The organism is Pseudomonas sp. X10 (assembly GCF_054889225.1).
This window is the reverse complement of record NZ_CM142677.1, coordinates 55,602-112,236: the sequence shown is the minus strand read 5'-3', so window position 1 is coordinate 112,236 and position 56,635 is coordinate 55,602. Positions and strand designations below refer to the sequence as shown.

Here is a 56,635-nt window from a genome sequence, read left to right as displayed (position 1 = left end):
CGCCGTGCTGCTCACGGCCACCCTGGCCGGTGCCGAGTTGATCAGTCTGCCGGTGGCCATCGGCCTGGTGATCGGTGCCAACATCGGCAGTGGCCTGCTGGCCTTCCTCAGTACCAGCATGCAGAACGCGGCTGGGCGGCGGGTGGCACTGGGCAGTCTGCTGTACAAGCTGATCGGGCTGGTACTGGTGATCCCGGTGCTGGACCCGCTGGTGCAGTGGATGGACCAACTGAGCTTCAGCCCCCAGGAACTGGTGATCGGCTTCCACCTGCTCTACAACACCCTGCGCTGCCTGCTGATGCTGCCCACGGTCACGCCCATGGCCCGGCTGTGCAATACCTTGCTACCGGAGCGCGAAGAAACCAACGGCCGAGCCCGGGCGCGCCACCTGGACCCCGGCGCCCTGGATACCCCAAGCCTGGCCCTGGCCAATGCGGTGCGCGAAACCCTGCGCCTGGGCGATATCGTCGACAGCCTGCTCGATGCCATGCTCAGCGCCCTGCGCGGCACCCAGGCCGCCATGCCCCAGCAGGTGCGCAGCCTCAATGAAGATGCCGAGGCCCTGTACAACGCCATCAAACTGTACCTGGCACAGATGCCCCGGGAAGACCTCAGCGATCAGGACAACCGACGCTGGGCAGAGATCATCGAGCTGGCGATCAACCTCAAGCTGGCCAGTGACCTCATCGAACGCATGCTGCGCAAGGTCCAGCAGCAGAAGACATCACAACGGCGCGAGTTTTCCGAGATAGGCCTGCAAGAGTTGTCCGGCCTGCAGGAGCAACTACTGTCCAATCTGCGCCTGGGCCTGTCGGTGTTCCTCAGCGCCGATCCCGAAAGCGCCCGCCAGCTGTTGCGCGAGAAGCGCCGCTTCCGCGCCCGGGAACGGCGCCTGGCCCATGCCCATGTCAGCCGACTGCAACGCAAAGTGGTACAAAGTATCGAGACCAGTTCGCTACACTTGGAGCTGATCGCCGACATGAAACGTTTGAACTCTTTGTTCTGCAGCAGTGCCTATGTGGTACTAGGCGGCTCCGACACCGGCGGGCTATTGCTCGACAGCGTCCCTGACGAACCCCGCCTGTCCTGACCTGCATACACCCTCGGATACTGGCCTGGAAGCTCGCCATGCGTTGCCTGTTGCTCATTTGCCTGTTGACCTGCAGCCTGCCCAGCCTTGCCCTCGACCGTTCCCAGGTCGAGGGCTATCTACTGCCCAACGGCCTGCAGGTCATCCTCAAGTCCGGCTATGAGCGCGACCATGTGGCGATCCGTCTAGTGGTGGGCGTCGGCCTGGACGACTTCGATTGCCAGCAGCGGGAGCTACCGCACCTGCTCGAGCACCTGCTGTTCAGCGGTATCGACGAGACGGGCGAGGGCGGCCTGGAAGAACGCATGCAAGCCTTGGGTGGCGAGTGGAACGCCTACACCAGCAGCGCCGACACCACCTTCGTCATCGAAGCCCCGGCGCGCAACCAACGCAAAGTCCTCGACCTGCTGCTCGCCGCGATTCGCGACACCCGCATCGACGCCCAGGCCTTGGCCACCGCAAAGAAGATCATCGAGCGCGAGGATGGCGGCCACTATGGGCACCTGCAGCGCTGGCTCGACCGCCAGGACATCGGCCACCGCGCCAGTGACCAACTCGCCGTCGAACTCGGCCTCAAGTGCGCCGAACGCTCCTCGCTCGACGACATGACCCTGGAGCAGGTCGAGGCGCTGCGCAACCATTGGTACGCCGCCAACAACATGTCCCTGATCATCGTCGGCGGGCTCGACCGCCTGCTACCCGCCTACCTGGAACGCACCTATGGGGAGTTGCCAGCAGTCGAGCCGGAAGAACGGCGCAACCTGGAAAGCATCAGCCAGCAGGCCGAGCAGCGCCGCGACCTGATCCGCGGCTGGCTAGGCGAGAACGTCAGGCTGCATTGGCTGTTCATCGAGCCGGTGCTGGACAACGACCACGACCAAACCCTGGAACTGCTCTCACGCTACCTGGATTGGGCGCTCTATGACCGGCTTCGCCTGCGCCACGGCTTGTCCTATGGCCCCTCCGTCCAGCGCGAGAGTTTTGGCGACAGCGGCATGTTGAGCCTGAACGCCGACCTCGAACGGGAGGATATCGATGACGCGGTAAGTGTGCTCCAGCAACTGTTCGATGACCTGCGCAAGCACGGCCTGGACCCGGACACGTTCGAGCGTATCAAGCAGGCCGCCATCGCTCGCGAAAGCTGGACTACCCAAGGCAACAGCGCCCTGGCCGACTATTACTGGGGTGCGCTGAACGACTACACCGACGGTCGCGTCAAGGACCCGGTGCGGAAAATGCGACAGGTCAGCCTGGAGGAGACCGACCATGCCCTGCGCGAGCTGCTCAAGGCGCCAGGCTACCTGCGCATCGAGAAGCCGCTGCTCGGCTACGACGAACTGTACGGCCTGGTGGCGCTGATCCTGGGACTGATCCTTGCCATCGGCCTGCTTCGCCGTCGCCGCCGCCCGGCGCCGCGCCCCAGTGGTGCTACACGCGAGCCTTGAAACAGCGGTATTCTATCGGGGTTTCCATTCCAGTTGTCATCCATGCCCCCACTACCTCATTTCATCCTGCGCTTGATCGAACTGCTCAAGCGCTATCCCGGTGTCATTGCCCTTGGCGGCTTCCTCTCAGGTATCGGTAGTTTCATCCTGGTCGATCGCCAGGCTGGCCTGGCCAGTTGGATCGCCATCCTGATGCTGGTCAGCTGGGTCTGGCTGATGCTGGAGAACACCCTGACCCGGTTGTTCAGCAGAGCCTTCAAGCGGGAGATACCGCAACCGCTGCTGCGCTACGCCACGCAGATGATCCACCAGGAAAGCCTGTTCTTCGTCCTGCCGTTCTTCTTCATCACCACCACTTGGAACAGCGGCCAATTGGTATTCACTGGCCTGCTCGCCGCAGCCGGTCTGATCTCGATCATCGACCCGCTGTACTACAGGTGGCTGGCACCTCGGCGCTGGCTGTTCTTGGCACTGCATACCCTGACCCTGTTCGCGGCCTTGCTCACAGCGCTGCCGATCATCCTGCACCTGACCACCGCGCAAAGCTTCAAGCTGGCCCTGATTGCCGCGATGGTGCTGTCCTTCCCGAGCCTGGCCAGCAGTTTCCCGATCACTCATTGGCGCCGGGCCGTGGCCCTGGTGGTAGTGACCCTGGCGGTAGGCTGCGGGGGCTGGCTGTTACGCTCCTGGGTCCCACCGGCCACCTTGTGGATGAGCGAAGTGGCCGTCAGCACCGAGGTCCAGAACCGCCAGCCCGGCGCATCCCTCAAGGAAATCGGCGCCAGCCAGATCCGCGCAAGCGGCCTATACGCCTACACGGCGATCAATGCCCCACGCGGGCTGAACGAGCGGATCTACCACGTGTGGCAGCTGGATGGCAAAGAAGTCGACCGCATCGCCCTGGACATCCACGGCGGCCGCAAGCAAGGCTACCGTGCCTGGACCCACAAGCGGAACTTCCCACCCAACCCGGTCGGCCGTTGGCAGGTGCGAGTACTGACCGAGGACGGCCAAGTGATTGGAGTGCTGCGCTTTGAGGTGGTGGACGACCGGCAGGCATCCGCATCTTCTGCGACCGGCAATCCAGGCACCCGCTCGCAACGCCCGATGTAGGCGCCAACGTCAGCAGGCGGTGGCCCCTACAATTGCTGCAGCGCTCCCGCATTACGCTATGATCTGGCTACTTGGGCAGCCCGCGCCCTGTCAGATGCATGGAGCCTATGACCACCCCTAGCGCGACCCTGGACACCAGCAGCCAACCGGCCTGCCTGCGCATCGCCGGTGACTGGACCCTGGCCAACTACACCCAGCTAAAGCAGCACAGCGAACAGCTGCGCGCGCAGTATGGCGCCGATGCCATCGCCGACCTCAGTCAACTCGGCCGCCTGGACACTGCCGGCGCCTCGCTGCTGGTCGAACTGCTCGGCGCCGAACGGCTAGCGCGCTGCACGGGCGAGCTGCCCGAAGCCAACCGGGCGCTGCTCAAGAGCGTCTATTGCTCGTTGCAGGACTACTGTATCCCGGTCAAGGCGCCCGAACGCCCGGTGCTGCTCCTGTTGCTGGCCCGCATCGGCTGCGCCGTCGACACCGTCTGGCAAGACACCCTGCAACTGCTCGGGTTTATCGGGTTGATCCTGGAAACCCTTGTACGACGGGCCTTTCAACCGCATCGCTGGCGCGTCACCCCAGTGGTCGCGCACATCGAGCAGACCGGCTTGGACGCCGCGCCAATCGTGGCCTTGCTGACATTCCTGGTCGGTGCGGTGGTAGCCTTCCTCGGCGCCACGGTACTGGCCGGCTTCGGTGCCAGCATCTTCACCGTCGACCTGGTGGCCTTTTCCTTCCTCCGCGAATTCGGTGTGCTGCTGACTGCCATCCTCATGGCTGGGCGCACGGCCAGTGCCTTCACCGCGCAGATCGGTTCGATGAAGGCCAACGAAGAGATCGACGCTATCCGCACCCTGGGCCTGAACCCGGTGGAACTGCTGGTGGTGCCTAGGGTGCTCGCCCTGTTGATCGCCCTGCCGTTGCTGACCTTTGTCGCCATGCTCTGCGGTATTGTCGGCGGCGCAGCGGTCTGTGCCCTGTCCCTGGGCATCTCGCCGGCGATGTTCCTCTCTCTGCTGCAGAGCGATATCGGCGTGCAGCACTTCATCGTTGGCCTGATCAAGGCACCGTTCTTCGCCTTCCTGATCGCGGCCATCGGTTGCCTGGAAGGCTTCAAAGTCGCGGGTAGCGCCGAATCGGTCGGGGCCCATACCACCTCCAGCGTGGTCCAGTCGATCTTCGTGGTGATCATGCTCGATGCTGTGTTCGCGCTGTTCTTCATGGAGATGGACTGGTGACCGGCGCGCGCGAGACCGTGATCGAGGCACGGGGCATCTGCAACCGATTCGGCAGCCAGAGCGTGCACGAAAACCTCGACCTGGACCTGTACCGCGGCGAGATCCTTGCCGTGGTCGGCGGCTCGGGCAGCGGCAAGTCAGTGCTGCTACGCAGCATCATTGGCCTGCGCCGGCCCAATGAAGGCCAGGTGAAGGTGTTCGGACAGGACCTCGACCAACTCGACAACGAGCAACGCTCCCAGGTAGAACGGCGTTTCGGCGTGCTGTTCCAGAAGGGCGCTCTGTTCTCCTCGCTGACCATCACCGAGAACGTCGCCCTACCGCTGATCGAACACGCCGGCCTCAGCCGCGCCGACGCCGAGCACCTGGCAGGGGTCAAACTGGCGCTGGCCGGGCTACCGATCTCTGCGGCCGACAAATACCCCGCGTCCCTGTCTGGTGGCATGGTCAAGCGCGCCGCCCTGGCCCGGGCCCTAGCGCTAGACCCGGACATCCTGTTCCTCGACGAACCCACTGCCGGCCTCGACCCGATCGGGGCCGCCGCCTTCGACCAGTTGATCCTGACCCTGCGCGATGCCCTGGGCTTGAGTGTGTTCCTGATCACCCACGACCTGGACACCCTCTACACCATCACCGACCGGATAGCCGTACTGTCGCAGAAAAAAGTACTGGTGGCCGGCCCGCTAGCCGAAGTGGAACAGACCGACGATCCGTGGATTCACGACTACTTTCATGGCCCACGCGGCCGCGCAGCTGAACTGGCTGCCACCCGCGTGGCGCAGGAGCCCTGACGATGGAAACCCGTGCGCATCATGTTTTGATCGGCCTGGTCACCGTGCTGGTGGTGTCTGGCGCCATGCTGTTCGGCCTGTGGCTGACCAAGTCCAGCGTCGACGACACGTTCAAGGACTACGAGGTGATATTCAACGAAGCCGTCTCCGGCTTGTCCCGGGGCAGCTCGGTGCAGTACAGCGGGATCAAGGTCGGTGATGTCACCAGCTTGCGCCTGGACCCACAGGACCCGCGCCGCGTCCTGGCGCGCATCCGCTTGAACGCCGACACCCCGGTCAAACAGGACACCCAAGCGAAGCTGACCCTCACCGGCATCACCGGCACCTCGCTCATCCAGCTCAGCGGCGGCACACCTGGCAGCCCGGAACTCAGGGGCAAGGATGGCAAGATCCCGGTGATCATTGCCTCACCGTCCCCCATCTCGCGGTTGCTCAATGACAGCAGCGATCTGGTGACCAACATCAACCTGCTGCTGCACCACGCCAACCTGATGTTCTCCAAGGGCAACATTACCCGCCTGAGCAACACCCTGGGCAACCTGGAGCAAGCCACCGGCGCCTTCGCCAGCCAGAGCGGCGACATCGCCACGGCCATCGGTCAACTGGCCGAAGTGGGCAAGCAAGCCAGCGCCACCCTGGAAGAAACCCGCGAGCTGATGCACAACGCCAACAGCCTGCTCGGCAGCGAAGGCAAGCAGATGTTCGGCAGCGCCGAGCAAGCCATGCAGTCGCTGGCCCAGACCACGGCCACCATCAACGACCTGCTCAACAACAACCGGGAAGCCCTCGACGACGGCGCCCAGGGCCTGAACCAGCTGGCTCCGGCCATCCGCGAGCTGCGCGAGACCCTCAACGCCCTCAAGGGCATCTCCCGCCGCCTGGAAGCCGACCCCGGTGGCTACCTGCTGGGCCGCGACAAGAACAAGGAGTTCGAGCCATGAAACCGTACCTGCGCTACCTCGCACTGAGCACTGCGCTGAGCCTGGGCGCAGGCTGCTCGATCCTGCCGCAGAGCGAGCCGGCCGACATCTATCGCCTGCCAGTGTCCCAGGCCAGCCGAACCGCCATGCCCGTGGACTGGTCGCTGCGCCTGAACAAGCCATTGGCCAGTGAGGTGCTCAATACTCCTCGCATTGCCGTGGTACCCCAGGGCGACCTGATCAGCAGCTACAAAGGCGCCCGTTGGAGCGATCCGGCGCCTGTCCTGCTGCGCAACAGGCTGCTCGACGGCTTCCAACGCGACGGCCGGATACAGCGCCTGAGCGCCGATGACAGCAATCTGCAGGCCGACTACGAGCTGGCTGGCGAGCTGCAGGCATTCCAGAGCGAATACCGCTCAGGAACCGTGGAAGTGGTGATCCGCTACGATGCCCGTCTTGTCCAGGGCCGCAGCCAGCGCATCCTCGCCAGCCAACGCTTCGAAGTGCGTCAACCACTGGCCGACACCCAGGTCGCAGCCGTGGTCGCCGGCTTCGGTGCGGCCAGCGACCAGCTGGTCGAACGCCTGGTGAGCTGGACGCTCACCCAGGCCGGGCAGGCTCAGGCGAAGAACCAGTAGCAGACCAGGATCGCCGCGATCACCCCAGACAGCTCGGCAAGCAGGGCACAGCCCACTGCATGCCGGGCTCGCTGGATACCCACCGCGCCGAAGTACACCGCCAGCACATAGAAGGTGGTTTCGGTGCTGCCCTGGATGGTCGCAGCCACTAGGGCAGGGAAGCTGTCGACGCCATGGGTCTGCATGGTTTCGATCAGCATGGCGCGTGCCGCGCTGCCGGAGAATGGCTTGACCAGCGCCGTGGGCAGGCCTTCGACGAAACGGGTGTCCATGCCCAACCATTCGATCACATGGCGGATGCCATCCAGGGCCAGCTCGAGCGCCCCCGAGGCGCGCAACACACCGACGGCACAGAGCATGGCGACCAGGTAAGGCAGCAGGCTCTTGGCGACATCGAAACCCTCCTTGGCGCCTTCGACGAAGGTTTCATAAACCTTCACCCGCTTCAGCGCGCCGATCACCAGGAACAAGATGATCAGGCCAAACAGGGTCAGGTTGCCGAGGATCGATGAAAGGCTGGCCAGCGCCGCGGCCGACAAGGTGCCGAGAAACGCCATGAAAGCGCCCAGCAACAGCGCGCCAGGGATCAAGTAAGCCAGCACCACCGGGTCCCACAGCCGCAGGCGCTGCATGACTGCTACCGACAGCAGGCCCACCAGCGTCGAGCAACTGGTTGCCAGGAGGATCGGCAGGAACACCAGGGTCGGGTCCATGGCCCCTTGCTGGGCGCGGTACATGAAGATAGTGACGGGCAGCAGCGTCAGGGAGGAGGCATTGAGCACCAGGAACAGAATCTGTGCGTTACTGGCGCTGGTGCTGCTGGGGTTTAGCTCCTGCAACGCGCGCATGGCCTTCAGGCCGATAGGGGTGGCGGCATTGTCCAGGCCCAAGCCATTGGCCGCGAAGTTCAGGGTGATCAGCCCGAGGGCAGGGTGACCAGGTGGCACTTCGGGCATCAGCCGGGCGAACAGCGGGCCGAGTACCTTGGCCAACCACTCGACGATACCAGCCTGCTCGGCGATCTTCAGGAAGCCCAACCAAAGCGTCAGGGTGCCGAACAGCAGGACCATGACCTCGACCGACAGCTTGGCCATGGCAAAGATGCTCTCGACCATCGCGGCAAAGATGCCAGCGTTGCCTCCAACCAGCCATTGGGCCAGGGCGGAGACGGCCGCCACCAGGAAAAAGCCGAGCCAAAGGCCATTGAGCATCCGTTGTACCCCCTGAAAAATGCCCCGAATGATAGCGTATCGAGACTCGTATGCCTTGGGTGTTGTGGCGCTCTCGAGATCTCCGGGTGTCTAGTCCTGAAATAGGTTTACACCTGTTCACTTAAGGCATCTGTCGTATGGTTTGGGGCTGCTGCGCGCCCCATCGCGACACAAGGCCGCTCCCACAAGGGGCTTGCCGATACGTAAATGTATGGCTTGCAAGCCCTCTGTGGGAGCGGCCTTGTGTCGCGATGGGCTGCGTAGCAGCCCCACCTGAAGGCACTCCAGCTTAAGTGAACAGCATTACCGACAGGTCGGGGCTTTCGTTCAGCTCAAGGCCGGCTCACTGGTTGACGGTCTTGCCAGTGATGACCGCTTCCTTGCTGCGCAGGTGCGGCAGGGATTTCCAGTAGCGCTCGCCCTTGGCCGCGTCGTACATGCCTTCCCAGCGTGAGATGACCAGTACGGCGAGGGCGTTGCCGATCACGTTCAGCGCAGTACGGGCCATGTCCATGATCCGGTCGACGCCGGCGATGAAGGCCAGGCCTTCCAGAGGGATGCCCACGCTGCCCAGGGTCGCCAGCAGAACCACGAAGGAAACGCCCGGCACTCCCGCGATGCCCTTGGAGGTGACCATCAGGGTCAAGACCAGCAGCAACTGCTGGCTCAACGACAGGTCGATGCCATACAGCTGGGCAATGAAGATAGCCGCGATGCTCTGGTACAGGGTCGAACCGTCGAGGTTAAAGGAGTAGCCGGTCGGCACCACGAAGCTGCAGATGGCCTTCGGCGCGCCGTAGGCTTCCATCTTCTCGATCACACGCGGCAGGACGGTTTCGGAGCTGGAAGTCGAGTAGGCCAGGACCAGCTCGTCTTTCATGATGCGCATGATTTTGATGATCGAGAAGCCGAACAGGCGAGCCACCAGGCCCAGCACCATGAAGGCGAAGAAGGCGATGGCGAAGTACACCAGCAGCACCAGCTTGGCCAGCGGCAGCAGCGAGGCGAAGCCGAAGTTGGCGACGGTCACGGCGATCAGGGCGAACACACCGATCGGCGCGTAGTTCATGATCATGTGAGTGACCTTGAACATGGTTTCCGAAACGCCCTGGAAGGTACGTACCAGCGGCTCGCGGAGGTCCGCCTGCAGGCTCGACAGGCCCAGGCCGAACAGCACCGAGAAGAAAATGATCGGCAGCATCTCGCCACGCATCAGCGCTGCGAAGATATTCGACGGGATCAGGTTGAGCAGGGTCTCGATGAACGCATGCTCATGCTGAACCTCGGCGGCGGTAGCCTGGTACTTGGAGATGTCCACAGTGCCCAGGGTGCTCATGTCGATGCCGGCGCCCGGGTGGAACAGGTTGGCCAGCACCAGGCCGACCACGATCGCGATGGTGGTCACCACCTCGAAGTAGATGATGGTCTTCAGGCCGATACTGCCCAGTTTCTTCGCGTCGCCAACCCCGGCGATACCCACGATCAACGACGAAATCACGATCGGGATGACGATCATCTTGATCAGGCGAATGAAGATGTCACCAGCTGGCTGTAGGACATTGCTGATCCACCATGCCTTTTCTGCACTGAAATGATTCAGTAATGCGCCGATTGCGACGCCCAGAACGAGGCCGATGAGGATCTGCCAGGCGAGGCTTAGTTTTGCCTTCTTCATGTCATTACCCTTTCTTCAAGTGGACACGGGCGCCTCCCGGAAAACCGCGCAGCAGAGCCTTTTTCAGGATCGCTGAGAGAATTTTGTTCCGTTCGGCGGCTCCGTAGAAGGTCGCCGCAGGCGAGCGTCTTCGCGCTCTGACCAGCGAAAAAGGCGGCAACTATTGCCATGGGAAAGGGGGCAGTCTAATGCCAGAAACGGCTACCCCATGCCGAATCGGCATGGTATTCGAGAGTGAAATTGGGCGTCGTAAGTGCTTGATTTTAGGTTGTTCGGTTTTCCGAACATGACCAAAGCGCCAGAATTCGGCAGAACTGACTGGATCACCTCGACCTTGTGAGCACGTTGTTCGACAATCCGAATGCCCCAAAACAGACGCATAGCTGACCGCTCGACCAAGGAAAAAATATCGATGTACGGTCGCGACAAAATGTGTCTTATGGGAAAAATCCTGCATAGGAACTGGAACGTTCCGAAGGACAGCGCTTCGGAAGCCAGGTCAGCCAAGTACTCGGTCCGACACTGCTGACCTGAAACTTCCGACGCCGCTTCACCTGACCCGGCCCTCAGCGGAGGCACTCCCTGTACCCCTAGGCCACTCCGATCCTGTAACAATCAGAACAGCCCGGCCCCTTGGTCATGCATCGCCCTTCCTCGGGGCGAAGCACCATAGAAGCGTGAACGAGCAAAAGATTCAGCTTCTATATAGTTACAGCGCGTAAACCGCTCAGTACCAGTTCGGGTCGCGCTTGAGCTGTTCACGCAGCAAGGCCTGCATGCCCTCGTCGGGCTTGCCCAGCCAGCGGTAGTCGGCATGCCGGGTTGGCGCCTTGTCCGCTGGCAAGCCCTCGGGAACCTCGACCAACATGCCGTAGGCTTCCTCCTTGTCCCAGCTGAACGCCACGATCAGGCGTTTGTACAGGCACTTTTGCTCCGACTCGCACAAGGGGCCGACCAAGTATTTGTCACCATCCTCCGTGACTGCCGACATCTGCTCCTCGGAGCTGCCGCTGAGATTGATCACCCACTCGGGCAGGCGCTCTTCCTTTTTGACCACGTCCTGCCAGGTCTCCCGATATTCGGGGTCCGTGCCTAACAACTGGTTGACACGAACCTGGCCGTCATTGGCCGCCATTGCCGCTGCGCCGCCACCCAGAAGGAGAGCGGTGGCCAGGGCTGTGCAAAGCGTTCTAGTCATTCTCATCCCCTGCCGCGACGACCAAAGAAGAAGGACACCACGAACAGGACCAGGAAGATAATGAAGAGGATCTTCGCGATACCGGTAGCGGTGCCGGCGATACCACCGAAGCCCAGCACGGCAGCGACAATGGCGATAATCAGGAAGGTAATGGCCCAACTCAGCATGGTGATTCTCCTTACTGTTTTCCGAAATCTATTCGGGGGCGGCGCTTAGAACACCCAGCGCTCTTGGGGTACGACACTGTTTACAGTAGCCGGAGCGGCATCCGATGGAGGCAGGCGGTCAGCGGCCTGCAATACGCTGGCCCGGGTTGCCTGGATCTGCGTCAATAGCGCGGTCTGTGCAGCCACCTGCTGGGCCAGCCGAGCGGTCTGCCAGCTGTGATAGAGCTGGCCGGCCATCAGGGTGAGCATCAACGCCAGGCTCAGGAACAGGACCTGGCGCAGGGGCAATGTGGCGGTCTGCACACGAGTGACGGGATTGCGATTCATGCCGGCTCCTCCTGCTGTACTTTTTATTCAAACCTGAATAGGTCAGTGCAGCCTGCATGCCAGCCTGATGAGTCCTTAAAACTTCTTATAAATCAAATAGTTATAATAAACACCCAAAACACAGAGGGACGTATCCTGCACGATGCCCTCCGAGCGATCGTGCGTTTTGCATGATTCAGCCTTCCACTTTGGTCGCGATTTTGAGCAGATCGGCATCGACACCGCGCACGCCGATGATCTGCCGGGCCACCTCCACGGCGATGGACTTCTGCTCATTGCTGACAACTTCGCCAGACAGCCTGACCAGCCCGTCCTCGCTGACCACCTTGATGTTCGGCCCATCCAGGTTGCGGCTGAACTTGAAGCTGCTCTGGATCTTGTCGATGATCCAGCTGTCGCTGGGTTGCGGCCCTGTAGGTGCGCCCACTGGCGCCTGGCGGGCCTGCGCCATCGCTGCGGTATCCAGGCTGACCAGGTTGTTGACCAGATAGACACCCTCAGTGGTACGTGCCAGTACGCCAGCCAACTCCTTGGCCTCGACGCTGCTCACCCTGCCCCGCAAGGTCACCACGCCATCACGGCTTTCGGCCTCGATGGGTGCCTCTTGGGTGATGCGGCTCCACAGCAGGCGTGCGCGGATGATCGCGCCCAGCGTCGCATCCTCCAGGCGCTGGGCATAAGCGCGTCGTTCTAGCGACTCTTCCACCAGGTCGGCATTGACCTGCAGTTGGTTGTCGACCTCCTCGATGCCTCCCGTCGCCAAGGCGATGCGCTCGGCCAGTTCGCGCTCTACCGGGTTTTCCACCTCCCCGGACAAGCGCGCGGTGCCGCTCTCTACCTGGACGTCGATGCGAAAAGGATTGAGCACCCGGTTCAAGGACAGGGCAGTCTGCAACGCACCCTCCCGCCGGGCATCCTGAACACTGTCGGCAATCGCCGGGGTCATCATCAGGGTCTGACCCAGCAGCAATGCGGTTGCAAGAATGGTCACTCGATGTGGAACAGGCATGACATACCTCCTTTGAATCAAAAGCCTAGGATCGTCGCAACCAGCATGCCAGACGCCGGCCCCCAGGTAATCGCCGGTTTTTCAGTGAGTTAGCCAGGCCACAGGCTAACAGCTAGCATGCAAGGAGCAGAATCAATCAGAATCAGTCATGCAACTTGCCCGATTTTTCCGACACTAACCAAGATCAATCCTACAGGAGCGCGGGAAAATGGAATCAGCCCAGGACACCCAAGGCCGCATTCTGCTGGTAGACGATGAGTCCGCCATCCTGCGTACTTTTCGCTACTGCCTCGAGGATGAAGGCTACAGCGTAGCCACCGCAAACAGCGCTGCACAGGCAGAGTCGCTGTTGCAGCGGCAGGTATTCGACCTGTGCTTCCTCGATCTGCGCCTGGGCGAAGACAATGGCTTGGATGTCTTGGCCCAGATGCGCATCCAGGCGCCTTGGATGCGCGTGGTCATCATTACCGCGCATTCGGCGATCGACACCGCAGTCGATGCCATCCAGGCAGGCGCCGCCGACTATCTGGTCAAGCCATGCAGCCCCGACCAGTTGCGCCTGGCCACGGCCAAGCAACTGGAAGTTCGCCAACTGTCGGCCCGCCTCGAAGCCCTCGAAGGCGAAGTGCGCAAACCCAAGGACGGCCTGGACTCGCACAGCCCGGCGATGATGGCGGTGCTGGAAACCGCGCGCCAGGTCGCGACCACCGATGCCAACATCCTCCTCCTCGGTGAATCGGGGACCGGCAAAGGCGAGCTGGCCCGCGCCATCCATGGCTGGAGCAAGCGGGCACGCAAGGCCTGCGTGACCATCAACTGTCCATCGCTGACCGCCGACCTCATGGAAAGCGAGCTGTTCGGCCATAGTCGTGGCGCGTTCACAGGTGCCAGCGAAAGCACGCTGGGACGCGTCAACCAGGCCGATGGCGGCACGCTTTTCCTGGACGAGATCGGCGACTTCCCCCTGACCTTGCAGCCCAAATTGCTGCGCTTCATCCAAGACAAAGAATACGAGCGGGTCGGCGATCCCATCACCCGCCGCGCCGATGTGCGTATCCTCGCTGCAACCAACCTCAACCTGGAGGACATGGTTCGCGACGGACGTTTCCGTGAGGACCTGCTGTACCGCCTGAACGTGATCACCCTGCACTTGCCGCCGCTGCGCGAACGCAGCGAAGACATCCTGACCCTGGCCGAACGTTTCCTCGCTCGCTTCGTCAAGGAATACTCCCGGCCGGCGCGCGCCTTCAGCGAAGAAGCACGGTCGGCGCTGCTCAACTACCGATGGCCAGGCAACATCCGCGAACTGCGTAATGTGGTCGAACGGGCCAGCATCATCTGCCCCCAGGAGCGGGTCGAGATCAGCCACCTGGGTATGGCCGAGCAGCCTGCCAGCAACGCCCCGCGTGTTGGAGCGGCGTTGAGCCTGGATGAACTGGAGCGAGCGCACATCGGAGCGGTCCTGGCCACCAGTGACACCCTGGACCAAGCCGCCAAGACACTGGGCATCGACGCCTCCACCCTGTACCGCAAGCGCAAGCAGTACAACTTATGAAATGGACGATAAAGCTGCGTACGCGGCTTTTTCTCAGCATATCCGCACTGATCACCGTCGCCCTGCTCGGCTTGCTGTTGGGCTTGGTCAGCGTATTGCAAATGGCCACGTCACAACAGGCATTGGTGCGTAACACCACCCACAACCTTGAAGTGGGCCTGAAGCTACGGCAAAACCTGGGCGAGCAACTGAACCTCATCCTCGATGACACCATCGACCAGGAAAACCTCGAAGCCTTGCAGAACGACTTCCAGCACCTGCTGGACACAGGCCTGGAGCAGGGCGGTGAACGCACCGGCTTCAGCAAGGCGAGCAGCAACTACCAGACGTTTCTCCAAGTCTTTCGCAACAGTACCGAGCCTGCGCGCAGCATGGGCATCGATGAACCGCTGGGCGCGGCATTCAACCAGGTGCGCAACGACCTGATCGACTCGCACAAGCAAGCCCTGGAGCACATCACCCACAGCGAGGAGCTCGCCCGCGACCGCGCTTTACTGATCAGTGGCTTGCTGGGTGTGATGGGGTTGGCCGTGCTGATCCTCGGTTTTATCACGGCACACAACATTGCCCGGCGTTTCGGGCACCCCATCGAGGCCCTGGCCAAGGCCGCCGACCAGGTCGGGCAGGGTAATTTCGATGTCACCTTGCCTGTCACCCAGGCGGCCGAGTTGAACCAGCTGACCCGGCGCTTCGGCATGATGGCCGATGCCTTACGCAAGCATCAGGCAACCAATATCGATGAATTGCTGGCCGGCCAGCAGCGCCTGCAAGCCGTACTCGACAGCATCGATGACGGTCTGTTGATCATCGACCGCCAGGGGCATCTGGAGCACTTGAACCCGGTTGCCCAGCGCCAGCTGGGATGGGATGACAGCCGTCTGGGCAGCGGCCTGGGCGATGCCCTGCAACGACCTGAACTGGACCAGCAACTGCGCCAGGTGCTGCGCGGCGGTAGTCTCGACCGGCCACCGGAAGACCTGAGCCTGGAGGTCGATGAAGAAACCCGCTTGCTCACCTACAGCCTGACTCCGGTGAGTCATCCACAAGGGCCGATCCTTGGTGCCGTGATGGTGCTGCACGATGTCACCGAGCAACGCGCCTTCGAGCGCGTGCGCAGCGAGTTCGTGCTGCGTGCGTCCCATGAGCTGCGCACGCCGATCACCGGCATGCACATGGCCTTCGGCCTCCTGCGTGAACGGCTGAAATTCCCAGCCGAGGCCAGGGAAAGCGACCTGATCGAAACCATCAGCGAAGAAATGCAGCGCCTCACCCAGCTGATCAATGACCTGCTGAACTTCTCGCGCTATCAGAGTGGACTACAGAAGCTGGAGCTGGCCCCGTGCGCCATCGATGACTTGCTTGAGCACGCCCGGTTGCGTTTCACCGAACAGGCGGCGGACAAGCAGATAGATCTGCTCGTCGAGCTGGAACTGCCACTGCCGCGCATCCAGGCCGACACAGCCCAACTCGAACGGGTACTGGACAACCTGCTGCACAACGCCATCCGCCACACCGCCGCCGGCGGGCGTATCCGCCTGCACGCGCGCCGCCATGCCGAACGGGTGATTATCAGTGTCGAAGACAACGGCGAGGGCATCGCCTATGGTCAGCAGGGACGGATCTTCGAACCGTTCGTACAAGTCGGCCGCAAAAAAGGTGGAGCAGGGCTGGGCCTGGCCCTGTGCAAGGAGATCGTGCAGTTGCACGGTGGGCGCATGGGTGTCTTTTCGCGCCCCGGCCAGGGCACGCAGTTCTACATGGCGCTGCCGGTGTGACCAAGCTCAGGCCTCGTCGTCGACACGTCTTGCCGCCATGCGGCGGCCACGGGTGATCAGCTCGGCAAACTGACGGGCGCTGAGCGGATGGGCGAACAACCAGCCCTGGCCATAGTTCACCCCTTCACTATGGAGCAGCTCGGCCTGGTCCTCGCATTCGATGCCTTCGGCGATCACCTCCAATTGCAGCGCATGCGCCATGCGGATGATATGCGGTGCCACGCCACTGCTGGCCGCATCATGACCGAGGGCATCGATGAAAGCCTTATCGATCTTCAGGCAATCCACCGGCAGGGTCTGCAGGTAGGCCAGGCTGCAATAGCCAGTGCCGAAATCATCAATCAGTACCTGGTGCCCAACCGCACGCAAGGCCTGCAGGTTGTCACGCGCCACCACCACATCGATCAGGCCGCGCTCAGTCACTTCGAAGGCGATCTGGCTGGCCGCTACATGGTGGATGGCCAGCAAGCGCGCAGCCACCCGCCCAATGCGCGGAACCATGACATCGCACGCGGCCAGGTTCACCGAGATATAGAGTTGACGGTTGGCACGCAGCAACTGGCCCAGTTGCTCCAGCACCCGCTGCAGGACGAAATCGGTGATCTGGCGAATCTGCCCGGTGTTCTCGGCCAGGGGGATGAACAGATCCGGGCTGGTCAAAGTGCCGTCCGGCCGACGCCAGCGCACCAGCGCCTCGGCGCCCACGCAGCGCCGGCTGTTCAATTCGAAGATCGGTTGGTAGAGCACCTGCAACTCTCCCCGGCGCAAGGCACCCTGCAGCTCCGAACTCATCGAGCGGCGCTGGCGAATCAACTGCAATACCAGCCAGCCAATGCAGCTGGCCAGCAACAGGCTGCCCGGGAACAGCAACCAGAGCATGCCGTTCATCTTCAGTGGCAGGCTGGCCCGAGGAGCGATCAGCACCAACTGGTAATCCGGCGACTTGGTCGGCATGCGGTAGATCAGGCGGTCCGAGAGCTCCAGCAAGGCCTTGTCCGTTGGCGGCGGCCAATCCGCATCCGGTGGCCAGGACTGCGCCGGTCCCAATACCGGTATCGCCCGCATACCGCGGTCCAGCACCACCAGCAAGCTACCCTCGGGCGGCAAGTCGACCACATCCGTCAGATGGCCACGGGAGGTCGAGACCAGGAATTGCCCGCGCCCCAGCATCAAGGCCGCGAGGTTCTCATCGGGCTCGGTGGTGGTGTTGAGCCAGTAACTGTAGGTCGGGCCCTGGATGTCCGGAGGCCGCAATGGATGGATGACACGCTCGCCTACCCGATTGGAGCAGGCGATATTGCCATCGACATAGGCTGCTTCGTAGACGAAACGGGAGCTCAGGCCAACCTGCTGCAAAGCAGCCAGCATTGAATCATCACAACCGCGCAAAGGCTGCGCCTGCAGTTGGTCGACACCTTCGCGCAACTGGCCGAACACCTGCTCGAGACGTTCGAGAAAGCGCTCGCCCTTGGCGTTCATCTGTTCGCTTTCGCTCTGCCGCACCTGCTGCAGGGTCACACCGACGCTCGCCAGCAACAGCAAGGCCGCACTGGCCAGGGCCACAAGAGAGGCCAGCAGCCAGGGTCTGTAGAACAGATGGCGCAGAGCGGCTAAGGTTGCTGACATCAAGAAACATCCAGTTGATTACCAAGAGGTATAGCAACTGTCAGGCAAGTCAGCCTCGCCGTTGGGCGGCGCCTCAACGCTGGTTGTTGAGCACCTGCAGCATGGCGGCTGTCTGGGCGTCCGGCACACCGTCGAAGCGTTGCGGACGGAAACGCATCTGGAAGGCGGCCAAGACGTGCCGAGTACTCACATCCAGCTCGCCAGTCTGGTCGATGGCATAGCCAAATCGCGACAGCTGCTGCTGGAACCAGGTGATGCTCGGCAGGTTTACGTTGAAGCGCGCCTGCTGCTGGGCCACTGCCCGAGCGTCCGGCCACACGCCCACTCCGGCATCGGCCAGGCGCTTCCAGGGGAACACCGGGCCGGGGTCGAGCTTGCGCAACGGCGCAATGTCGCTATGACCGATGATGTGCCGGGGATCGATGCCGTTGCGCTGGACGATATCCTTGAGCAGAGCGATCAGCACCTCGATCTGCGCCTCGGTGTAAGGATGCCAGACTCGGCCGGCAGGTGTGTCGGTGTAGCCTGGATTGACGATTTCGATACCGATGGAGCTGGAGTTGAGCCAGGTCCGACCTTGCCACTGGCTGTCACCGGCATGCCAGGCGCGTCGGCTCTCATCGACCAACTGGTAGACGGTGGCGGGACCGTCACCGATCAGGTAATGGCTGCTGACTTCACCGTGGGTCAACAGAGCCAGCGAACGCTCTAGCGAGGCGTTGGTGTAATGCAGGACGACGAACTGAATACGGTTGTCCTGGTTGACCGAGGTATGGCTACGGTCAATGCGCAGGCCAGTGGAGCAGCCAGCCAGCATCAAGAGCAGAAGGGCGGTGAAAAACGCTTTCATGGTGAAGTCACATCGTGGCGAGTCGGTAATGCAATAGCATAACGTATCCCTGCACGGGCCACTCACCCCTGTTCAACGCAGTTACGTCCAAGGTCCTTGGCGCGGTACAGCGCTTCGTCGGCACGCTTGAACACGGCATCGCTACGCTCGCCGGAACGGAATGTGCTGATGCCAATGGACAGGGTAATCACCACACGCTCTCCCTTGAAGTGGAATGGACAGGCCTCGATTGCCGCACGCAAAGCGTCTGCCTGTTGCCGACCATCCAGCAGAGGAGTTTGGGGCATCAGCAGGACGAACTCCTCGCCACCGAACCGGGCAATGAAGTCGTTGCCGCGCAAGCGTCTGCGCAGTTCGTTGGCAACGATCTTGAGCACCTTGTCGCCCGCCAGGTGGCCGTAGTTATCATTGATGCGCTTGAAGTGATCAAGATCGAGAATAGCCATCAACAGCTGGCCGCCGTGCTCCTGCCAGGCCTGCACCTCCTGCTCGACCCGCTCGGACCAGGCCGCGCGGTTGGGCAGGCCAGTCAAGGGGTCGACCAGGGCCTTCTGCCGTTGCTCCTCCAGATGCTCGCGGTAGCCCATCGCTTCCTGCTCCATGCTCGCCACACGCTCGGCTAGGCCCTGCAGGCGGCCGGCCAGCTCCTGCTCGCGCTGCCCGCGCTGCTGCTGGTGCTCGTCCATGGTGGCGAGCAGGCCTTCAAGGCGGTTTTCCAGGATGTGTTTGAGGCTGTCGAGATCGGCTGCGCCTTGGACACTGCTCTGCAGGCCGTCCACTTGCTCGCGCAACTGGTTGTCGAGGTCACGGGCGACCGACGTGTTGTCGGCATGGCCGGCGCTGGCTTCCTGCAGATGGCTATGGAAGGACTCCAGTCGCTCGTTGAGCTGCTGGAGGTAGGCTTCGAACTCGTGCTGGCCGCTGTCGGTGATGGCCAGCATCAACACTGCAAGGTCATCCAGCACCGGTATCAACTCGTACCAGTTCAGTCCGTGGGCCACGCGCTCACGCATGGTAAGGGCCTGGGCCTTGTGCCGCTCCGGCAGGCTCAAGTCATCGAGCAGGCTGATCAGGGTGTGCTCAATGTGGGCGGCCACCGAACTGTAGCTCGGCTCGCGGGTGTCCGGCAGCGCATACCCCATCGCTTCACCGGATACCTCTATTGTTTCGGTCTCGCCGACAGACTGTTCCGCTGGTTCCGGAAACCCGGACAGTTCCCCTGCTATAGCCGGCTCCGCGGCAGCCTCCTGCTCGTCGCCCCCAGCCACCTCAGGACTTGCCGTGGCAGCACGCTCATCCTGCGCCGCAGTCGCTTGAGCAGCTACAGGTTTTGGCAAGGATTGGAGCTCATCCGCATCGGACCGGGTCTCGCTCCAATGGCTGGTTTGCAGGACAACAGGCGCTTGCACCGGCACCACTGCGGCATCAGTAGCCACTTGGGCAGACTGCGCCTGCGGCTCATTGCGACCACCGAGCAAGCGTTGCAGAAAGCCCGGGCGGGCGGGCTCTTCCGGCTGCTCCAGTACCGACAATGCCCGCCCCTGCAAGCCACTGAGTTCACTGAGCAGCAAAGGCAGCTCACGCGCCTGGCCGACACGCCCCTCGAGCTGCTTGGCGAACTTCTTCAGGGGACGGCTGATCTCGCCAGGTAAAGGCAACCTCTGCAACTGGTTGACCAACGCGGCCAGCGCCGTACTGACCTGACCCAAGCGAGTTTCGCGGCGCTGCTCGGAATCAAGCACGGCCTTTTCCAGGCGTGGAATCAAGCCGGCCAGGGCGGCGTCCATGTTGTCGCTGCGGATGACCTCGCGCATTTCCTTCATGCACTGGTCAACCGCGCCATCGCTGCCCTCTGCAGCCAGGGTGCTACGAACCAGGCCCCGGCGCAGCAGATCGAGACGAGCCTCCCAACGGCGCTCGAGCTGTTCCTGTTGTTCGAGGCTCTTGAAGTATTTTTCTTTCCAGCGCTGCGCTTCGTCGGTCATGCCTGGGTCCGCTGCGGGGTGATGGCAATTAGCTCAAAACCGGCAGCGTATCCACAGCCAAGGCATCAGGCAAACGAATCTCGACAGCGACAGGAAGATGGTCGGAAATCGGCTGGGCCAGCACCTCGACCCGCTCCAGGGTCAGGCTCGGGCTGAGCAGAATGTGATCAAGGCAGCGCTGCGGCCGCCAACTGGGAAAGGTCGCCTCGACCTGCGGCGCAATCAGGCCCAGGTCGCGCAGGGGAGAATATTCGAGCAAGTCGTTGGCATGGGTATTCATATCCCCCATCAGCACCTGATGCCGGTAGCCACCGATCAGTTCGCGGATATAGGCCAACTGCAGTGCTCGGGTCTTGGCGCCAAGCGCCAGGTGCATCATCACCACGATCAGCGCATCCTCGCCCTCGCCGAAACGCACCAGGATCGCCCCGCGGCCGGCTGGACCGGGCAGCGGATGGTCTTCAAGCAGTTGCGGCTTGAGGCGGCTCAAAACACCGTTGCTGTGCTGGGCGAAGCGGCCGAGGTTGCGGTTGAGTTGCTGGTACCAGTAAGGAAAGGCGCCCAGCTGGGCCAGGTGCTCGACCTGATTGATATAACCCGAGCGCAGGCTGCCACCATCGGCTTCCTGCAAGGCCACCAGGTCGAAATCGCCAATCAGCTCGCCGATCTTCTGCAGGTTCCCGGCACGACCGTTGTGCGGCAGCAGGTGCTGCCAGCTACGGGTCAGGTAGTGCCGGTAACGCTCGGTGCTGATGCCGACCTGGATGTTGAAACTGAGCAGCCGCAGACGTCCATCCTCTGGCAGGCCAGAAGCCTGCAGGTGATGTTCGTTGACCTGCGGCTGGTGCAAGGCAACGCCACGCGTGGTTTTCCAGCGGGGCATGGTCAGCGCCGCTTACTTGGCGGCGCGCTCCTTGTCGATCAGTTGGTCGGCAACGTTCAGCACGCCTTCCGGACCACCGGCGCTGCCCAGGTCGAAGCGGTACTTGCCGTTGACCACCATGCTCGGCACGCCGGTGATCTCGTACTTCTTCGCCAGGTCCTTGGCCTGCTGCACCTGGCCCTTGATGGCGAAGGAGTTGAAGGTGGCGAGGAACTTGTCCTTATCCACGCCCTGGGTGGCGAGGAACTCGGCCATTTCGTCCGGGGAGGTCAGGCGCTTGCGTTGGTTCTGAATCGCGTCGAACACCGCTGCATGAACCTTGTGCTCCACGCCCATGGCTTCCAGGGTCAGGAACATCTGGCCATGGGCATCCCATGGGCCACCGAACATGGCGGGTACGCGTTTGAAGTTGACATCATCCGGCAGCTTCTCGGCCCATGGATTGATGGTCGGCTCAAAGTGATAGCAGTGCGGGCAGCCGTACCAGAACAGTTCCACCACTTCGATCTTGCCTGGCTTGGAAACCGGCACGGGGTTGCTCAGCTCGAAATATTGCTCGCCTGCCACAGCAGGCTCCGCGGCCTGGACACTGGCGACTCCGAACACGCTGGCGGCGACCAGCGCAGCGCTGAGAATCAGTTTACGCATGCTTTACTCCTGAGAAGACACAGGTCGCCTCGACGCGACCTGTACTGAGACAGGCCAGGACGGGCCCGAGTTCTGTAGTGTAACGGCTGTCGGCATAAAAAAGGTGGCCTGGGCCTAATGCTGTTCACTTAAGACATCTGTCGTATGGTTTGGGGCCGCTGCGCGCCCCATCGCGACACAAGGCCGCTCCCACAGAGAACTTGCAAGCCACGCATTTACGTATCGGCAAGCCTCTTGTGGGAGCGGCCTTGTGTCGCGATAGGCTGCGTAGCAGTCCCACCTGAAGGCACTCCAGCTTAAGTGAACAGCATTAGCCCTGGGCCACCCTTTTCATCTTTAGCCTGGGAGCATTAACACAGGGTTAACGAACGATCAGTGCAAGCCCTGGATGTAGCTGGACAGGGCTTCGATGTCCTTGTTGCTCAGCTTGGCGGCGATCGAGCGCATGGTCATGGCATCGCCGTCATTGGTCCGGTTGCCTTCGCGGAAGTCGGTCAACTGCTTGGTCACGTACTGCGCATGCTGCCCGCCCAAATGCGGGAAGCCGGCGAGAGCCAGGCCGGCGCCATTCGGCGAGTGGCAGCCGGTGCAGGCAGGCATGCCTTTTTCGAGATCGCCTCCGTTGAACAGGGCGCGACCACGCTCGACCAGTTGTGGATCGGCAGCGCCGACGCTGCCTTTCTGGCTGGCGAAGTAGGCGGCGATATCGGCCAGGTCCTGGTCGTTGAAAGCCTCCAGCATGCCGGTCATCTCCAGCACGGTGCGCTTGCCCGACTTGATGTCGTGTAGCTGTTTCTCAAGGTATCGCTCGCCCTGGCCGGCGAGCTTCGGGAAGTTCGGTGCCAGGCTGTTCCCATCCGGATTATGGCAGGCGCCGCAGACCGCGGTCTTGGCCTCGCCAGCAGCAGCATCGCCCTGTATGGTTTGCGCAGCATTGGCCGCACCTGCGACCCCCAAGGTCAACAGCAGACTCACGATTGTTTTGTTCATCAGCTAATCCAACACGGCTAAGGGTGAAAGTGTTATGTATCGGGACTGCCGCTCATCCACTGGATGATCGCCCGGTAGTCCTCGGTACTACAGTCCATGCACAATCCACGCGGCGGCATAGCCTTGAAACCCTGGGTAACATGCGCCACCAGCACCTCCATACCCTGCGCCAGCCTTGGCTCCCAGGCCACCCGGTCGCCCATCCTGGGGGCCTGTGGCAGCTGTCCGGCGTGACAAGCCGCGCACGTGCGGTTGTACAACGCCTCGGGATCCTGTGTAGCCTGAGCGCTGAAGAACGGTATCGAGACACCGACAGCAAGCAGCCATTTCGCCATGCGGAACGACCTTTCAGGGTTGGGGGCCGCGCTGCGTTCTAGTGCGCGAGCTTGTAACCGACGCCCCGTGCACATCGTCCTACGCTGGGATAATGCGCACACAAAAACTGGGGCATTATATACTTCCGACATCGAAACGGAAACGACACCGCTTGCCGGGCCAGCTCCTGGCAACACCCACATCGGATATCCCATGCAAGTCAAAAACCCCATCCTCGGCCTCTGCCAGCAAGCCAAATTCGCCCTCAGCGCCGCCAAGGTCGAACAATGCCCGGACGACCAGGGTTACGAGGTGGCTTTCGCCGGCCGGTCCAACGCCGGCAAGTCCAGCGCCCTCAACACCCTGACCCATGCCAACCTGGCGCGTACCTCGAAAACCCCGGGACGCACCCAGTTGTTGAATTTCTTCAGTCTGGACGATGAACGGCGTTTGGTCGACCTGCCGGGCTATGGTTATGCAAAAGTACCAATCCCGCTCAAGCAGCACTGGCAGCACCACCTCGAGGCCTACCTGGGCAGCCGCGAGTGCCTGAAGGGCCTGATCCTGATGATGGACGTACGCCATCCGATGACCGATTTCGACAAGATGATGCTCGACTGGTCGGTGGCCAGCGGCATGCCCATGCACATCCTGCTGACCAAGGCTGACAAGCTGACCTTCGGCGCGGCGAAGAACACCCTGCTCAAAGTGCAGTCGGAGATCCGCAAGGGGTGGGGTGACAGTGTGACCATCCAACTGTTCTCGGCGCCCAAGCGCCAGGGCTTGGAAGAGGCCTACGGAGTGCTGGCCGGCTGGATGGGGCTGGAAGACAAGCCCGCAGCCTAGTCTGCCAAAGGCCCAGACCTGGAGCGGGCTTGCCCGCTCTTACGGTGTACGGGACCGAATTCCAGGCAAAAAAAACCCCGGACTTCATATGGGGAGGGGGAAGTTCGGGGTTCAAGTCCGGACCGCTAGGGCGGGGTCCGGGTATCTGCCAACACTTAACACAACATAGGAGCATCGAACGGCTTCACCAGCCATTCAGTTACTCTGAGCCGCAGTTCACCGGTTTAGTTCCACGAGCGTGAAAACTATTTGCGATAAAGCAAAAAATTTCCGGAGCTAATGGCGCAACGCCAGCGGGCTGACCGTGACACTACGCCGCAGAGCTTACCCGCCTTTTCCCCTACGTTCAGTGAGCCTCATCCCAATTTGCGCCAACGCCGACTTCCACCAGCAACGGAACATCCAGTTGAGCGGCATTGCTCATATAGGGGCGGATGTCTTCCTTGACCTGATCGACCAGGTCCTCGCGCACCTCCAGCACCAGTTCGTCATGCACCTGCAGGATCACGCGCGCATCCAGATCGGACTCGCTGAGCCAGTTGTCCACCGCCACCATGGCGCGCTTGATGATGTCGGCCGCCGTGCCCTGCATCGGCGCGTTGATCGCCGTGCGTTCGGCACCCTTGCGCAGCGCCGGGTTCTTCGCGTTGATGTCCGGCAGGTACAGGCGGCGGCCGAACAGGGTTTCGACGAAGCCTTGCTCGGCCGCCTGGGCGCGGGTGCGCTCCATGTAAGCCAGTACGCCGGGATAACGGGCGAAATAGCGGTCGATGTAGTCCTGCGACTGCTTGCGGTCCACGCCGATCTGTTTGGCCAGGCCGAAGGCGCTCATGCCGTAGATCAGGCCGAAGTTGATTGCCTTGGCGCTGCGTCGCTGGTCATGGGTGACCTCCGCCAGCGGCACGCCGAACACCTCGGCAGCCGTCGCCCGGTGCACGTCCAGATCGTTGCGGAACGCGTCCAGCAAGCCTTCATCCTTGGCCAAATGGGCCATGATGCGCAGCTCGATCTGTGAATAGTCGGCGGCCAGCAGCTTGTAGCCCGGGCTGGCAATGAAGGCCCGGCGGATACGCCGGCCTTCGGCGGTGCGGATCGGGATGTTCTGCAGGTTCGGGTCGCTCGACGACAGGCGGCCCGTGGCGGCCACCGCCTGCTGGTAGGAGGTGTGGATGCGGCCGGTACGTGGGTTGATCTGCTCCGGCAGGCGGTCGGTATAGGTGCTCTTGAGCTTGCTCAGCGAGCGGTACTGCATCAGCACCTTGGGCAACGGATAATCCTGCTCGGCAAGCTCCGCCAGCACGGCTTCGGCTGTGGAAGCCTGGCCTTTCGCAGTCTTGCTGAGCACCGGCATGCCGAGCTTGTCATAGAGGATCACGCCCAGCTGCTTGGGTGAGCCGAGGTTGAACTGTTCTCCGGCGATCTCGAACGCTTCGCGCTCCAGCTCGGCCATCTTCACGCCCAGCTCCTGACTCTGGATGGCCAGCAAACCGGCATCGACCAGCGCACCCTGGCGCTCGATTTTCGCCAACACCGGCACCAGCGGCATCTCGATATCGGTCAGCACCGGCTGCACGCTCGGTGTCTTGGCCAGACGCGCCTGCAATGCCTGGTGCAGGCGCAAGGTGATATCAGCGTCTTCAGCGGCGTAAGGCCCGGCCAGCTCCAGGGGGATCTGGTTGAAGGTCAGCTGCTTGGCGCCCTTGCCAGCAACGTCCTGGAAAGCGATGGTGGTGTGGTCCAGGTACTTGAGCGCCAGGCTGTCCATGTCATGGCGGGTCGCCGTGGAGTCCAGCACATAGGACTCGAGCATGGTGTCGAAGGCCACGCCGCGCATCTGGATGCCCTGGGCCGGATCGCCACCGATGGCACAGTTGGCCAGGATGTTCATGTCGTACTTGGCGTTCTGGCCGACCTTTGCCTTGCGCGGATCTTCCAGCAGAGGCTTGAGCGCCAGCAGCACGGTATCGCGGTCCAGTTGCGCCGGCGCATCAGGGTAGTCATGAGTCAGCGGCACATAGGCCGCTTCATAGGGCTCGACGGCAAAGGAAAGGCCGACCAATTGCGCCTGCTGGGCATCCAACCCGGTGGTTTCGGTATCGAAGGCAAACAGCGGGGCTTGGCGCAACTTCTCCAGCCAGGCGTCGAAACGCGCCTGGTCAAGGATGGTTTCGTACTTCGCTTCCACAGGCGCCTCGACTTCGGCGTCCGCCACCGAAGCGATCGCTTCGCCAGCCTGGGCTGCGTCGCGCTGCACCTCGGCGATCCAGCTCTTGAACTCCATCTCGGTGTACAGCGCCAGCAGCGCTTCGCGGTCAGGCTCACCACAGACCAGCGCCTCAACCTCGATGTCCAACGGCACATCGATCTTGATCGTCGCCAGTTCATAGGACAGGAAGGCCGCGTCGCGGTGTTCCTCCAACTTCGCCGGCAGAGTCTTGGCACCGCGGATGGCCAGGCCGGGCACCTTGTCCAGATTCTCGTACAGGTCGCGCAGGCCGCCACCGATGCCGGTCAGCAGACCGACAGCGGTCTTTTCGCCGACGCCGGGAACCCCCGGGATGTTGTCGACCTTGTCGCCCATCAGGGCGAGGAAGTCGATGATGTGCTCGGGGCCGACACCGAACTTCTCGTGCACACCAGCAACATCGAGCACACTGCCGGTCATGGTGTTGACCAGGGTGATATGACCGTCCACCAATTGGGCCATGTCCTTATCGCCAGTCGAGATGATGACCGGACGCCCGGCCGCCGCGCTGCTGCGGGCCAGGGTGCCGATCACATCGTCTGCTTCCACGCCTTCGACACACAGCAGTGGATAGCCCAAGGCACGAACGCTGGCATGCAAAGGCTCGATCTGTACGCGTAGGTCATCCGGCATGCTCGGGCGGTTGGCCTTGTACTCGGCGAACATGGCGTCGCGGAACGTGCCGCCCTTGGCATCGAAGACCACGGCGAACAGGCCCTCCGGATACTGCTTGCGCAGGCTCTTGAGCATGTTCAGCACGCCCTTGACCGCGCCGGTCGGCATGCCCTTGGAGGTGGTCAGCGGCGGCAGCGCATGAAAGGCGCGGTACAGGTAGGAAGAACCGTCCACCAGGACGAGGGGTGCTTGGCTCATGAGCAGAATCAACCTTTTCGACGGGTCCGGCGCTAGAATATCCGGAAACATTGACGACAAAGGGACAAGGTTATCATGCGTACACTCAATCGCCTGTTACTGCTGGGCCTGTTGGCAACCACGCCTGTCGTCACCCTGGCGGCGGACGACGCCCCCTCGGCCGATCCCGAGGTGACCATTCGCACGGAAGGCGACAACACCATCCAGGAGTACCGCCAGAATGGCTTCCTGTATGCGATCAAGGTCACGCCGAAGAACGGCAAGCCTTATTTCCTGGTACGCGCCGACGGGTCGGAAGGCAATTTCGTACGCTCCGACCAGCCGGACATGCTGATTCCGTCGTGGAAGATCTTCGAGTGGTAAGGTAACGCGTATCCTTCACATCAACCTGGCACTTCCAGGCGGAAGTGCCCGTATGGGCATTTTTTGATCATGTCAGTCTTCACCCCCCTGACCCGGCCAGAGCTGGAAACCTTTCTGGCGCCGTATGGCCTGGGCCGCCTACGGGATTTCCAGGGCATCGCCGCGGGAACCGAAAACAGCAACTTCTTCATCAGCCTGGAACAAGGGGAGTTCGTGCTCACGCTGGTCGAGCGCGGGCCGAGCGAGGACCTGCCGTTCTTCATCGAGCTGCTCGACGTGCTGCACGAAGCCGACATGCCGGTGCCCTACGCCCTGCGTGATCGCGACGGCAATGCCCTGCGCGAACTGGCCGGCAAGCCGGCGCTACTGCAGCCACGCCTGTCCGGCAAGCACATCAAGGAACCCAACAACCAGCATTGCGCCCAGGTCGGCGAACTGCTCGCGCATATCCACCTGGCTACCCGTGCCGACAAGATGATCGAGCGCAAGACCGACCGTGGCCTGGACTGGATGCTGGCCACCGGCACCGAACTGATGCCCCGCCTGAACACTGACCAGGGGCGCCTGCTACAGGCTTGCCTGGATGAGATCATCGAACACAAGGCGCAGATCATGGCCCTGCCGAAGGCCAACCTGCACGCGGACCTGTTCCGCGACAACGTGATGTTCGAAGGCACTCACCTGACCGGTGTGATCGACTTCTACAACGCCTGCTCCGGGCCGATGCTCTACGACCTGGCGATCACCCTGAACGACTGGTGCTGTGACGCGCAAAGCGCTATCGATGTGCCGCACGCCCAAGCCCTGCTGGGAGCCTATGCGGCGCTGCGCCCGTTCACCGCGGCCGAGGCCGAGCTGTGGCCGGTGATGCTGCGCGTGGCCTGTGTGCGGTTCTGGCTGTCGCGGTTGATCGCAGCAGAGTCCTTTGCCGGCATGGACGTCATGATCCACGACCCGGCCGAGTTCGAGGTGCGCCTGGCCGCCCGCCAGCAGGTGAAGCTGGCGTTGCCGTTCGCGCTGTAACACCTAGCCAACGCAGAACCTGCAGGGGCCAGCGTCAACAGACACTGGCCCCTGCATCGCCCTCATCCGAAACGAGGGTCAAAGCTGCTCCAGGCACCCCGCCAGGTCATTCCCCAGGTTTTCCAGCAACTGCTCATAACCATTGGCGCTGGCTGGCTCCGTGCCGCCCAAGGCATCGAGTTCGGCCAGATGCACCGGCAGGCCGGCGGTCAGAGTCTCAGCCAAGCGCGGACGCAGCGGCGGCTCGCTGAACACACAAGTCTTGCCGACCTCTTGCAGGCGCTTGCGCATGGCAGCCACATGCTGCGCGCCGGGCTGCACCTCTGCGGCCACGGTGAACACACCGGTGTGCTTCAGACCGTAGGCGGCCTCGAAATAGTCAAAGGCTTCATGGAACACGAAATACGGCTTACCGGCGATACCCGCCACCCGCGCCTTGATGCGTTGGTCGAGGGCGTCCAGGCGTTCGACAAAAGCCTTGAGGTTGCCCTGATAGCGCGCCGCGTTAGCCGGGTCGGCGGCGGCGAGGTCGGCGGCCATCTTCGCCGCGATCACGCGGGCGTTGACTGTCGACAGCCACAGGTGCGCATCGAGACTGCCCGGGCGATGGTCATGGTCGTGGTCATCGGCATCTTCCTCGTGGGAATGGCTGTCTTCGCCAAAATGGCGCAACTGCAAGCCTGGTAGAGTTTGCAGGGCAACGCTCGGTTTGCTCCGGCCATTGAGCACCCGTGGCAGGAAACCCTCCATGTCCGGGCCAATCCAATACAACAGGTCAGCCTCGGCCACCCGCCTTACGTCGGACGGACGCAAGGCATAATGGTGCGGCGAAGCGCCTGGCGGCAGCAGGACCTCAGGGCTGCCTGCCCCGTCCTGAACCGCGGCGGCTATCTGTTGCAAAGGCTTGATACTGGTCAGCACACGCACGTCGGCCTGGGCCTGGCTCACCCCGGCGAAGGTGATGAAAGCGACAAAAAGGGCAAAGAATCGGGTCACGATGAGCACTCGACAGGTCAGAAACAGGTAACATAATAACGTCTCCATCCAGAACCGTCGCTGCCCATGTCCATCACGCCCCTGGCCAATCGCCCCCATGATCATTCCCATTGCGTCCACAGCGCGCTGGCCGAAGCCGATGCCCTGTGCGCGCGCCAGGGCTTGCGCCTGACCGCCCTGCGCCGCCGCGTGCTGGAGCTGGTCTGGCAGAGCCACAAACCCCTGGGTGCATACGACATCCTCGCCGTGCTGAGCGACCAGGATGGCCGCCGCGCCGCCCCTCCGACCGTATACCGCGCGCTGGACTTCCTGCTGGAAAACGGCCTGGTGCACCGCATCGCATCGCTCAACGCCTTCATCGGCTGCAGCCACCCCGAGCATTCGCACCAAGGCCAGTTCCTGATCTGCCGCGAGTGTCATGTGGCGATCGAACTGGAACAGCCCAGCATTAGCGATGCCATCGTCGCCAGCGCCACGGCGGTCGGCTTCAGCGTCGAGGCGCAGACGGTGGAAGTGGTTGGCCTGTGCGGCAGTTGCCGGAGTACTGGATGAGCAACGCCCTGATCCGTCTCGAACAGGTCGGAGTGACCTTTGCCGGGGAGTCGGTGCTGGACAATATCGACCTGAGTGTCGCGCCCGGCCAGATCGTCACCCTGATCGGCCCCAATGGTGCTGGCAAGACCACTCTGGTGCGGTCCGTGCTCGGGCTGCTCAAGCCACACCGGGGTAGCGTCTGGCGCAAGCCACGCCTGCGTATCGGCTACATGCCGCAGAAAATCCAGGTGGATGCCACCCTGCCGCTATCAGTGCTGCGTTTCCTGCGCCTGGTGCCCGGCGTGGACCGAGCAGCGGTCCTGGCCGCGCTCCAGGAAGTAGGTGCCGAACAGGTCATCGACAGCCCGGTGCAGACCATTTCCGGCGGCGAGATGCAGCGCGTGCTGCTGGCCCGTGCGCTGCTGCGCGAGCCTGAGTTGCTGGTCCTCGACGAGCCCGTACAAGGCGTGGACGTGGCCGGCCAGGCCGAACTCTACGGCCTGATCACCCGCTTGCGCGACCGCCACGGGTGCGGCGTGCTGATGGTGTCCCATGACCTGCATCTGGTAATGAGCACCACCGACCAAGTGGTCTGCCTCAACCGTCACGTCTGCTGTTCAGGGCATCCGGAGCAAGTCAGCGGCGACCCGGCCTTTGTCGAACTGTTCGGCCAGAACGCACCGAGCCTGGCCATCTACCACCACCATCATGACCACAGCCATGACCTGCATGGCTCGGTGGTCGCGCCCGGGCAGGGCGACCATGTTCACGGAGAGCACTGCAAGCATGGCTGATTTTCTACTCTATGCCCTGCTTGCAGGCCTGGCCCTGGCGCTGGTGGCCGGTCCCCTGGGCTCCTTCGTGGTCTGGCGGCGCATGGCCTATTTTGGCGATACCCTGTCCCACGCTGCCCTGCTTGGGGTAGCCCTGGGCTTCGTCCTGGATGTCAGCCCGGCCCTGGCGGTGACAGTGGGCTGCCTGCTGCTGGCGATCCTGTTGGTCACCTTGCAGCAGCGCCAACCGTTGGCGTCCGACACGCTGCTGGGCATCCTGGCACCAAGCACCCTGTCGCTCGGCCTGGTGGTGCTGAGCTTTATGCACGACGTGCGCATCGACCTGATGGCCTACCTGTTCGGCGACCTGCTGGCCATCAGCCCGAGCGACCTGGGCTGGATCCTCGGCGGCAGCGCATTGGTCATGCTACTGCTGGCCGCGCTGTGGCGTCCTTTACTGGCGATCACCGTGCATGAAGAGCTGGCCATGGTCGAAGGTTTGCCCGTGGCGGCGCTGCGCATGGCCTTGATGCTGCTGATCGCCGTGGTGATAGCCGTGGCCATGAAGATCGTGGGCGTGCTGTTGATCACCTCGCTGCTGATCATTCCTGCCGCTGCGGCACAGCGTCACGCTCGCTCGCCGGAACAGATGGCCCTGGGCGCCAGCCTGCTTGGCATGACGGCGGTATGCGGTGGCCTGGCCCTGTCCTGGTTCAAGGACACGCCGGCCGGTCCATCGATCGTGGTCTGCTCAGCAGTGCTATTCTTGCTGAGCCTGGCACTGCCGAAGCGCTGAATTCCAGGGTGCGCGATGGCGCATCCTGCAACCTTTTCCTGGGTAAAGGGTCTGTAAGACTTATTTTCGAGCGTGCGCACCTGGGTGTAGACTTGCTCGCTTTTTGCGCAAATAGAGAGTCGCAGGAATGAAGCCGTACGCCTCCCGTTATCTGCTCCTTGCCGCGTTTTCCCTGATTCTGGCTGCCTGTTCCAGCGCCCCGGTCGAGCGGGCGGCTGCTCCTGCCCAGGACGAAGCCTGGCAGCAACTGGGGCAGAGCATCACCAGCAACGAGCTGGCCACCGCCGAGGACCAGCTCGCGGCCCTGCAAGCCCAGGCCCCCGATGACGAGCGCCTCGAGCAGTATCAGCGCCAATTGGCTGAAGCCTATCTCCAGCGCAGCCAGATCGTCCTGCAGAAGGGCGACGTGAACGCTGCCGCCACTGCGCTCAGCCGTGCCCGAGCGCTGATGCCCCAGGCGCCAGCGCTGACTGGCGGGGTCAACGGCGCCATCGCCCAGGCGCGCAAGGCCGAGCTGGAAAAAGCCGAAGCCGCGCTCAAGGCCGCCGAGGCCCGCCCCCCCGCGCGCCTGATCGATCCAACCGCGCCGAGCACGGTGATCGCCCTGAAGACCACGCAAATCGTCGACATGCGCCGGCAACTCGACGATATCGCCGCCGACGTGGTGAATTACCAGTGCGAAGTGGTGTTCCAGGTTCCACGTACCCAGGATGCCCCCTGGCTAAAGACCTTGCTGGGCAAACGCGTGCGCAAGCTCGACAGTGACTTTGCCTTGCAGCAGCGCCACGAGATCCAACGCTCGCTGCCGGCCCAGGTCGTACTGATCCCGCAGCGTCCCTGAGAGGAAGGGTGCCCAGCAGGGGCACCCCGTGTGGCTAGGCCGGTATGGCCTCGGCCGCCGCTTCCCGCTCCCACACACGATGCTTCTCGACTGCCTTGACGAAGGCATCGACTGCTTTCTGGTCGTCTCCCAGCAGCAAGCCCTTGTCGGCCTTGAGCCCGAGCTTGGCCAGCAACGGCTTGGCATCGCTGGCCAGCCCCATGGGCTTGAGGTGCTTGTAGGCTTCCAGCAGGAAATGCACCGCCGTGCCACTCTTGCCCAACGCATCGAGGGCGGCCTTGCCAGCTGGCACCCACAGCCCGTCGAACATCACCGACGGCATGCCCTCCATCGAAGCGTCCACCGGCAACTGCTTGCCATCGGCTGTCTGCACCGGTGCCGAAGTCGGCCCCAGCAGCATGAGTCGCGCGCGCTCAGCCTCGAGCGCCTTGACCAGCCTATCGACGCTGGCGCCATCGACCCCATCGGCCACGAGCAGAGCGATCTTGCGGCCGCTGATACCGATATCGCCTGGGTGGTTCATCTGGCTCAACGCAGGTGATTGCTTAAGCTTGGTCGCCGGAACCTTGACCGTACCGCGCTTCGGCGCGGGCAGGCCGAGGTTGGCGGCCACCGCTGCGGCCAGTTTCAGGTCGATGTTAGCCAGGATCTCGTTGACCTCACGCGCCCGAATGACCTCGCGCTCCACTTTGCCCAACTCGAAACTGTAGGCGTTGATGATGTGCTGCTGCTCGGTTGGGCTCATGCTCTGGAAGAACAGCCGCGCCTGGGAGAAGTGGTCGGCGAAGGATTCGCTGCGCTGGCGGATCTTGTGCGCATCGACACGCTCCTGGTAGGTCTCGAAACCACCGTCCTGATCGGCTGGAGGGGTTTCCTTCGGCCAGCCGCCATCGATCGAGTTGGGCTCATAGGACGCTTGGCCCTTGTCCAGGGTCATCCGGTGCAGGGCGTCGCGCTGACCATTGTGGCTAGGCGCCAAGGGGCGGTTGATCGGGATTTCGTGGAAGTTCGGGCCACCCAGTCGGCTGAGCTGAGTATCGGTATAGGAAAATAACCGCCCCTGCAGCAACGGGTCGTTAGTGAAATCGATGCCCGGCACGATATGGCCTGGGCAAAAGGCGATCTGCTCGACTTCGGCGAAAAAATTGTCTGGGTTGCGGTTGAGCACCATCTTGCCCAACGGCGTCACCGGCACCAGCTCCTCGGGGATGATCTTGGTCGGGTCGAGCAGATCGAAGTCGAATTTGTGCTCGTCGGCCTCCGGCACGATCTGCACGCCAAACTCCCATTCCGGGTAATGACCGGTATCGATGGCTTCCCGCAAGTCACGGCGATGGTAGTCGGTGTCCTTGCCGGCCAGCTTCTGGGCTTCGTCCCACAGCACCGAATGAACACCCTGGCGCGGCTTCCAGTGAAACTTGACGAAGCTGGCGACGCCCTGGGCATTGATCATGCGGAAGGTATGCACACCAAAGCCTTCCATGGTCCGCAGGCTCTTCGGGATAGCCCGGTCGGACATGGCCCAGATGACCATATGCGCCGACTCTGGCACCAGTGAAACGAAGTCCCAGAAGGTGTCATGGGCCGAACCGCCGGTGGGCATCTCGTTGTGCGGCTCAGGCTTCACCGCATGGACGAAGTCGGGGAACTTGATCGCATCCTGGATGAAGAACACCGGCATGTTGTTGCCGACCAGGTCAAAGTTGCCTTCGTCGGTATAGAACTTCACGGCAAAGCCGCGCACGTCACGCACCGTGTCGCCCGAGCCGCGCGGGCCCTGCACGGTGGAGAAGCGCACGAACACCGGGGTGATCTTCTCCGGGTCCTGGAGAAAACCGGCCTTGGTCAGCTCGGCATGGCAACCGTAGCTCTGGAAATAGCCATGGGCCCCGGTGCCACGGGCATGGACGATACGCTCGGGAATGCGCTCGTGGTCGAAGTGGGTGATCTTCTCGCGCATGATGAAGTCTTCGAGCAGCGAAGGCCCGCGCGCGCCAGCCTTGAGCGTGTTCTGGTTGTCGGCGATCTTCACCCCCTGGTTGGTCCGCAGGGCCTGGCCCGTAGCATCGCTGCGGAACGCTTCCAGGCTCTGCAGCTTGGCGTTGGTATTGGCACGGTCGGGGTTCTGGGCGCCGGCGAGCTGGCTTTCCTTGGGCGCATCAGTCTTCTTGCTGGGCATAGGGTTGCTCTCCTCATCAGTCGGTCGCGGTGCCCGTCGAGGGCTTGTCTAGGTAGTGACTGAGGGGTTGAGGCGAGCGTTCAATCTCTCTTACCGGTTATCGCGTTATGCCCATTGTGTTGGTCAATTTCGAAATAAATGCTAAGAACCGCTATAGGAAAAGGCTAAAATGCGCGCCCGGCTTACCGCTGCCCCTATTTCATGCGCCCCACAAGGTTCGCTAAGTGATCGAGTTTCAAAATGTCCACAAGACCTACCGCGTCGCCGGTAGGGATATCCCCGCCCTGAACCCGACCAGCCTGACCGTCGAGAACGGCCAGGTGTTCGGCCTGATCGGCCACTCCGGCGCCGGCAAGAGCACCTTGCTGCGCCTGATCAACCGCCTGGAAGCCCCCAGCGGCGGCAAGATCATCGTCGATGGCGAGGACGTCACCGCCTTCAATGCCGATGAGTTGCGGCGTTTCCGCCAGCAGGTCGGCATGATCTTCCAGCACTTCAACCTGCTGGCCTCCAAGACCGTGGCCGACAACGTGGCCCTGCCACTGGCCCTGGCCGGCGAGCTGTCGCGTGGCGAAATCGACCAGCGCGTCAATGAGCTGCTGGCACGGGTCGGCCTGTCGGACCATGCCAGGAAATACCCGGCGCAGCTCTCGGGTGGCCAGAAGCAGCGCGTCGGCATCGCCCGCGCCCTGGCCACGCGGCCGAAGATCCTGCTGTGCGACGAGGCCACCAGCGCCCTCGACCCGCAGACCACCGCATCGGTCCTGCAACTGCTGGCCGAGATCAACCGCGAGTTGAAACTGACCATCGTGCTGATCACCCATGAAATGGACGTGATCCGCCGGGTCTGCGACCGCGTGGCGGTGATGGATGCCGGGAAGATTGTCGAACAAGGCCCGGTGGCCGATGTGTTCCTGCACCCGCAGCACCCGACCACCAAGCGCTTCGTCCAGGAAGACGAACAGATCGACGAGGCCGAGCAACGCGACGACTTCGCCCACGTGCCGGGACGGATCATCCGCCTGACCTTCCAGGGCGACGCCACCTATGCGCCGCTGCTGGGCACCGTGGCCCGCGAGACGGGCGTGGATTACAGCATCCTCGCCGGGCGCATCGACCGCATCAAAGATACCCCCTATGGGCAGCTGACCCTGGCCGTCACCGGCGGCGACATGGACGCGGCCTTTGCCCGCTTCACGGCAGCTGATGTTCATATGGAGGTACTGCGCTGATGGACGCCCTGAGTTTCTTCGCCAACGTCGACTGGGCCGAAATCTGGCTGGCCACCATCGACACCATGATCATGCTCTTCGGCTCGCTGTTCTTCACCGTGCTGCTGGGTCTACCGCTGGGTGTTCTGCTGTTCCTGTGTGGGCCGCGCCAGCTGTTCGAAGAGAAGCGCGTGTATGCACTGCTGTCGCTGATCGTCAACATCCTGCGCTCGCTGCCGTTCATCATCCTGCTGATCGTGATGATTCCGATCACGGTGCTGATCACCGGCACCTCGCTGGGCGTCGCCGGGGCCATTCCGCCACTGGTGGTGGGCGCCACGCCGTTCTTCGCGCGCCTGGTGGAAACCGCCCTGCGAGAAGTGGACCGTGGCATCATCGAAGCGACCCAGTCGATGGGCGCCACAACCCGCCAGATCATCATGAACGCGCTGCTACCGGAGGCCCGTCCGGGCATCTTCGCCGCCATCACCGTCACCGCCATCACCCTGGTGTCCTACACCGCCATGGCCGGTGTAGTCGGCGCGGGTGGCCTGGGCGACCTGGCGATCCGCTTCGGTTACCAGCGCTTCCAGACCGATGTGATGATTGTCACCGTGGTGCTTTTGCTGGTGCTGGTTCAAGTCCTGCAGAGCGTCGGCGACAAACTGGTCGTGCACTTTTCCCGTAAGTAACCCCATGGGGTCGGCCCAGCCGACCCGCCGGGGGCCGTCGCGGCCCTCACAAGGAGTGATCAATGAAGAAACTGCTTGCTGTCGTCGCCGCTGTCGCGGCCTTCTCCGCCAACGCCGAGACCCTGACCGTCGCCGCGACCCCCGTGCCGCACGCGGAGATCCTCAACTTCGTCAAGCCGCAACTGGCCAAGGAAGGTGTGGAGCTGAAGGTCAAGGAATTCACCGACTACATCCAACCTAACGTGCAGGTCGCCGAGAAGCGCCTGGACGCCAACTTCTTCCAGCACCAGCCGTACCTGGATGAGTTCAACAAGGCCAAGGGCACCGACTTGGTCAGCGTCGCCGGGGTCCACCTGGAGCCGCTGGGCGCCTATTCGAGCAAGCTCAAGACACTGGACGAACTGTCGTCCGGCGCCACCGTGGTCATCCCCAACGACGCCACCAACGGCGGCCGCGCCCTGCTGCTGCTGGACAAGGCCGGCGTGATCAAGCTCAAGGACAACAGCAACATCCTTTCGACCGTCAAGGACATCACCGAGAACGGCAAGGGCCTGAAGTTCCGTGAGCTGGAAGCAGCCACCATCCCGCGCGTGCTGACCCAGGTCGACTTGGCGCTGATCAACACCAACTACGCGCTGGAAGCCAAGCTCAACCCCGAGAAGGATGCCCTGGTCATCGAAGGCAGCGACTCGCCGTACGTGAACATCCTGGTGGCGCGCCCGGACAACAAAGACTCGGACGCCATGAAGAAGCTGGCCGATGCCCTGCACTCGCCTGAAGTGAAGCAGTTCATCAACGAGAAGTACCAAGGGGCTGTGCTGCCAGCGTTCTGACTGGCCGCACCCTCCCGCTCACGTCACCCGCTGCAGGAGCCAGTGTCAGCTGGCGATGCAAGGCACAGCCTTGCCAGCGGGGGACGCCGCATAAGCCCGTCGCCAGCGGGCTTCTTTCCTTGAACGCCTGCAACTCATGCCGTGCGTGACATTCGGCGAAGCCTTGATCATGAATTGATCGAATTGAAGCAGCCCGATGGCCTCAGCCTGCTTGGCGTGGGCGAGCCTACGCAATGCCTATTCCTGATCAATCCCGCCGGACCAGCTTCGGCAATTGCGCCAACAGCTTCTGGTTGTTGAACGGCGCGCGGATGAAACCACGCTGGCGCCCGTCCGGGCCCAGCAGGGCCAGGTTGCCGCTGTGGTCGACGGTGTAGTTCGGCTTGCTGGTGTCAGCCGGAATGAACGGAATGCTCACAGCATTGGCCAGCTTCTGGGTGTCTTCCAGCGAGCCGGTCACCCCACGGAAGTCCTTGTCGAAATAGCCCAGGTACTGCTTGAGCTGAGCCGGGGTGTCGCGGTTCGGGTCGACGCTGACCAGAATCACCTGCAGCCGGTCCACGGCCTCCTTGGGCAGCTCGCTCTTGACCTGGCGCAACTGGGCCAGGGTGGTCGGGCAAATGTCCGGGCAGTAGGTGTAGCCGAAGAACAGCAGCGACCACTTGCCCTTGAGCTCGTCCAGCACCACCGGCTGGCCTTGCTCGTCGGTCATTTGCAGGCCCGGCACGGTACGGCTCTGTGGCAGCAGGATGATACCGGCATCGATCAGTTCGGTCGGGTTGCCTTCGCTGCGGCCATTGAGCACCTTGTTGACGGTGAGGCCCAGGATCAGCGCGACCAGGGCAACGAGGATGAAAACGGTTTTCTGGGTTCGGGTCATAGGTTCAGCAACAGGTAGTGGTCTACAAGCAGCGCGATGAACAACAGGAACAGGTACCCGATAGAGTACTTGAAGGTCTTGATCGCCGCGTGCGGCCGACTGCCACGGTACAACACCCAGGCCCACTGCAGGAAGCGCAGGCCCAGCGCCAGGGCACAGGCCAGGTAGAGCGGGCCACTCATGTGGATGACATAGGGCAGCAGGCTCACGGCCAACAGCACCAAGGCGTAGAGCAGGATATGCAGCTTGGTGTAGTACTCGCCGTGGGTCACCGGCAGCATGGGGATGTCGACCTTGGCGTACTCCTCCTTGCGGTGGATGGCCAGGGCCCAGAAGTGTGGCGGGGTCCAAGCGAAGATGATCAACATCAGCAGCAGCGGCTCGGCGCTGATATGCCCGCTCACTGCCACCCAGCCGAGCAACGGCGGTGCAGCACCGGCCAGCCCGCCGATGACGATGTTCTGCGGTGTGGCCCGCTTGAGAAAGCCGGTATAGATCACCGCATAGCCGAGCAGCGAGGCGAGGGTGAGCCATGCGGTGAGGGCGTTGGTGAAGGTCAGCAACAACGCCATCCCAAGCAGTGCTAGGAACAGGGCGAAGGCCAGTGCCGCCACGGGGCCGACCCGTCCCTCGGCCAACGGGCGCTTGTGGGTCCGTGCCATCAGCGCATCGATACGCCGGTCCACGACATGATTGACCGCCGCCGCGCCACCAGCACAACAGGCGATGCCCAGGTTGCCGAACAACAGTACGCTCCAGGGCACCCCGGCACGGGTAGCGAGGAACATGCCGACCAGCGAGGTGATCAGCATCAGCAGTACCACCTTAGGCTTGGTCAGCTCCAAATAGTCACGCCAGCCGGCCCGCTGCTGTCGCTCGCTCAGAAGCGTCGCCACGAGTTATCTCCCAGGTAATGAGTGACACTGGCATTGCCCAACGGAGTCAGGCGCCAGCCGTGGCCGACGCGGACCTTGTCGGCGACACGGATGCGGTAATTGACCAGCACCATGCTCAGCAGCAGCGCCGCGCCACCGGCGTTGTGCGCCACGGCCACGGCCAACGGCAGGTGGAACAGCACATTGCTGATGCCCAGGCTGATCTGTACCGCCAGCGCCAACAACACCAGCCGGGCCAGCCCGGACAACCCGTTGCGGTGCAGCTTCCAACTGAGCAGCAAGAGCACGGCGGTGACCATCAAGGCTCCCAGCCGATGGCTGATATGAATCGCCGTGCGCGCATCACTGTCCAACTGCCCGCCCAGGTAGTTGGGGCCGATGTGCTGGGTCAGGTGAAAACCGTTGGTGAAGTCCGCCGCCGGCCACCACTGGCCATGGCAGGTCGGCAGGTCGACACAGGCCACTGCCGCATAGTTGGCGCTGACCCAACCGCCGAGAGCGATTTGCCCGATCACCACCAGCAAAGCCAGCGCCGCCACCCGCCGCAGGCTCAGTGGGAGCTTAGGCAGGGGGGCGAATGCCCGTGACAGGCGTAGGCTGAGGAGAAACAGCAAACTCAAGGTGGTGAAGCCGCCCAGCAGGTGGGCGGTCACCACCTGCGGCCAAAGTTTCAGGGTCACCGTCCACATGCCGAACGCGGCCTGGGCCAGCACCACGCCAAGCAACAGCAACGGCAGACGGTAGGGCTGACCATCCCGGGCATGCCGACGTACGGCCTGTATGGCCAGCGCGGCAATGACCAACGCCAGGCCGCCAGCGAAGTAACGGTGGATCATCTCGGCCCAGCCCTTGTGCGCCTCCACAGGGGTGTCCGGGAAGTGCAGCTCGGCATGGGCCAGTTGGGCTTCGCTCTTGGGCACGCTGATGAAGCCATAGCAGCCAGGCCAGTCGGGGCACCCCAGGCCGGCATGGGTCAAGCGGGTATAGGCACCGAGCAGGACAACCAGCAAGGCCAGCAGGGTGGCGAACACAGCGAGGCGATATCCGGGTCTGGCCATGATGGGCTCCTAGCCGATATTGGACAGCTTGAGCAGGTGGCGCAGGTCGCTGAGCACGTCCTTGCCGTTGGCCTTGGCGTCGTAGCGAAGCACCAGATTGCCGTGGGGATCGACGATCCACAGTTGCGCGCCTGGCTGGCTGACCTTCTGGCCGTAACGTTGCAGGTCCAGCGGATAGCGTTGCAGTTGCGGGTACTCCTGCCCGAGCAGCGCCTGATAGTCGGCCGCCAGCGGCTGGGCGGCGGCCAGGGCATGGCTGGCCCGGGCAGCATCACGGCCCAGGCCGATCTGGATTTGCCGCGCCAGATACACCAGTTGCCGGCAATCCTGATCGCAATCCGCCGGAGCACTGACCAGCAACTGCCAGCGTGACGCCTCGGCATCAACGCCCAGGTCGGCGCGGCTCTGCCCGTTGCCGATCATCTGACCGTGATAGCTGCGGCTGTCCGGCACCCAGAATTTCAGTTTGTACATACTGGTGGCGAGGATCATCGGCCCGAGGGCCACCAGCAGGATCAGGACCAGTTGCAGGCGACCGCGGGTGCGGGACTTGCGTCCCTCAGGCATGTCCAGTGGACTCGTGGCGGCTCCCATGGGTGTCCTCCTTATTGTTATGCCAACCGAAATAGAGGTAGAGCAGCACCAGCGCCAAGGCCAGGGCGAACCACTGGACGGCATAGCCCAGATGCTTTTCCGGGCCCATGGCGACTACCGGCCAGTCCAACCGGAAGCTGGCAGGCCCCGGCTCCAGGCGCAGTTCGTGGGCAAAGCCTTCGCGCCCCAACTGCCGCCATAGCTGGCTGGCGTCGATGGCTGTCAACAGGTGCGGCCAGTTGCCGCCCGCCGGATCGGCCTGCAACTGGAAGGTACTGCCCGGCGCCACATACACCCAGGCGCTCAGGGCTAGGAGTTGCGACGGGGTGTCGAAGCGCACCGGTACCCGCCGGTCCGGCCAGGGCAGCCAGCCGCGGTTGACCAGCAGCCACAAGCCGCTGCCCTGGTCGTGGAAGGGTTGCAGCAGTTCGACGCCGGCTTGCCCATCACGCAGGCGGTTATCCAGTAGCAGGCTGTGCGCGTCATCGAAATGGCCGTAGAGCTGCACGCGGCGATAGGCAGGGTCGCGGAGGTGCCCCAGTTGACCACCCGCCAAAGGTGCTTCGGCGCGGCGCTCGGCATACACCGTCAACAGGTCCCGTTTCTGCTCGGCGCGTCCCAGTTGCCAGCATCCCAGGGCGATCAGCCCCGGCAGCAGCAGGAGCACCACCAAGCTCGGCACCAAGCCGGGCCGGAACGGCTTCACCGGGGCCCCTCGAGGCCAGTCGCTATACTTGCATTCATCACCGCGTCCCCCTTGGAGTTGTGCCATGCTCAAAGCCGCGATTGTCCTGATGCTGTTGGCCACCATTGCCAGCCTGTTCAGTGGCCTGGTGTTCCTGGTCAAGGATGATGCTCACTCCACCCGTCTGCTCAAGGCCCTGACCGTCCGCGTCACCCTGGCTGCGCTGACCCTGGCACTGGTGACCTGGGGCCTGTACAGCGGCCAGCTGGTGTCCCACGCCCCCTTCTGATCGCCGTTACAACACGTAGACAAAGATAAACAGCCCGACCCAGACCACATCCACGAAGTGCCAGTACCAGCTGGCCGCCTCGAAACCAAAGTGCTTCTCCGGATTGAAATGCCCGCGCAGGATGCGCGCCAGTATCACGATCAGGATCAAGGTGCCCATGGTCACGTGGGCGCCGTGGAAACCGGTGAGCATGAAGAAGGTCGCGCCATAGATCCCCGACCCCAACGTCAACCCCAGCTCGGTATAGGCCTCGTAGTACTCGTAGGCCTGCAGCAGCAGGAAGGCGATGCCGAGCAGGATGGTCACGCCCAGCCAGGCTTTCAGCGCGCCACGGTGATCCTTGCGCAGGGCATGGTGGGCGATGGTGATGGTCACGCTGGAACTGACCAGGAGGATGGTGTTGATCAGCGGCAGGTGCCAGGGATCGATCACGTCGCGGGGCGGCGGGAAGAGCTTGGGGTCCGGCGTATTGAGCAATGGCCAGGCGAACTCGAAATTCGGCCAGAGCATGTTCGCCACGCCCTTGTCGCCTTCGCCGCCGAGCCAGGGGCCCGCCAGCACCCGAACATAGAACAACGCGCCGAAGAAGGCGGCGAAGAACATCACCTCGGAGAAGATGAACCAGGACATGCCCCAGCGGAACGAGCGATCCAACTGAGCGCTGTACAACCCGGCGCGGCTTTCCTTGACTACCGCACCAAACCAGCCGAACAGCATGTAGGCCAGGCAAAGCGCCCCGACGAAGAAGATCAGCGGACCATGGGACTCAGGGTGTCCAGCCTTGAGGTCATTGAACCAGGTGGCCAGGCCATACACCGTGATGAACAGCCCGATGGTGGCGATGATCGGCCATTTGCTTTGCGCCGGGACGTAGTAATGCTCGTGACTTGCCATTGCTGTTCTCCTTATCGGGCGCCCTGGACGTCCTGGGCCGCCAGTCGGGCGACCGGCGGGTGACGAGCGGTGATATCGAACAAGGTGTAGGCCAGTGTCAGGTGCTTCACGTTACCCGGCAGGTCGCGGTCGACGATGAAACGCACCGGCATCTCGATGCGTTCGCCGGGCTGCAGCACCTGCTGGGTGAAACAGAAGCACTCAGTCTTGTGGAAGTACGCCGCCGCCTCGGCCGGCGTGATGCTCGGGACCGCCTGGGCGGCCATCGGCTTGTCGGTCGGGTTGCGGGCGACGAAAACCATCTGGTTGACCGCACCTGGGTTGACCTCGAGCTGGTCTGCGGTGGAATGAAACTCCCAGACCATATCGCTGGCGTTGGTCGACATGAACTGCACCCTGACCGTACGCGTCGGATCACTGACCTGAGTGCCGGCGTACTGCCCGCCAGTCTTGCCATTGATGCCGAAGGCCTTGCACATCACATCGTAGATCGGCACCAGCGCAAAGCCGAAAGCGAACATCACCACCGTCAGCAACAGCAGGCGCAGGACCAGGCGTTTGAGCGGTGTGCCGTGCATGGCTGCCTCCTTGACCTACTTCACTTCCGGCGGTGTCTGGAAGGTGTGATAGGGCGCTGGTGAAGGCACCGACCATTCCAGCCCATCGGCGCCATCCCAGGGCTTGGCCGGAGCGGGCGCGCCACCACGGATGCACTTGATGACGATGAACAGGAAGAAAATCTGCGTGACGCCGAAGGTAAAGGCCCCGACCGACGAGACCATGTTGAAGTCGGCGAACTGCAGGTTGTAATCCGGCACCCGCCTTGGCATGCCGGCCAGGCCGACGAAGTGCATGGGAAAGAAGGCCAGGTTCATACCAACGAACGAGAGCCAGAAATGCAGCTTGCCGAGGGTCTCGTCGTACATGTGCCCGGTCCATTTCGGCAGCCAGTAATAGGCCGAGGCGAAGATACCGAAGATCGCCCCGGGCACCAGCACGTAGTGGAAGTGCGCGACCACGAAGTAGGTGTCGTGGTACTGGAAGTCCGCCGGAGCAATCGCCAGCATCAACCCGGAAAAGCCGCCAATGGTGAACAGAATGACAAAGGCGATCGCGAACAGCATGGGCGTCTCGAAGGTCAGCGCGCCTTGCCACATGGTGCTGACCCAGTTGAACACCTTCACCCCGGTGGGCACGGCGATGAGCATGGTGGCGTACATGAAGAACAACTCGCCGACCACCGGAATGCCGACCACGAACATGTGGTGGGCCCAGACAATAAAGGACAGAAACGCGATCGCACCGGTGGCATAGACCATGGAGGTGTAGCCGAACAGCGGCTTACGCGAGAAGGCCGGAATGATCGAGCTGACCGCGCCGAAGGCCGGCAGGATCATGATGTACACCTCGGGGTGTCCGAAGAACCAGAACACATGCTGGAACAGCACCGGGTCACCACCGCCAGCGGCACTGAAGAAACTGGTGCCGAAGTGGATGTCCATCAGCATCATCGTCACCACCCCAGCCAGCACCGGCATCACCGCGATCAGCAAGAAGGCCGTGATCAACCAGGTCCAGACGAACAACGGCATCTTCATCAAGGTCATGCCGGGAGCGCGCAGGTTGAGGATGGTGGCGATCACGTTGATCGCTCCCATGATCGAACTTATACCCATGAGGTGAATGGCGAAGATGAAGAACGTCACGCTTTCCGGCGCATAGGTCGTCGACAACGGCGCATAGAAGGTCCAGCCGAAATTCGGCCCGCCGCCAGGGCTGAACAGGGTCGAGACCAGCAGCAGGAAGGCCGCCGGCAACAACCAGAAGCTGAAGTTGTTCATCCGTGGCAGGGCCATGTCCGGCGCGCCGATCATCAACGGGATCATCCAGTTGGCCAGTCCGACGAACGCCGGCATCACCGCACCGAACACCATGATCAGCCCATGCATGGTGGTCATCTGGTTGAAGAACTCCGGCTCGACGATCTGCAGCCCAGGCTGGAACAGCTCGGCGCGGATCACCATGGCGAAGGAGCCGCCGAGCAGGAACATCATGAAACTGAACCACAGGTACATCGTGCCGATGTCCTTGTGGTTGGTGGTCAGCACCCAGCGCATCAGGCCCTTGGCCGGTCCGTGGGCGTGCTCATGCCCGTGGCCGTGGTCATCGATCACTGCACTCATGTCCTGTCTCCTGCAATCCGGTGACTGTTGCGGGAAGTCCCGATGGCCCGGCTCATTGTCCTTCCGCCTGCTTGAGCTCCAGCACATCCTTCGGCGTGACCATGTCACCCTTGTTGTTGCCCCAGGCGTTGCGTTCGTAGGTCACCACGGCGGCGACATCCACTTCCGAGAGCTGTCTGCCGAAAGCGGCCATGGCCGTGCCTGGCTTACCGTGGAAGACGATGCCCAGGTGGTCCTCGATCGGCCCGGTGGCGATCTTCGAGCCCTTGAGTGCCGGGAACATCGGCGGCAGGCCCTGGCCTTCGGCCTGGTGACAGGCCACACAGGCCGTGTGGTAGACCTTGTCGCCACGCTCGACCAGTTCCTCCAGGGTCCATTCCTTGCTGGTCAGCTCCTTGAGCTTGGCCGCCTCGGCCTTGCGTTCGCCCAGCCAGGTGTCGTAGTCAGCCTGGGATTTGACCTCAACCACCACCGGCATGAAGCCATGGTCCTTGCCGCACAGCTCGGTGCATTGCCCACGGTAGATGCCGGGCTTCTCGATCCGGGTCCAGGCTTCATTGACGAAACCGGGGATGGCGTCGCGCTTGACCGCGAAGGCGGGTACCCACCAGGAGTGAATGACATCGGCCGCAGTAACCAGGAAGCGCACCTTGGCCCCGACCGGCAGCACCAGCGGCTGGTCGACTTCCAACAGATAATGTTCACCCTTGGGCGCCTGGTTGCGGATCTGTTCGGCGGGAGTGGCCAGGTTGCTGAAGAATTCGACGTCCTGGCCCAGATACTTGTAGTGCCACTTCCATTGGTAGCCGGTGACTTGGATGTCGATGTCAGACTCACTGGCATCGTAGATATCGATGAGGGTCTTGGTCGCCGGGATGGCCATCGCCACCAGGATCAGGAAGGGAACGACAGTCCAGAGAATCTCTACCCAGGTGTGCTCATGGAAGTGGGCAGCTTCCTGGCCAGTAGAACGACGGTGGATGATCATCGACCAGAACATCGCACCGAAAACCACGATACCGATGACCACGCAGATCCAGAAGATGGTCATGTGCAGGTCGAAGACGGCGTTGCTGACTTCCGTTGCCCCGGGCGCCATGTTCACAGTCCAGGCTGCGTGTGCCTGGCCAAATACAGACCACAACAGGAGGCCCATCCAGACATGTGGATGTCGCATCATTGCGGGTTCCCCTTATCGTTCTTGTTGTCCCGGAGGCGTGGGCCTGCGGCTAAGGGTACGGTGGCCAAGACTGCGAACTTCGACGACCGAGCCCCTGGCTAGAGCAGCCGGGCCTCATCAACGAATCACGTTCACCGGGAGTATAGACACCCGCCTCCTGCACGCAACGCAGCCCATGAAATGAACTTCACGAAACGGCCAGCAGGCCTGAAACCCTTGTGGGGACTGGGCTGGGGCAAAATGATGGCAAACTGAAATAACTCGTCAGAAGTTCGTGCCTCGCGGTTATAACAAATGCGTCTTAGGCCTTTGCAGAACCGAGCTAACTTATGTGTCTTCCGTTTGTAATGCCATATCCTTGGAGTTGTCATGAACATCGCCGCTTTGCGCGAGCAGATCACCCGTGCCCATCAACATGAGAGCCAGACCGGCCAACTGAAAGAGCGACTCGAACAACAGCTGCCGCACCTTCACCCGTCGATACAGCTGCCGCAGGACGATGCCCAAGGCACCCTGACGCGTTTTGTCGGTGCCTATATCGACCAAGTTCCCGAACTGCTGGAGGCCGCCAACGATGTGGCTCGCGAAGCTGGGATCGAAGCGCAGATCAAGCCTGTGCTGAAGATTGCCGAGGCCTATTTCCTGCAGCCACCCAGCGTGATGGCCGGTCATGTCGGGCTCGACTGCCTGCTGGACGAGGCTTATCTCGCCCATCGCTTGGTCGAGGAAGTGAACGACCTGTACATCCGCCATTTCCAACAACCATTGATCCCGGTAGACACCACAGTGGCAAACCTGATCGCCCACCAGTTGATCGGCGAAACCTTCGCCAACCAACTCGATGAAGTGGTCCACCACTCGGTGGATGAAATGCTCAATGAAGAAAGCTTCGCCCTGGAGTCGGTGGAAGCCTACCGCGAGGCACTGAGCAGCCCGGCCACCGGCGCTGCCTGGAAACGCTGGCCATGCCTGTCGCGCCAGTTGGGTGTGGAGCTGGGCCAGTCAGCCTGAGTCCAGGGCAAGGCTGACGCCTTGCATCACCAGCTGACGCTGGCTTCTACCAGCCAGGCGTCGGCCATATGATCCGAGGCGAGCAGGCCATGCACGGACACGCTCAGCTCAACCTCGCCGACGGGTCAGGCGCCAACTCCCGCCGAAGTCCGCGTCCGTCCTTCGATACGCCGCTTGAGCCGTCGCTGCTCGATCAACAACCGCGAACCACTGGCAGCATTGGCCCGCCCCCAATCTTCGAGCAGCTCCAGGCAGGAGTGGTCGATGTAGCTCAGGTTGGCCAACGGCACGTGCAAGGTGGTGCCTGCCGGCACGCTGTCCAGCACCTGGGTCAACGCCGGGACCTTGAGAAAGGTCGCCGCACCGCTGAGACGCAGCTCCATGTGACCTGGCACCTCCAGGCTGGCCAAGTTGATCTTCAGCCGCGCAGCCTTGAGCGCCAGTTTCAGGAGGGTCAGGGCGAAGCCCAGCAGTACGCCGGTCAAGAGGTCAGTGAAGATGATCGCCAGGGCCGTAGCGGCGTAGGTGAACATCGGCATCCGGCCATAACGGCCCAACCCACGCAGCGCCTTGAAATCCACCAGCTTCACGCCGGTATAGACCAGTACCCCGGCCAGGCTGGCCACCGGGATCTGCTGCAGCACACTGCTCAAGACCACAACGAAGGCCAGCAGCCAGAGCCCATGGAGGATTGCCGAGGCGCGGGTCTGCGCACCGGCCTGGACATTGGCCGAGCTGCGCACGATGACCCCGGTCATCGGCAGGGCACCGAGCACGCCGCAGAGCATGTTGCCGATGCCCTGAGCCGACAACTCGCGGTCGAAGTTCGAGCGCTGTCCACTGTGCATGCGGTCCACTGCCGCGGCAGACAGCAAGGTTTCGGCACTGGCGATGAAGGCCAAGGCAAACGCTGCGACCAGCAGGCTCGGGTCGGCCAGCTTGAGCAGATCATCCGGGCGCAACCAGTCGATCGCCTCGCTAAGGTCGGCGGGCACCTGCACACGGTTTACCGGCAAGGCCAGCCAGACGCTGATGGCTGTCATGGCTGCCACGCCCAGCAAGGCCCCTGGCACGAAGCGCAAACGCTGAGGACGCCAGCGCTCCCAGGCCCACATCATGGCGATGGTGCCGAGCCCCAGGGCACCGGCTTGCCATCCGGCAGCACTGTCTTCCAGTGGCAAGGCCCCGGCCAATGTGGCGGGGAAACCCAGCAGGTTCGCCACACCAGAAGGCTGGGGCGTGGTATCGAACATTACATGGACCTGCGACAGCACGATCAACACGCCGATGCCAGCCAGCATCCCGTACACCACCGCTGGCGCAGTCACGCGGAACCAGCAGCCGAGCCGCAAACGTCCCGCCAGTAACTGAAGCAGACCGGCCAACAGCAAGATCGGCCCGAGCATGGCCATGCCATGCTGGCGCACCAGTTCGAACACCAGCACCGCAAGGCCCGCGGCTGGACCACTGACCTGCAAGGGCGAACCGGCCAGGAAACCCACTACTATGCCGCCGATTATTCCAGTGATCAGGCCTTTGGCCGGAGGCATGCCCGATGCGATTGCAATGCCCATGCACAAGGGCAGGGCCACCAGGAAGACCACTACCGACGCCAGCAACTCACGCGGCAAGGCCGCTTTGATCTGTGTCTTGTTCACCATAACGCTCCTTTTCTCAGTTTCACGGCCATTCCTATGGCCGAGGGCACATTTCCTGGCACGCGGGCAGCCGCAGGCCGCCAGCGAACCGGCAAGGCAGTCAGGAAAATTCAAAGCAGCCGACGACCAGGCCGCACCCACAAGGGTGCGGCCGTCAATCAACCTGCTTCAGGGCTTGGGACGCTTAGTAGCGCCCTCTCGGAGTCGCGCTCGGGATCGGTTGGCCTGCGGCCAGCGGCAGGAAGCTGTCGCTGACGGCGTCATAGGCCTCGATATCGCTGGTCTCGATATCGTAGATCCAGCCGTGGATATGCAACTGACCGGCCGCCAGGCGCGAGGCGACCGAAGGATGGGTGCGCAGGTGCTGCAACTGGGCGATGACGTTTTCCCGGGTGAGCACTTGCATGCTTTCGTGCTCGCTGGCGCACGAGCAGTTGTCCTCGACCACAGTGCGCGCGACTTCGGCATGGCGCAGCCAAGCCTTGACGGTCGGCATCTTCTCCAGGCTCTTCGGACGCAGGACCGCACGCATGGCACCGCAGTCGGAGTGGCCGCAGATGATGATGTGGTGGACACCGAGCGCCAGCACCGCGTATTCGATGGCCGTGGAAACGCCACCGTTCATCTGCCCGTAGGGTGGCACGACGTTGCCGACGTTACGGGTAACGAAGAGATCGCCCGGTGAGCTCTGGGTGATCAGTTCAGGGACGATGCGCGAATCCGCGCAGGTGATGAACATCGCGCGTGGTGTCTGCGCGGTGGCGAGCTTCTTGAACAGCTCCTGCTGCTCGGGGAAGACCTCATGGTGAAACCGCAGGAAGCCGTCGACGATGTGCTTGAGTGCGGCATCGGCGCTTTCGGCAGGTTGTGCCGGGACGGCCTTAGAGGGGTCCTTGACGGGCATGATTCATCCTCTTGACGGTTTGGTAGGTAAATCCATTTTACCGGTTAAAGATTCTGGTATCGCATAGCATTTAGATGACAGACGCGGACCATTAATCACAGTCTCTGTAGACTGGATTCCTACGCTACCGGGGAAAACTTAACTCAAACTGAATTCGAAGGCTCTAGGACAGGCTTTCCAGCTTGAAGAGGCGGGAGCCAGATACTAGCAAAAAAACATTAATGGCCACTACCCATTATTTACCTCAGAACAGAGGAAGTTGTCGTCCAGGTGGGCAAAATGCCGAGCAATCAAGCGCATACCCTTCCCGCCGGTTCAACTCCAGGCGTCGAATCGCCTTGCTGAACCGTTGCGCCAGGAGTTCGGCGAATACGCCCTCGCCGCGCATGCGTGCCCCGAACCGGCTGTCGTACAGCTCACCGCCTCGACTCTGCCGGATCAGGCTGAGCACATGGGCGGCGCGCTGAGGATAGTGATCCTGCAACCACTGCTCGAACAGCGGCGCCACCTCCAACGGTAGGCGCAGCATCATGTACGCCGCACTCTGCGCGCCTGCCTCCTTGGCCGCTTCCAGTAGGTGCTCGAGTTCGCTGTCGTTGATCATCGGGATCATCGGCGAACACAGCACTCCCACCGGCACGCCCGCCTCACGCAGCACCCGGACGGCGCGCAGCCGGGCCTTGGGCGCGGCGGCACGCGGCTCCAGGGTGCGCTTGAGCTCATCGTCCAAGGTAGTCAGGCTGATCATGACGGCAGCCAGGCGCTGCCGCGCCAACTCCGTCAGTAGGTCCAGGTCGCGCAAGACCAGCGATCCTTTCGTGACGATGGTGACCGGATGACGGTAGCGCAACAGCACTTCGAGCAGACGCCGGGTCAACTGCTGCTCACGTTCGATGGGCTGGTAGGGGTCAGTGTTAGAGCCCAGGTTGATCGGAGCACAGGCGTAGCCCGGCTTGCTCAACTGCTGTTCGAGCACCTCGGCAGCGTTGGTCTTGGCAATCAGCTTGGTCTCGAAGTCTAGACCAGGGGAAAGGTCCCAATAGGCATGGCTGGGCCGTGCATAGCAGTAGATGCAGCCATGTTCACAGCCACGATAAGGATTGACCGAGCGGTCGAAGGGCAGGTCGGGAGAGCTATTGCGGGTGATGATGGTCTTGGCAGTTTCGCTGCGTACTTCGGTCCCCTGGGTCAGGGGGACTTCCTGGTACCAGCCGTCGTCGAATGCCTGGGTTTGCTGTGAAGCAAACCGGTTTTGCGGGTTGTGCGAGGTACCTCGACCGCGAATCGGTGTGATGGGGTTCATGGGCAAGGCCTTTTACTGGTTTTATATACAGTAAAACGACCTTGCCTGATGTACCAGTGCCGTCAGCGACCGCTGGTCGAACGGCTGCTCTCCAGGCCATGCCAGCGCAGGAACGCCCGCGCACTGAGCGGCCTTCCACGGAACGCCTCGAAGCCAGTCACCATGGACTGCTGCGCCCCCGGTGCGAACACCTTGTCACGCAAGCGCTTGCCCGTCGCAGGGTTGAGCAGACCTTCCTGTTCGAAGCATTCGAACGCGTCCAGGGCATGGACACTCGACCACAAGTAGCTGTAGTACCCTGCCGCATAGCCTGTGGCCAGGTGATCGAAGCTGCCAGTGGGCCGCTCGAACGCCGCTATGGCGCCGGGCATGACCCGGTCGAACACCTCCTGCGCCGCCTGTTGCACGCTCCCGGTGGTTCCCGGGCCTGTGTGCAGCCGCATATCAAGCATCGCCAGAGCCAGCTGACGGCCGAGCCCCTGTACCTTTTCCCGACGCGCGCCATCGAGAAATCCCTGTACCTGGGCTTCGCTCAAGGCTGTGCCATGCTGATGGTGGCGGCTGATGCCCGCCAGGTAACGCGCCGACCAGCACCACTGCTCTACCAGCTCAGCCGGAAATTCCAATCCGTCCGGCCCCAGGCTGTCGAGATCGGCCAAGCGATAGTCACCGCTACGCACCAGCAACGCATGCAGGCAATGGGCGAACTCGTGATACAGCTTGCACAGTTGTAGGTGAGAGAGCAGGGGCGTGGCATCGCCTTGCGCCGGCGCCACATTGCCAAACAATGCCGCCGCGCCCTTCTGGTAGATTCCTTCCGCGTCGCTGTGCGGATTGAACATGCGTAGGCTCCAGTCCGCACTGCCTTTGCCTTCCCTGGCCAGGACATCGACGTACAGGTAACCGAGCAAGGCGTGGTGCAGGTGTACCTCATAGACTTCGACATCCGGATGCCAGGCCGACAGCCCGGCGTTGCGCTCAAGCTTGACCTCGAACAGCGTCTCGACCAGCGCCAGCAGCGATGCCATGACCTGCTCCAGGGCAAAATACGCCTTGAACGCGTCGGCACTCAGTAAGGTGTCCTGCTGACACGAACGACGCTGGTAATACGCGATATCCCATGGCTGCAGGCTTGCATCTTGCTCTCCGGCACAAGCCCGCAGCCGTGCCAGGTCTTGTTGGAGCCTTGGTTGAAGTTGCGTCAGCAGATTGTCGAGGAACGCCTCTACCTGATCGGGTGCTTCCACTGTCTTGGTCTGCAGGCTCAGGTGCACGTAGTCGGCAAAGCCCAGCAACTGCGCCCACTCGTGGCGCAACTGAGTCAGACGTGCCAGCACGGGTGTGTTGTCAGGCCCCTGGTCCTGCTCCGAGGCACGTGTGTGCCAGGCGCGGTAATACTCTGCACGCAGGCTGGCATCGTCGGCGTCGCCCAGAACCGTACGGCAATCTTCGTCGTCCAGGGCCAGCAACCAACCGGGTTCGCCCCTGGCCTGGGCGTTGCGGGCCATCCGTTGCTTGTCGTCCTCGGCAATACCTGCCAGGCGCGTTTCATCCGCCACCAAGACACCCCGCTGGTTGGCCACTTCCAGGTTGCCGACATACTCGAGCTCGCACTCCAGGACTTCGGCCTGCAGTTGTGCGAGCCGCGCCCGCGTAGCTTCAGGAAGGTGCGCCCCAGCCAGACGAAACGCCTTGAGCGCCTGCTGCAATGCAACCTTGCGTGGTGCAGAAAAATTGCGCGCGAAGTCGCTACGCTCAAGCCGCTGGTACAAGCCATAGAGCTCGGCGTTCTGCAGTTTTTCCACATGGTAGGCCTTGGTGGCCAGGTAGCAGGCCTCGACAGCGCTGTTCCACTCCGACCCCCTGGTATGCAAGGGGATGATCAGGTTGAGACAGTTGTTGAGCCTGGCATCCAGGCTATTGACGGCGGCCACCAGGTCGTCCCAGGTCGGCAGGCCAGTCTGATAGTCGATGATCGCCCGCAGGGCGAGGCGGTTATCGTCGATGATCTGCTCTATCGCCGGTTGCAGGTGCTCTAGCTGGATCAGCGCGTAAGGGGGTGAATCGAGGGAGTTGAGTAGCGGGTTGATATCCATGGCGGGAAGTCCTCGCGAGTGACAAGACCGCTCACTCTGCCCAGGCCCGCACCCGACGAAGGGGTAGTTATCTATGGCACAACAGGAACGGGCCGGGGCTAGCCCCGACCCGCCACGCCATCACTCGCTGGGTTTCTTCAGCTTGGGGTTGGGGAAGAACTGCACCGTTTGCACGGTGGCTGCCGGCTTCTGCACCACCTGGTTGACCCGGGTGCCCAACTCCTTGGGAATCGATAGTCCCTGCTCGTTGAGGGTGTCGGAGAACCCGCAAGCCACGCACTCACGGTGAGGCACGCCGTCCTCGCTCCACATCATCAGCTTGTCGGTTTCGCTGCACGCCGGGCAGACCGCCCCGGCGACAAAGCGTTTCTTGGTCTTGCTCACACCCACCTCACTCATGCCGCCACACCCTCGGTCAGGCCACTATGACGCAAGAGCGCATCGATCGACGGCTCGCGGCCACGGAAATCGACGAACAGCACCATTGGCTCACGCGAACCGCCACGGGCCAGGATCGCTTCGCGGAAGGCACGGCCAGTCTCGGCGTTGAGCACACCTTCCTCCTCGAAGCGCGAGAAGGCATCGGCGGACAGCACTTCAGCCCACTTGTAGCTGTAATAACCCGCCGCGTAACCACCGGCGAAGATATGCGCAAAGCTGTTGGGGAAGCGGTTGTAGGCCGGCGGACGCATGACCGAAACCTCGTCGCGCACGCCTTCGAGCACGTCCAGCACGCTGCGGCCATCACCGTGGCTGGCGTGCAATTCGAAGTCGAACAGGGAGAACTCCAACTGGCGCACCATCATCAGCCCGGATTGGAAGTTCTTCGCCGCCAGCATCTTCTCCAGCAGGTCCTGGGGCAGTGGATCGCCGCTTTCGTAGTGGCCGGAGATCAGCGCCAGGCCTTCCGGCTCCCAGCACCAGTTCTCCATGAACTGGCTCGGCAACTCGACCGCATCCCAGGCCACGCCATTGATACCGGAGACACCGGCATGCTCGATACGGGTCAGCAGGTGGTGCAGCCCATGACCGAACTCATGGAACAGGGTGGTCACTTCGTTGTGGGTCAGCAGCGCTGGCTTGCCAGGAGCTGCCGGGGTGAAGTTGCACACTAGGTTGGCCACCGGGCTCTGCAACTCGCCCTCGGCGGTACGGCGACGATCGCGGGCACCGTCCATCCAAGCGCCGCCGCGCTTGTTGGCGCGGGCGTACAGGTCGAAGAAGAAGCGCCCGACATGCTGGCCATTCTCCTTGATCTCGAACAGGCGCACGTCTGGGTGCCAAGTGTCGAAGCCCTTGAGCTCGGCGATCTCGATGCCATACAAACGCTGGACAATGGCGAACAGGCCGGACAGCACCTTGTCGATCGGGAAGTAGGCGCGCAGGGTTTCCTGGGACACGCTGTAACGCTGTTCGCGCAGTTTCTCGCCGTAATAGCCAGCATCCCAGCTCTGCAGGTCCGGGCAGCCCTGCTCGGCGGCATAGGCCTTGAGCTGGACCAGGTCCTGGGCTGCGAAAGGCTTGCTGCGCTTGGCCAGGTCACGCAGGAAACCCAGCACCTGGTCGCTGGACTCGGCCATCTTGGTAGCCAAGCTCAGCTCGGCATAGTTGGCATAGCCGAGCAGCTCGGCCAGTTCCTGGCGCAGGTCGAGGATCTCTCGCATCACCGGGCCATTGTCGAACTGGCCGGCGTTGGGCCCCTGGTCGGAAGCACGGGTGCAGTAGGCGGCGTAGATCTCTTCGCGCAGGGCACGGTCTTCGGCGTAGGTCATCACCGCGTAGTAGCTGGGGAATTCCAGGCTGATCAGCCAACCTTCGAGGCCCTTGGCCTGGGCAGCGGCGGCCATCTGCGCCTTGGCCGAGTCGGTCAGGCCGGCCAGGGCCGCTTCGTCGGTGACGTGCTTGGTCCAGGCCTGGGTAGCGTCGAGCAACTGGTTGGAGAAACGGCTGCCCAATTCGCTGAGCTTGCTTTGCACCTCGGCATAGCGCTGCTGCTTGTCGGCCGGCAGGTCGATGCCCGACAGGCGGAAATCACGCAGGGCATGCTCGATGATGGTCTTCTGCGCCACATCGAAGCCTGCGGCTTCCGGGCTGCTTGCCAAAGCCTGGTAGGCTTCGAACAGCTCGCGGTTCTGCCCAAGCTCGGTGGAGTAGGCGCTCAGGGCAGGCAGGCAGGACTCGTAGGCCTCGCGCAGCTCAACGCTGTTGCACACGGCATTGAGATGGCTGACCGGGCTCCAGGCCGCGCCGAGGCGGTCGTTCAGTTCGTCCATCGCCAGCACCAGCCCGGCCCAGGTAGGGTTCTTGCCCTGGGTCTCGAGGATCTCGGCGATGGCTTTGCGGTTGTCGGCCAGGATCTGTTCGATCGCCGGCAGCACGTGTTCGGCACGGATCGCCGAGAAGGGCGGCAGATCGTAGGACTGCAGAAGCGGGTTGTTCGCACTCACGGTTTAGATACCTTGGCAGAAGAAACACAGGCCCATCTTAATTACAATCGACGCCGACCGCAGCAAGCAGCCTGCCTATAAGCATTCAAGAGGGGCGCTATCATGGCCATTCGTAGATTCCAGCAACACACGCCGAAGCTCGGCGAACGGGCGTTCGTCGACCGTTCGGCGGTCGTCCTGGGCGACGTCGAGATCGGCGAAGACAGCTCGGTCTGGCCGCTGACGGTGATCCGCGGCGATATGCACCGCATCCGCATCGGCGCACGCACCAGCGTGCAGGACGCCAGCGTCCTGCACATCACCCACGCCGGCCCGTTCAACCCCGAGGGGTTCCCGCTGCTGATCGGCGATGAGGTGACCATCGGCCACAAGGTCATGCTCCATGGCTGCACCCTCGGCAACCGCATCCTGGTCGGCATGGGCAGTACCATCATGGACGGCGCGGTGGTCGAGGATGAGGTTATCATCGGTGCCGGCAGCCTGGTGCCGCCCGGCAAGCGCCTGGAAAGCGGCTTCCTGTATGTGGGCAGCCCGGTCAAGCAGGCACGGCCGCTGACCGACAAGGAACGAGCTTTCTTCCCCTATAGCGCCGCCAATTACGTCAAGCTCAAGGACCAGCACCTGGCCGAAGGCTACGACCGTCCGGAATGACCTTGACCATAGCCCCTTGAACGCAGCCCCAGCCGAGACCGCCATGCAACAACAGAACATCCTTTTCGACCTCGACGGCACCTTGACCGACCCGCGCCTGGGCATCACCCGTTCGATCCAGTACGCCCTGGCCAAGCTGGGCATCGACGAACCGGACCTGGCACGCCTGGAGCATTTCATCGGCCCACCCTTGCTGCAGGCCTTCATGCAGTTCTATGGCTTCGACGAAGCCAAGGCCTGGAACGCGGTGAATTTCTA

The 56,635-nt window shown here is 62.5% G+C and carries 52 protein-coding genes and 2 pseudogenes (2 of these 54 only partly in view); 23 read left to right on the top strand and 31 right to left on the bottom strand.

Annotated elements, in window-relative coordinates:
• The 7 genes from ACYU03_RS00540 to ACYU03_RS00510 all read left to right on the top strand — a co-directional run.
• On the top strand, window positions 1-1,090 hold the 3' portion of the coding sequence (locus tag ACYU03_RS00540; protein WP_461887587.1) for a Na/Pi cotransporter family protein. The gene continues 569 nt to the left of window position 1, outside the view; only the last 1,090 of its 1,659 coding nucleotides appear in the window; its start codon lies beyond the left edge, outside the window; it ends in the stop codon at window positions 1,088-1,090.
• Window positions 1,091-1,128: 38 nt separating this feature from the next.
• Window positions 1,129-2,535, top strand: coding sequence for a M16 family metallopeptidase (locus ACYU03_RS00535; RefSeq protein ID WP_461887586.1), 1,407 nt, complete (start codon window positions 1,129-1,131; stop codon window positions 2,533-2,535).
• A gap of 42 nt (window positions 2,536-2,577) precedes the next feature.
• Window positions 2,578-3,648: a DUF5924 family protein gene (locus ACYU03_RS00530; RefSeq protein WP_461887585.1), complete on the top strand. Its 1,071-nt coding sequence runs from the start codon at window positions 2,578-2,580 to the stop codon at window positions 3,646-3,648.
• Window positions 3,649-3,746: 98 nt separating this feature from the next.
• Window positions 3,747-4,880: an MlaE family lipid ABC transporter permease subunit gene (locus tag ACYU03_RS00525; RefSeq protein ID WP_461887584.1), complete on the top strand. Its 1,134-nt coding sequence runs from the start codon at window positions 3,747-3,749 to the stop codon at window positions 4,878-4,880.
• Window positions 4,877-5,671: an ABC transporter ATP-binding protein gene (locus tag ACYU03_RS00520; RefSeq protein ID WP_461887582.1), complete on the top strand. Its 795-nt coding sequence runs from the start codon at window positions 4,877-4,879 to the stop codon at window positions 5,669-5,671. The genes ACYU03_RS00525 and ACYU03_RS00520 overlap by 4 nt, the downstream gene beginning before the upstream one ends.
• Window positions 5,672-5,673: 2 nt before the next feature.
• Window positions 5,674-6,612 carry an MlaD family protein gene (locus tag ACYU03_RS00515; RefSeq protein WP_461887580.1) on the top strand — a complete coding sequence of 313 codons (939 nt, stop codon included), beginning with the start codon at window positions 5,674-5,676 and terminating at the stop codon, window positions 6,610-6,612.
• Complete coding sequence (locus ACYU03_RS00510; protein WP_461887579.1) at window positions 6,609-7,229, top strand: ABC-type transport auxiliary lipoprotein family protein; 621 nt, start codon at window positions 6,609-6,611, stop codon at window positions 7,227-7,229. Before ACYU03_RS00515 ends, ACYU03_RS00510 begins: the two co-directional genes overlap by 4 nt.
• Here the strand turns inward: ACYU03_RS00510 and ACYU03_RS00505 are convergent.
• The 6 genes from ACYU03_RS00505 to ACYU03_RS00480 form a co-directional block, all read right to left on the bottom strand.
• The gene (locus tag ACYU03_RS00505; RefSeq protein ID WP_461887578.1) at window positions 7,211-8,440 is read right to left on the bottom strand and encodes a nucleoside recognition domain-containing protein; all 1,230 of its coding nucleotides are present in this window, start codon (window positions 8,438-8,440) and stop codon (window positions 7,211-7,213) included. The two genes, ACYU03_RS00510 and ACYU03_RS00505, sit on opposite strands and share 19 nt — an antisense overlap.
• A 343-nt stretch (window positions 8,441-8,783) precedes the next feature.
• Window positions 8,784-10,115, bottom strand: a complete 1,332-nt coding sequence (gene gltP, locus ACYU03_RS00500) for a glutamate/aspartate:proton symporter GltP (protein WP_461887577.1) — start codon at window positions 10,113-10,115, stop codon at window positions 8,784-8,786.
• Between the two features lie 727 nt (window positions 10,116-10,842).
• Window positions 10,843-11,313, bottom strand: a complete 471-nt coding sequence (locus ACYU03_RS00495; protein WP_461887575.1) for an inhibitor of vertebrate lysozyme family protein — start codon at window positions 11,311-11,313, stop codon at window positions 10,843-10,845.
• A 2-nt stretch (window positions 11,314-11,315) separates the two neighbouring features.
• Window positions 11,316-11,480: a DUF1328 domain-containing protein gene (locus ACYU03_RS00490; RefSeq protein WP_461887574.1), complete on the bottom strand. Its 165-nt coding sequence runs from the start codon at window positions 11,478-11,480 to the stop codon at window positions 11,316-11,318.
• Between the two features lie 45 nt (window positions 11,481-11,525).
• Window positions 11,526-11,807, bottom strand: a complete 282-nt coding sequence (locus ACYU03_RS00485) for a hypothetical protein (RefSeq protein WP_461887573.1) — start codon at window positions 11,805-11,807, stop codon at window positions 11,526-11,528.
• 175 nt (window positions 11,808-11,982) lie between these two features.
• Window positions 11,983-12,816: a BON domain-containing protein gene (locus ACYU03_RS00480; protein ID WP_461887572.1), complete on the bottom strand. Its 834-nt coding sequence runs from the start codon at window positions 12,814-12,816 to the stop codon at window positions 11,983-11,985.
• Window positions 12,817-13,024: 208 nt separating this feature from the next.
• On the opposite strand from ACYU03_RS00480, the gene algB reads away from it, so the two are divergent.
• Both algB and ACYU03_RS00470 read left to right on the top strand, forming a co-directional pair.
• A complete protein-coding gene (gene algB / locus ACYU03_RS00475) occupies window positions 13,025-14,371 on the top strand; it encodes a sigma-54-dependent response regulator transcription factor AlgB (protein ID WP_461887571.1) in 1,347 nt (448 codons plus the stop codon).
• The gene (locus ACYU03_RS00470) at window positions 14,368-16,146 is read left to right on the top strand and encodes a KinB sensor domain-containing domain (RefSeq protein WP_461887570.1); all 1,779 of its coding nucleotides are present in this window, start codon (window positions 14,368-14,370) and stop codon (window positions 16,144-16,146) included. The genes algB and ACYU03_RS00470 overlap by 4 nt, the downstream gene beginning before the upstream one ends.
• A gap of 6 nt (window positions 16,147-16,152) precedes the next feature.
• Here the strand turns inward: ACYU03_RS00470 and ACYU03_RS00465 are convergent, their stop codons facing one another.
• The 7 genes and pseudogenes from ACYU03_RS00465 to ACYU03_RS00435 all read right to left on the bottom strand — a co-directional run bounded on the left by ACYU03_RS00465 (window position 16,153) and on the right by ACYU03_RS00435 (window position 23,463).
• Window positions 16,153-17,772, bottom strand: coding sequence for an EAL domain-containing protein (locus ACYU03_RS00465; protein ID WP_461887568.1), 1,620 nt, complete (start codon window positions 17,770-17,772; stop codon window positions 16,153-16,155).
• A gap of 73 nt (window positions 17,773-17,845) precedes the next feature.
• Window positions 17,846-18,622: an N-acetylmuramoyl-L-alanine amidase gene (locus ACYU03_RS00460; RefSeq protein ID WP_461887567.1), complete on the bottom strand. Its 777-nt coding sequence runs from the start codon at window positions 18,620-18,622 to the stop codon at window positions 17,846-17,848.
• 62 nt (window positions 18,623-18,684) lie between these two features.
• Window positions 18,685-20,607 (bottom strand): GGDEF domain-containing protein, encoded by a 1,923-nt coding sequence (locus tag ACYU03_RS00455; protein ID WP_461887566.1) that lies wholly within the window; start codon window positions 20,605-20,607, stop codon window positions 18,685-18,687.
• Window positions 20,608-20,635: 28 nt separating this feature from the next.
• Window positions 20,636-21,468 (bottom strand): annotated as a pseudogene (locus ACYU03_RS00450) (endonuclease/exonuclease/phosphatase family protein).
• 34 nt (window positions 21,469-21,502) lie between these two features.
• On the bottom strand, window positions 21,503-22,138 hold the full coding sequence (gene dsbA / locus ACYU03_RS00445; RefSeq protein ID WP_461887565.1) for a thiol:disulfide interchange protein DsbA: 636 nt from the start codon (window positions 22,136-22,138) through the stop codon (window positions 21,503-21,505).
• Between the two features lie 372 nt (window positions 22,139-22,510).
• Window positions 22,511-23,128: a c-type cytochrome gene (locus ACYU03_RS00440; protein WP_461887564.1), complete on the bottom strand. Its 618-nt coding sequence runs from the start codon at window positions 23,126-23,128 to the stop codon at window positions 22,511-22,513.
• Window positions 23,129-23,160: 32 nt separating this feature from the next.
• Window positions 23,161-23,463 carry a c-type cytochrome gene (locus tag ACYU03_RS00435; protein ID WP_461887563.1) on the bottom strand — a complete coding sequence of 101 codons (303 nt, stop codon included), beginning with the start codon at window positions 23,461-23,463 and terminating at the stop codon, window positions 23,161-23,163.
• Window positions 23,464-23,656: 193 nt separating this feature from the next.
• Between ACYU03_RS00435 and yihA the strand changes: the two genes are divergently transcribed.
• Window positions 23,657-24,289, top strand: coding sequence for a ribosome biogenesis GTP-binding protein YihA/YsxC (yihA, locus tag ACYU03_RS00430; RefSeq protein WP_461887562.1), 633 nt, complete (start codon window positions 23,657-23,659; stop codon window positions 24,287-24,289).
• Between the two features lie 346 nt (window positions 24,290-24,635).
• Here the strand turns inward: yihA and polA are convergent, their stop codons facing one another.
• Entirely contained in the window at window positions 24,636-27,407 is a 2,772-nt protein-coding gene (gene polA, locus ACYU03_RS00425) for a DNA polymerase I (RefSeq protein WP_461887561.1), read from the bottom strand.
• Between the two features lie 75 nt (window positions 27,408-27,482).
• Here polA and ACYU03_RS00420 point away from each other — a divergent pair, with 75 nt between their 5' ends.
• Window positions 27,483-27,770 (top strand): DUF2782 domain-containing protein, encoded by a 288-nt coding sequence (locus ACYU03_RS00420; protein ID WP_461887560.1) that lies wholly within the window; start codon window positions 27,483-27,485, stop codon window positions 27,768-27,770.
• Between the two features lie 69 nt (window positions 27,771-27,839).
• Window positions 27,840-28,793, top strand: a complete 954-nt coding sequence (locus ACYU03_RS00415) for a homoserine kinase (protein WP_461887559.1) — start codon at window positions 27,840-27,842, stop codon at window positions 28,791-28,793.
• Between the two features lie 78 nt (window positions 28,794-28,871).
• On the opposite strand, the gene ACYU03_RS00410 is transcribed toward ACYU03_RS00415, so the two are convergent.
• Window positions 28,872-29,837: a zinc ABC transporter substrate-binding protein gene (locus ACYU03_RS00410; protein ID WP_461887558.1), complete on the bottom strand. Its 966-nt coding sequence runs from the start codon at window positions 29,835-29,837 to the stop codon at window positions 28,872-28,874.
• Between the two features lie 18 nt (window positions 29,838-29,855).
• On the opposite strand from ACYU03_RS00410, the gene zur reads away from it, so the two are divergent.
• The 4 genes from zur to ACYU03_RS00390 all read left to right on the top strand — a co-directional run bounded on the left by zur (window position 29,856) and on the right by ACYU03_RS00390 (window position 32,733).
• The gene (gene zur, locus ACYU03_RS00405) at window positions 29,856-30,341 is read left to right on the top strand and encodes a zinc uptake transcriptional repressor Zur (protein ID WP_461887556.1); all 486 of its coding nucleotides are present in this window, start codon (window positions 29,856-29,858) and stop codon (window positions 30,339-30,341) included.
• Entirely contained in the window at window positions 30,338-31,117 is a 780-nt protein-coding gene (gene znuC / locus ACYU03_RS00400) for a zinc ABC transporter ATP-binding protein ZnuC (RefSeq protein ID WP_461887555.1), read from the top strand. The genes zur and znuC overlap by 4 nt, the downstream gene beginning before the upstream one ends.
• Window positions 31,110-31,892: a zinc ABC transporter permease subunit ZnuB gene (znuB, locus tag ACYU03_RS00395; RefSeq protein WP_461887554.1), complete on the top strand. Its 783-nt coding sequence runs from the start codon at window positions 31,110-31,112 to the stop codon at window positions 31,890-31,892. Before znuC ends, znuB begins: the two co-directional genes overlap by 8 nt.
• A 127-nt stretch (window positions 31,893-32,019) precedes the next feature.
• Window positions 32,020-32,733 (top strand): PA5502 family lipoprotein, encoded by a 714-nt coding sequence (locus ACYU03_RS00390; RefSeq protein WP_461887553.1) that lies wholly within the window; start codon window positions 32,020-32,022, stop codon window positions 32,731-32,733.
• Window positions 32,734-32,767: 34 nt separating this feature from the next.
• Here ACYU03_RS00390 and katE read toward each other — a convergent pair.
• A pseudogene (gene katE / locus ACYU03_RS00385) lies at window positions 32,768-34,918 on the bottom strand (catalase HPII); the annotation flags it as partial.
• A 218-nt stretch (window positions 34,919-35,136) separates the two neighbouring features.
• Between katE and ACYU03_RS00380 the strand changes: the two are divergent.
• From ACYU03_RS00380 to ACYU03_RS00370, 3 genes are all read left to right on the top strand, one after another.
• Entirely contained in the window at window positions 35,137-36,144 is a 1,008-nt protein-coding gene (locus tag ACYU03_RS00380; RefSeq protein ID WP_461887552.1) for a methionine ABC transporter ATP-binding protein, read from the top strand.
• Complete coding sequence (locus ACYU03_RS00375) at window positions 36,144-36,815, top strand: methionine ABC transporter permease (RefSeq protein ID WP_461887551.1); 672 nt, start codon at window positions 36,144-36,146, stop codon at window positions 36,813-36,815. The genes ACYU03_RS00380 and ACYU03_RS00375 overlap by 1 nt, the downstream gene beginning before the upstream one ends.
• A gap of 62 nt (window positions 36,816-36,877) precedes the next feature.
• Window positions 36,878-37,648 (top strand): MetQ/NlpA family ABC transporter substrate-binding protein, encoded by a 771-nt coding sequence (locus ACYU03_RS00370; RefSeq protein ID WP_461887550.1) that lies wholly within the window; start codon window positions 36,878-36,880, stop codon window positions 37,646-37,648.
• Between the two features lie 247 nt (window positions 37,649-37,895).
• Here the strand turns inward: ACYU03_RS00370 and ACYU03_RS00365 are convergent, their stop codons facing one another.
• The 5 genes from ACYU03_RS00365 to ACYU03_RS00345 are packed head-to-tail and all read right to left on the bottom strand — an operon-like array spanning window position 37,896 to window position 41,782.
• Window positions 37,896-38,528 (bottom strand): SCO family protein, encoded by a 633-nt coding sequence (locus ACYU03_RS00365; RefSeq protein WP_461887549.1) that lies wholly within the window; start codon window positions 38,526-38,528, stop codon window positions 37,896-37,898.
• Complete coding sequence (gene cyoE / locus ACYU03_RS00360; RefSeq protein WP_461887548.1) at window positions 38,525-39,424, bottom strand: heme o synthase; 900 nt, start codon at window positions 39,422-39,424, stop codon at window positions 38,525-38,527. The genes ACYU03_RS00365 and cyoE overlap by 4 nt, the downstream gene beginning before the upstream one ends.
• The gene (locus ACYU03_RS00355) at window positions 39,409-40,482 is read right to left on the bottom strand and encodes a COX15/CtaA family protein (protein ID WP_461887547.1); all 1,074 of its coding nucleotides are present in this window, start codon (window positions 40,480-40,482) and stop codon (window positions 39,409-39,411) included. The genes cyoE and ACYU03_RS00355 overlap by 16 nt, the downstream gene beginning before the upstream one ends.
• 9 nt (window positions 40,483-40,491) lie before the next feature.
• Entirely contained in the window at window positions 40,492-41,076 is a 585-nt protein-coding gene (locus ACYU03_RS00350) for a hypothetical protein (protein WP_461887546.1), read from the bottom strand.
• Window positions 41,042-41,782: an SURF1 family protein gene (locus tag ACYU03_RS00345; RefSeq protein ID WP_461887545.1), complete on the bottom strand. Its 741-nt coding sequence runs from the start codon at window positions 41,780-41,782 to the stop codon at window positions 41,042-41,044. The genes ACYU03_RS00350 and ACYU03_RS00345 overlap by 35 nt, the downstream gene beginning before the upstream one ends.
• Window positions 41,783-41,846: 64 nt before the next feature.
• Between ACYU03_RS00345 and ACYU03_RS00340 the strand changes: the two genes are divergently transcribed.
• Complete coding sequence (locus ACYU03_RS00340; protein ID WP_461887544.1) at window positions 41,847-42,050, top strand: twin transmembrane helix small protein; 204 nt, start codon at window positions 41,847-41,849, stop codon at window positions 42,048-42,050.
• 6 nt (window positions 42,051-42,056) lie between these two features.
• Here ACYU03_RS00340 and ACYU03_RS00335 read toward each other — a convergent pair whose 3' ends face one another.
• From ACYU03_RS00335 to coxB, 4 genes are read right to left on the bottom strand one after another with little or no spacing between them, the layout of a single operon-like run.
• Window positions 42,057-42,944 (bottom strand): cytochrome c oxidase subunit 3, encoded by an 888-nt coding sequence (locus ACYU03_RS00335; RefSeq protein WP_461887543.1) that lies wholly within the window; start codon window positions 42,942-42,944, stop codon window positions 42,057-42,059.
• A gap of 11 nt (window positions 42,945-42,955) precedes the next feature.
• Complete coding sequence (locus ACYU03_RS00330; protein WP_461887541.1) at window positions 42,956-43,522, bottom strand: cytochrome c oxidase assembly protein; 567 nt, start codon at window positions 43,520-43,522, stop codon at window positions 42,956-42,958.
• A 15-nt stretch (window positions 43,523-43,537) separates the two neighbouring features.
• On the bottom strand, window positions 43,538-45,127 hold the full coding sequence (ctaD, locus tag ACYU03_RS00325) for a cytochrome c oxidase subunit I (RefSeq protein WP_461887540.1): 1,590 nt from the start codon (window positions 45,125-45,127) through the stop codon (window positions 43,538-43,540).
• Window positions 45,128-45,179: 52 nt separating this feature from the next.
• A complete protein-coding gene (gene coxB, locus ACYU03_RS00320) occupies window positions 45,180-46,307 on the bottom strand; it encodes a cytochrome c oxidase subunit II (protein WP_461887539.1) in 1,128 nt (375 codons plus the stop codon).
• A gap of 369 nt (window positions 46,308-46,676) precedes the next feature.
• Between coxB and ACYU03_RS00315 the strand changes: the two genes are divergently transcribed.
• Window positions 46,677-47,318, top strand: a complete 642-nt coding sequence (locus ACYU03_RS00315; protein WP_461887538.1) for a hypothetical protein — start codon at window positions 46,677-46,679, stop codon at window positions 47,316-47,318.
• A 125-nt stretch (window positions 47,319-47,443) separates the two neighbouring features.
• On the opposite strand, the gene ACYU03_RS00310 is transcribed toward ACYU03_RS00315, so the two are convergent.
• The 6 genes from ACYU03_RS00310 to prlC form a co-directional block, all read right to left on the bottom strand.
• Complete coding sequence (locus ACYU03_RS00310; RefSeq protein ID WP_461887537.1) at window positions 47,444-48,979, bottom strand: SulP family inorganic anion transporter; 1,536 nt, start codon at window positions 48,977-48,979, stop codon at window positions 47,444-47,446.
• A gap of 181 nt (window positions 48,980-49,160) precedes the next feature.
• Entirely contained in the window at window positions 49,161-49,880 is a 720-nt protein-coding gene (locus ACYU03_RS00305) for a carbonic anhydrase (protein ID WP_461887536.1), read from the bottom strand.
• A 244-nt stretch (window positions 49,881-50,124) separates the two neighbouring features.
• Entirely contained in the window at window positions 50,125-51,183 is a 1,059-nt protein-coding gene (locus tag ACYU03_RS00300; protein WP_461887535.1) for a PA0069 family radical SAM protein, read from the bottom strand.
• A gap of 62 nt (window positions 51,184-51,245) precedes the next feature.
• The gene (locus ACYU03_RS00295; RefSeq protein ID WP_461887534.1) at window positions 51,246-53,279 is read right to left on the bottom strand and encodes a M3 family metallopeptidase; all 2,034 of its coding nucleotides are present in this window, start codon (window positions 53,277-53,279) and stop codon (window positions 51,246-51,248) included.
• Between the two features lie 120 nt (window positions 53,280-53,399).
• Complete coding sequence (locus ACYU03_RS00290; protein WP_461887533.1) at window positions 53,400-53,678, bottom strand: YheV family putative zinc ribbon protein; 279 nt, start codon at window positions 53,676-53,678, stop codon at window positions 53,400-53,402.
• Complete coding sequence (gene prlC / locus ACYU03_RS00285) at window positions 53,675-55,726, bottom strand: oligopeptidase A (protein ID WP_461887532.1); 2,052 nt, start codon at window positions 55,724-55,726, stop codon at window positions 53,675-53,677. Before prlC ends, ACYU03_RS00290 begins: the two co-directional genes overlap by 4 nt.
• A gap of 102 nt (window positions 55,727-55,828) precedes the next feature.
• Between prlC and ACYU03_RS00280 the strand changes: the two genes are divergently transcribed.
• Entirely contained in the window at window positions 55,829-56,377 is a 549-nt protein-coding gene (locus tag ACYU03_RS00280) for a gamma carbonic anhydrase family protein (RefSeq protein WP_461887531.1), read from the top strand.
• Window positions 56,378-56,420: 43 nt separating this feature from the next.
• Window positions 56,421-56,635 carry the beginning of an HAD family hydrolase gene (locus ACYU03_RS00275; protein ID WP_461887530.1) on the top strand. The gene runs 436 nt beyond the window's last position, so only the first 215 of its 651 coding nucleotides appear in the window; its start codon is at window positions 56,421-56,423; the stop codon falls past the right edge of the window.

Excerpts from the sequence above, each read along its gene's own strand:
- ACYU03_RS00535 (WP_461887586.1), top strand. The coding sequence starts at position 1,129 with ATGCGTTGCCTGTTGCTCATTTGCCTGTTGACCTGCAGCCTGCCCAGC.
- ACYU03_RS00530 (WP_461887585.1), top strand. The coding sequence starts at position 2,578 with ATGCCCCCACTACCTCATTTCATCCTGCGCTTGATCGAACTGCTCAAG.
- ACYU03_RS00525 (WP_461887584.1), top strand. The coding sequence starts at position 3,747 with ATGGAGCCTATGACCACCCCTAGCGCGACCCTGGACACCAGCAGCCAA.
- ACYU03_RS00515 (WP_461887580.1), top strand. The coding sequence starts at position 5,674 with ATGGAAACCCGTGCGCATCATGTTTTGATCGGCCTGGTCACCGTGCTG.
- ACYU03_RS00510 (WP_461887579.1), top strand. The coding sequence starts at position 6,609 with ATGAAACCGTACCTGCGCTACCTCGCACTGAGCACTGCGCTGAGCCTG.
- ACYU03_RS00505 (WP_461887578.1), bottom strand. The coding sequence starts at position 8,440 with ATGCTCAATGGCCTTTGGCTCGGCTTTTTCCTGGTGGCGGCCGTCTCC.
- gltP (WP_461887577.1), bottom strand. The coding sequence starts at position 10,115 with ATGAAGAAGGCAAAACTAAGCCTCGCCTGGCAGATCCTCATCGGCCTC.
- ACYU03_RS00495 (WP_461887575.1), bottom strand. The coding sequence starts at position 11,313 with ATGACTAGAACGCTTTGCACAGCCCTGGCCACCGCTCTCCTTCTGGGT.
- ACYU03_RS00490 (WP_461887574.1), bottom strand. The coding sequence starts at position 11,480 with ATGCTGAGTTGGGCCATTACCTTCCTGATTATCGCCATTGTCGCTGCC.
- ACYU03_RS00485 (WP_461887573.1), bottom strand. The coding sequence starts at position 11,807 with ATGAATCGCAATCCCGTCACTCGTGTGCAGACCGCCACATTGCCCCTG.
- ACYU03_RS00480 (WP_461887572.1), bottom strand. The coding sequence starts at position 12,816 with ATGCCTGTTCCACATCGAGTGACCATTCTTGCAACCGCATTGCTGCTG.
- algB (WP_461887571.1), top strand. The coding sequence starts at position 13,025 with ATGGAATCAGCCCAGGACACCCAAGGCCGCATTCTGCTGGTAGACGAT.
- ACYU03_RS00470 (WP_461887570.1), top strand. The coding sequence starts at position 14,368 with ATGAAATGGACGATAAAGCTGCGTACGCGGCTTTTTCTCAGCATATCC.
- ACYU03_RS00465 (WP_461887568.1), bottom strand. The coding sequence starts at position 17,772 with ATGTCAGCAACCTTAGCCGCTCTGCGCCATCTGTTCTACAGACCCTGG.
- ACYU03_RS00460 (WP_461887567.1), bottom strand. The coding sequence starts at position 18,622 with ATGAAAGCGTTTTTCACCGCCCTTCTGCTCTTGATGCTGGCTGGCTGC.
- ACYU03_RS00455 (WP_461887566.1), bottom strand. The coding sequence starts at position 20,607 with ATGACCGACGAAGCGCAGCGCTGGAAAGAAAAATACTTCAAGAGCCTC.
- dsbA (WP_461887565.1), bottom strand. The coding sequence starts at position 22,138 with ATGCGTAAACTGATTCTCAGCGCTGCGCTGGTCGCCGCCAGCGTGTTC.
- ACYU03_RS00440 (WP_461887564.1), bottom strand. The coding sequence starts at position 23,128 with ATGAACAAAACAATCGTGAGTCTGCTGTTGACCTTGGGGGTCGCAGGT.
- ACYU03_RS00435 (WP_461887563.1), bottom strand. The coding sequence starts at position 23,463 with ATGGCGAAATGGCTGCTTGCTGTCGGTGTCTCGATACCGTTCTTCAGC.
- yihA (WP_461887562.1), top strand. The coding sequence starts at position 23,657 with ATGCAAGTCAAAAACCCCATCCTCGGCCTCTGCCAGCAAGCCAAATTC.
- polA (WP_461887561.1), bottom strand. The coding sequence starts at position 27,407 with ATGAGCCAAGCACCCCTCGTCCTGGTGGACGGTTCTTCCTACCTGTAC.
- ACYU03_RS00420 (WP_461887560.1), top strand. The coding sequence starts at position 27,483 with ATGCGTACACTCAATCGCCTGTTACTGCTGGGCCTGTTGGCAACCACG.
- ACYU03_RS00415 (WP_461887559.1), top strand. The coding sequence starts at position 27,840 with ATGTCAGTCTTCACCCCCCTGACCCGGCCAGAGCTGGAAACCTTTCTG.
- ACYU03_RS00410 (WP_461887558.1), bottom strand. The coding sequence starts at position 29,837 with ATGGAGACGTTATTATGTTACCTGTTTCTGACCTGTCGAGTGCTCATC.
- zur (WP_461887556.1), top strand. The coding sequence starts at position 29,856 with ATGTCCATCACGCCCCTGGCCAATCGCCCCCATGATCATTCCCATTGC.
- znuC (WP_461887555.1), top strand. The coding sequence starts at position 30,338 with ATGAGCAACGCCCTGATCCGTCTCGAACAGGTCGGAGTGACCTTTGCC.
- znuB (WP_461887554.1), top strand. The coding sequence starts at position 31,110 with ATGGCTGATTTTCTACTCTATGCCCTGCTTGCAGGCCTGGCCCTGGCG.
- ACYU03_RS00390 (WP_461887553.1), top strand. The coding sequence starts at position 32,020 with ATGAAGCCGTACGCCTCCCGTTATCTGCTCCTTGCCGCGTTTTCCCTG.
- ACYU03_RS00375 (WP_461887551.1), top strand. The coding sequence starts at position 36,144 with ATGGACGCCCTGAGTTTCTTCGCCAACGTCGACTGGGCCGAAATCTGG.
- ACYU03_RS00370 (WP_461887550.1), top strand. The coding sequence starts at position 36,878 with ATGAAGAAACTGCTTGCTGTCGTCGCCGCTGTCGCGGCCTTCTCCGCC.
- ACYU03_RS00365 (WP_461887549.1), bottom strand. The coding sequence starts at position 38,528 with ATGACCCGAACCCAGAAAACCGTTTTCATCCTCGTTGCCCTGGTCGCG.
- ACYU03_RS00355 (WP_461887547.1), bottom strand. The coding sequence starts at position 40,482 with ATGGCCAGACCCGGATATCGCCTCGCTGTGTTCGCCACCCTGCTGGCC.
- ACYU03_RS00350 (WP_461887546.1), bottom strand. The coding sequence starts at position 41,076 with ATGGGAGCCGCCACGAGTCCACTGGACATGCCTGAGGGACGCAAGTCC.
- ACYU03_RS00340 (WP_461887544.1), top strand. The coding sequence starts at position 41,847 with ATGCTCAAAGCCGCGATTGTCCTGATGCTGTTGGCCACCATTGCCAGC.
- ACYU03_RS00335 (WP_461887543.1), bottom strand. The coding sequence starts at position 42,944 with ATGGCAAGTCACGAGCATTACTACGTCCCGGCGCAAAGCAAATGGCCG.
- ACYU03_RS00330 (WP_461887541.1), bottom strand. The coding sequence starts at position 43,522 with ATGCACGGCACACCGCTCAAACGCCTGGTCCTGCGCCTGCTGTTGCTG.
- ctaD (WP_461887540.1), bottom strand. The coding sequence starts at position 45,127 with ATGAGTGCAGTGATCGATGACCACGGCCACGGGCATGAGCACGCCCAC.
- coxB (WP_461887539.1), bottom strand. The coding sequence starts at position 46,307 with ATGATGCGACATCCACATGTCTGGATGGGCCTCCTGTTGTGGTCTGTA.
- ACYU03_RS00315 (WP_461887538.1), top strand. The coding sequence starts at position 46,677 with ATGAACATCGCCGCTTTGCGCGAGCAGATCACCCGTGCCCATCAACAT.
- ACYU03_RS00310 (WP_461887537.1), bottom strand. The coding sequence starts at position 48,979 with ATGGTGAACAAGACACAGATCAAAGCGGCCTTGCCGCGTGAGTTGCTG.
- ACYU03_RS00305 (WP_461887536.1), bottom strand. The coding sequence starts at position 49,880 with ATGCCCGTCAAGGACCCCTCTAAGGCCGTCCCGGCACAACCTGCCGAA.
- ACYU03_RS00300 (WP_461887535.1), bottom strand. The coding sequence starts at position 51,183 with ATGAACCCCATCACACCGATTCGCGGTCGAGGTACCTCGCACAACCCG.
- ACYU03_RS00295 (WP_461887534.1), bottom strand. The coding sequence starts at position 53,279 with ATGGATATCAACCCGCTACTCAACTCCCTCGATTCACCCCCTTACGCG.
- ACYU03_RS00290 (WP_461887533.1), bottom strand. The coding sequence starts at position 53,678 with ATGAGTGAGGTGGGTGTGAGCAAGACCAAGAAACGCTTTGTCGCCGGG.
- ACYU03_RS00280 (WP_461887531.1), top strand. The coding sequence starts at position 55,829 with ATGGCCATTCGTAGATTCCAGCAACACACGCCGAAGCTCGGCGAACGG.